The 57,671-nt window shown below is 45.7% G+C and carries 48 protein-coding genes, 1 tRNA gene, 1 other RNA gene and 1 pseudogene (1 of these 51 running past the window's edge); 27 read left to right on the forward strand and 24 right to left on the reverse strand.

Going from position 1 to position 57,671, the window contains the following annotated elements; all coding sequences use genetic code 11:
- Positions 1-580 precede the first annotated feature (580 nt).
- The 3 genes from ACFS7Z_RS00005 to ACFS7Z_RS00015 all read right to left on the reverse strand — a co-directional run bounded on the left by ACFS7Z_RS00005 (position 581) and on the right by ACFS7Z_RS00015 (position 3,416).
- Positions 581-1,063, reverse strand: coding sequence for a 3'-5' exonuclease (locus ACFS7Z_RS00005; protein ID WP_377478950.1), 483 nt, complete (start codon positions 1,061-1,063; stop codon positions 581-583).
- Positions 1,064-1,323: 260 nt separating this feature from the next.
- Positions 1,324-2,256, reverse strand: a complete 933-nt coding sequence (locus ACFS7Z_RS00010; protein WP_377478953.1) for a metallophosphoesterase — start codon at positions 2,254-2,256, stop codon at positions 1,324-1,326.
- 272 nt (positions 2,257-2,528) lie between these two features.
- Positions 2,529-3,416: an SH3 domain-containing protein gene (locus tag ACFS7Z_RS00015; RefSeq protein WP_377478956.1), complete on the reverse strand. Its 888-nt coding sequence runs from the start codon at positions 3,414-3,416 to the stop codon at positions 2,529-2,531.
- A gap of 701 nt (positions 3,417-4,117) precedes the next feature.
- On the opposite strand from ACFS7Z_RS00015, the gene ACFS7Z_RS00020 reads away from it, so the two are divergent.
- Positions 4,118-4,792, forward strand: a complete 675-nt coding sequence (locus tag ACFS7Z_RS00020; RefSeq protein ID WP_377478959.1) for a LytR/AlgR family response regulator transcription factor — start codon at positions 4,118-4,120, stop codon at positions 4,790-4,792.
- Between the two features lie 274 nt (positions 4,793-5,066).
- Here the strand turns inward: ACFS7Z_RS00020 and ACFS7Z_RS00025 are convergent, their stop codons facing one another.
- A complete protein-coding gene (locus ACFS7Z_RS00025) occupies positions 5,067-5,540 on the reverse strand; it encodes a discoidin domain-containing protein (RefSeq protein WP_377478963.1) in 474 nt (157 codons plus the stop codon).
- Between the two features lie 497 nt (positions 5,541-6,037).
- On the opposite strand from ACFS7Z_RS00025, the gene ACFS7Z_RS00030 reads away from it, so the two are divergent.
- Together ACFS7Z_RS00030 and glf are read left to right on the forward strand one after the other, a co-directional pair.
- Positions 6,038-7,285, forward strand: coding sequence for a glycosyltransferase family 1 protein (locus tag ACFS7Z_RS00030; protein ID WP_377478966.1), 1,248 nt, complete (start codon positions 6,038-6,040; stop codon positions 7,283-7,285).
- 37 nt (positions 7,286-7,322) lie between these two features.
- On the forward strand, positions 7,323-8,516 hold the full coding sequence (gene glf / locus ACFS7Z_RS00035; protein WP_377478968.1) for a UDP-galactopyranose mutase: 1,194 nt from the start codon (positions 7,323-7,325) through the stop codon (positions 8,514-8,516).
- Between the two features lie 310 nt (positions 8,517-8,826).
- On the opposite strand, the gene ACFS7Z_RS00040 is transcribed toward glf, so the two are convergent.
- From ACFS7Z_RS00040 to ACFS7Z_RS00050, 3 genes are all read right to left on the reverse strand, one after another.
- Positions 8,827-10,659, reverse strand: coding sequence for a sugar-binding domain-containing protein (locus ACFS7Z_RS00040; protein ID WP_377478971.1), 1,833 nt, complete (start codon positions 10,657-10,659; stop codon positions 8,827-8,829).
- Positions 10,660-10,941: 282 nt separating this feature from the next.
- Entirely contained in the window at positions 10,942-11,220 is a 279-nt protein-coding gene (locus ACFS7Z_RS00045) for a sugar nucleotide-binding protein (RefSeq protein WP_377480627.1), read from the reverse strand.
- 78 nt (positions 11,221-11,298) lie between these two features.
- Entirely contained in the window at positions 11,299-12,930 is a 1,632-nt protein-coding gene (locus tag ACFS7Z_RS00050) for an FAD-dependent oxidoreductase (protein WP_377478974.1), read from the reverse strand.
- A 244-nt stretch (positions 12,931-13,174) separates the two neighbouring features.
- On the opposite strand from ACFS7Z_RS00050, the gene ACFS7Z_RS00055 reads away from it, so the two are divergent.
- Positions 13,175-14,488: a sensor histidine kinase gene (locus ACFS7Z_RS00055; protein WP_377478978.1), complete on the forward strand. Its 1,314-nt coding sequence runs from the start codon at positions 13,175-13,177 to the stop codon at positions 14,486-14,488.
- Positions 14,489-14,550: 62 nt separating this feature from the next.
- Here the strand turns inward: ACFS7Z_RS00055 and ACFS7Z_RS00060 are convergent, their stop codons facing one another.
- Positions 14,551-15,210 (reverse strand): SOS response-associated peptidase, encoded by a 660-nt coding sequence (locus ACFS7Z_RS00060; protein ID WP_377478981.1) that lies wholly within the window; start codon positions 15,208-15,210, stop codon positions 14,551-14,553.
- Between the two features lie 388 nt (positions 15,211-15,598).
- On the opposite strand from ACFS7Z_RS00060, the gene ACFS7Z_RS00065 reads away from it, so the two are divergent.
- Together ACFS7Z_RS00065 and ACFS7Z_RS00070 are read left to right on the forward strand one after the other, a co-directional pair.
- Complete coding sequence (locus ACFS7Z_RS00065; RefSeq protein ID WP_377478984.1) at positions 15,599-17,209, forward strand: amidase; 1,611 nt, start codon at positions 15,599-15,601, stop codon at positions 17,207-17,209.
- A 125-nt stretch (positions 17,210-17,334) separates the two neighbouring features.
- The gene (locus tag ACFS7Z_RS00070) at positions 17,335-18,666 is read left to right on the forward strand and encodes an erythromycin esterase family protein (protein WP_377478987.1); all 1,332 of its coding nucleotides are present in this window, start codon (positions 17,335-17,337) and stop codon (positions 18,664-18,666) included.
- 498 nt (positions 18,667-19,164) lie between these two features.
- Here ACFS7Z_RS00070 and ACFS7Z_RS00075 read toward each other — a convergent pair whose 3' ends face one another.
- Positions 19,165-19,293 (reverse strand): hypothetical protein, encoded by a 129-nt coding sequence (locus ACFS7Z_RS00075; protein WP_377478990.1) that lies wholly within the window; start codon positions 19,291-19,293, stop codon positions 19,165-19,167.
- A 19-nt stretch (positions 19,294-19,312) separates the two neighbouring features.
- On the opposite strand from ACFS7Z_RS00075, the gene ACFS7Z_RS00080 reads away from it, so the two are divergent.
- From ACFS7Z_RS00080 to ACFS7Z_RS00100, 5 genes are all read left to right on the forward strand, one after another.
- Entirely contained in the window at positions 19,313-20,809 is a 1,497-nt protein-coding gene (locus tag ACFS7Z_RS00080) for a DUF7133 domain-containing protein (RefSeq protein ID WP_377478993.1), read from the forward strand.
- Positions 20,810-21,031: 222 nt separating this feature from the next.
- The gene (locus ACFS7Z_RS00085) at positions 21,032-21,523 is read left to right on the forward strand and encodes a hypothetical protein (protein ID WP_377478996.1); all 492 of its coding nucleotides are present in this window, start codon (positions 21,032-21,034) and stop codon (positions 21,521-21,523) included.
- 671 nt (positions 21,524-22,194) lie between these two features.
- Positions 22,195-23,214 carry a helix-turn-helix domain-containing protein gene (locus ACFS7Z_RS00090; RefSeq protein ID WP_377478999.1) on the forward strand — a complete coding sequence of 340 codons (1,020 nt, stop codon included), beginning with the start codon at positions 22,195-22,197 and terminating at the stop codon, positions 23,212-23,214.
- Positions 23,215-23,568: 354 nt separating this feature from the next.
- Positions 23,569-26,232: a DUF5916 domain-containing protein gene (locus ACFS7Z_RS00095; RefSeq protein WP_377479002.1), complete on the forward strand. Its 2,664-nt coding sequence runs from the start codon at positions 23,569-23,571 to the stop codon at positions 26,230-26,232.
- A gap of 926 nt (positions 26,233-27,158) precedes the next feature.
- Positions 27,159-27,920: a DUF481 domain-containing protein gene (locus ACFS7Z_RS00100; protein WP_377479005.1), complete on the forward strand. Its 762-nt coding sequence runs from the start codon at positions 27,159-27,161 to the stop codon at positions 27,918-27,920.
- Between the two features lie 474 nt (positions 27,921-28,394).
- Here ACFS7Z_RS00100 and ACFS7Z_RS00105 read toward each other — a convergent pair whose 3' ends face one another.
- A complete protein-coding gene (locus ACFS7Z_RS00105) occupies positions 28,395-29,603 on the reverse strand; it encodes an alpha/beta hydrolase family protein (protein WP_377479007.1) in 1,209 nt (402 codons plus the stop codon).
- A 506-nt stretch (positions 29,604-30,109) separates the two neighbouring features.
- Positions 30,110-31,195 carry a spore photoproduct lyase family protein gene (locus tag ACFS7Z_RS00110; RefSeq protein ID WP_377479010.1) on the reverse strand — a complete coding sequence of 362 codons (1,086 nt, stop codon included), beginning with the start codon at positions 31,193-31,195 and terminating at the stop codon, positions 30,110-30,112.
- 206 nt (positions 31,196-31,401) lie between these two features.
- Here ACFS7Z_RS00110 and ACFS7Z_RS00115 point away from each other — a divergent pair, with 206 nt between their 5' ends.
- The 5 genes from ACFS7Z_RS00115 (at position 31,402) to ACFS7Z_RS00135 (ending at position 38,651) form a co-directional block, all read left to right on the forward strand.
- Positions 31,402-32,433 (forward strand): spore photoproduct lyase family protein, encoded by a 1,032-nt coding sequence (locus ACFS7Z_RS00115; protein WP_377479013.1) that lies wholly within the window; start codon positions 31,402-31,404, stop codon positions 32,431-32,433.
- Positions 32,434-33,663: 1,230 nt separating this feature from the next.
- Positions 33,664-34,344 (forward strand): response regulator transcription factor, encoded by a 681-nt coding sequence (locus ACFS7Z_RS00120; protein WP_377479016.1) that lies wholly within the window; start codon positions 33,664-33,666, stop codon positions 34,342-34,344.
- On the forward strand, positions 34,341-35,645 hold the full coding sequence (locus ACFS7Z_RS00125; protein ID WP_377479019.1) for a sensor histidine kinase: 1,305 nt from the start codon (positions 34,341-34,343) through the stop codon (positions 35,643-35,645). The genes ACFS7Z_RS00120 and ACFS7Z_RS00125 overlap by 4 nt, the downstream gene beginning before the upstream one ends.
- A 102-nt stretch (positions 35,646-35,747) precedes the next feature.
- Positions 35,748-38,162 carry a TonB-dependent receptor domain-containing protein gene (locus tag ACFS7Z_RS00130; RefSeq protein WP_377479022.1) on the forward strand — a complete coding sequence of 805 codons (2,415 nt, stop codon included), beginning with the start codon at positions 35,748-35,750 and terminating at the stop codon, positions 38,160-38,162.
- 51 nt (positions 38,163-38,213) lie between these two features.
- Positions 38,214-38,651 (forward strand): DoxX family protein, encoded by a 438-nt coding sequence (locus ACFS7Z_RS00135; protein ID WP_377479025.1) that lies wholly within the window; start codon positions 38,214-38,216, stop codon positions 38,649-38,651.
- A gap of 288 nt (positions 38,652-38,939) precedes the next feature.
- Here ACFS7Z_RS00135 and ACFS7Z_RS00140 read toward each other — a convergent pair whose 3' ends face one another.
- Complete coding sequence (locus tag ACFS7Z_RS00140; RefSeq protein WP_377479027.1) at positions 38,940-39,494, reverse strand: hypothetical protein; 555 nt, start codon at positions 39,492-39,494, stop codon at positions 38,940-38,942.
- Positions 39,495-39,658: 164 nt separating this feature from the next.
- Here ACFS7Z_RS00140 and ACFS7Z_RS00145 point away from each other — a divergent pair, with 164 nt between their 5' ends.
- Positions 39,659-40,042 carry a hypothetical protein gene (locus ACFS7Z_RS00145; RefSeq protein ID WP_377479030.1) on the forward strand — a complete coding sequence of 128 codons (384 nt, stop codon included), beginning with the start codon at positions 39,659-39,661 and terminating at the stop codon, positions 40,040-40,042.
- A 94-nt stretch (positions 40,043-40,136) separates the two neighbouring features.
- On the opposite strand, the gene ACFS7Z_RS00150 is transcribed toward ACFS7Z_RS00145, so the two are convergent.
- A complete protein-coding gene (locus ACFS7Z_RS00150; RefSeq protein ID WP_377479034.1) occupies positions 40,137-40,835 on the reverse strand; it encodes a protein-L-isoaspartate(D-aspartate) O-methyltransferase in 699 nt (232 codons plus the stop codon).
- Between the two features lie 32 nt (positions 40,836-40,867).
- Positions 40,868-41,038: a hypothetical protein gene (locus ACFS7Z_RS00155; protein WP_377479036.1), complete on the reverse strand. Its 171-nt coding sequence runs from the start codon at positions 41,036-41,038 to the stop codon at positions 40,868-40,870.
- Positions 41,039-41,405: 367 nt separating this feature from the next.
- Here ACFS7Z_RS00155 and ACFS7Z_RS00160 point away from each other — a divergent pair, with 367 nt between their 5' ends.
- Both ACFS7Z_RS00160 and ACFS7Z_RS00165 read left to right on the forward strand, forming a co-directional pair.
- Positions 41,406-41,792 carry a DUF4238 domain-containing protein gene (locus ACFS7Z_RS00160; protein WP_377479040.1) on the forward strand — a complete coding sequence of 129 codons (387 nt, stop codon included), beginning with the start codon at positions 41,406-41,408 and terminating at the stop codon, positions 41,790-41,792.
- 207 nt (positions 41,793-41,999) lie between these two features.
- Entirely contained in the window at positions 42,000-43,199 is a 1,200-nt protein-coding gene (locus tag ACFS7Z_RS00165) for an amine oxidase (protein ID WP_377479043.1), read from the forward strand.
- Positions 43,200-43,525: 326 nt separating this feature from the next.
- Here the strand turns inward: ACFS7Z_RS00165 and ACFS7Z_RS00170 are convergent, their stop codons facing one another.
- The 3 genes from ACFS7Z_RS00170 to ACFS7Z_RS00180 all read right to left on the reverse strand — a co-directional run bounded on the left by ACFS7Z_RS00170 (position 43,526) and on the right by ACFS7Z_RS00180 (position 46,298).
- Positions 43,526-44,230 carry a hypothetical protein gene (locus tag ACFS7Z_RS00170; RefSeq protein ID WP_377479045.1) on the reverse strand — a complete coding sequence of 235 codons (705 nt, stop codon included), beginning with the start codon at positions 44,228-44,230 and terminating at the stop codon, positions 43,526-43,528.
- Positions 44,231-44,426: 196 nt separating this feature from the next.
- On the reverse strand, positions 44,427-45,578 hold the full coding sequence (locus tag ACFS7Z_RS00175; RefSeq protein ID WP_377479048.1) for a hypothetical protein: 1,152 nt from the start codon (positions 45,576-45,578) through the stop codon (positions 44,427-44,429).
- A gap of 156 nt (positions 45,579-45,734) precedes the next feature.
- Positions 45,735-46,298 (reverse strand): hypothetical protein, encoded by a 564-nt coding sequence (locus ACFS7Z_RS00180; RefSeq protein WP_377479051.1) that lies wholly within the window; start codon positions 46,296-46,298, stop codon positions 45,735-45,737.
- 253 nt (positions 46,299-46,551) lie between these two features.
- Here ACFS7Z_RS00180 and ACFS7Z_RS00185 point away from each other — a divergent pair, with 253 nt between their 5' ends.
- The 5 genes and pseudogenes from ACFS7Z_RS00185 (at position 46,552) to ACFS7Z_RS00205 (ending at position 49,843) form a co-directional block, all read left to right on the forward strand.
- A complete protein-coding gene (locus ACFS7Z_RS00185; protein WP_377479054.1) occupies positions 46,552-46,953 on the forward strand; it encodes a DoxX family protein in 402 nt (133 codons plus the stop codon).
- 241 nt (positions 46,954-47,194) lie between these two features.
- Complete coding sequence (locus ACFS7Z_RS00190; protein ID WP_377479058.1) at positions 47,195-47,614, forward strand: hypothetical protein; 420 nt, start codon at positions 47,195-47,197, stop codon at positions 47,612-47,614.
- Positions 47,615-47,803: 189 nt separating this feature from the next.
- Complete coding sequence (locus tag ACFS7Z_RS00195) at positions 47,804-48,238, forward strand: hypothetical protein (RefSeq protein ID WP_377479062.1); 435 nt, start codon at positions 47,804-47,806, stop codon at positions 48,236-48,238.
- A gap of 236 nt (positions 48,239-48,474) precedes the next feature.
- Positions 48,475-49,656: pseudogene (locus tag ACFS7Z_RS00200) on the forward strand (serine hydrolase domain-containing protein).
- Between the two features lie 52 nt (positions 49,657-49,708).
- Positions 49,709-49,843, forward strand: coding sequence for a hypothetical protein (locus ACFS7Z_RS00205; RefSeq protein WP_377479065.1), 135 nt, complete (start codon positions 49,709-49,711; stop codon positions 49,841-49,843).
- 820 nt (positions 49,844-50,663) lie between these two features.
- On the opposite strand, the gene ACFS7Z_RS00210 is transcribed toward ACFS7Z_RS00205, so the two are convergent.
- A tRNA-Glu gene (locus ACFS7Z_RS00210) sits at positions 50,664-50,735 on the reverse strand.
- Positions 50,736-50,933: 198 nt separating this feature from the next.
- On the opposite strand from ACFS7Z_RS00210, the gene ACFS7Z_RS00215 reads away from it, so the two are divergent.
- The 3 genes from ACFS7Z_RS00215 (at position 50,934) to ACFS7Z_RS00225 (ending at position 52,823) form a co-directional block, all read left to right on the forward strand.
- Positions 50,934-51,218, forward strand: coding sequence for a hypothetical protein (locus tag ACFS7Z_RS00215; RefSeq protein WP_377479068.1), 285 nt, complete (start codon positions 50,934-50,936; stop codon positions 51,216-51,218).
- 66 nt (positions 51,219-51,284) lie between these two features.
- Entirely contained in the window at positions 51,285-51,674 is a 390-nt protein-coding gene (locus ACFS7Z_RS00220; protein WP_377479071.1) for a hypothetical protein, read from the forward strand.
- A gap of 435 nt (positions 51,675-52,109) precedes the next feature.
- The gene (locus ACFS7Z_RS00225) at positions 52,110-52,823 is read left to right on the forward strand and encodes an SIMPL domain-containing protein (protein ID WP_377479073.1); all 714 of its coding nucleotides are present in this window, start codon (positions 52,110-52,112) and stop codon (positions 52,821-52,823) included.
- Between the two features lie 151 nt (positions 52,824-52,974).
- Here ACFS7Z_RS00225 and ACFS7Z_RS00230 read toward each other — a convergent pair whose 3' ends face one another.
- The 6 genes from ACFS7Z_RS00230 to ACFS7Z_RS00255 form a co-directional block, all read right to left on the reverse strand.
- Entirely contained in the window at positions 52,975-53,970 is a 996-nt protein-coding gene (locus tag ACFS7Z_RS00230) for a hypothetical protein (protein ID WP_377479077.1), read from the reverse strand.
- A 306-nt stretch (positions 53,971-54,276) separates the two neighbouring features.
- An RNA gene (gene rnpB / locus ACFS7Z_RS00235) (RNase P RNA component class A) lies at positions 54,277-54,656 on the reverse strand.
- 140 nt (positions 54,657-54,796) lie between these two features.
- Positions 54,797-55,747, reverse strand: coding sequence for a Smr/MutS family protein (locus ACFS7Z_RS00240; protein ID WP_377479080.1), 951 nt, complete (start codon positions 55,745-55,747; stop codon positions 54,797-54,799).
- Between the two features lie 166 nt (positions 55,748-55,913).
- Positions 55,914-56,816: a DUF2279 domain-containing protein gene (locus tag ACFS7Z_RS00245; RefSeq protein ID WP_377479082.1), complete on the reverse strand. Its 903-nt coding sequence runs from the start codon at positions 56,814-56,816 to the stop codon at positions 55,914-55,916.
- A 40-nt stretch (positions 56,817-56,856) separates the two neighbouring features.
- Complete coding sequence (locus tag ACFS7Z_RS00250) at positions 56,857-57,087, reverse strand: FAD-binding domain-containing protein (RefSeq protein ID WP_377479085.1); 231 nt, start codon at positions 57,085-57,087, stop codon at positions 56,857-56,859.
- Positions 57,088-57,100: 13 nt separating this feature from the next.
- Positions 57,101-57,671 carry the 3' portion of a cryptochrome/photolyase family protein gene (locus ACFS7Z_RS00255; RefSeq protein ID WP_377479088.1) on the reverse strand. Its footprint extends 488 nt past the window's final position, so the window shows 571 of its 1,059 coding nt (coding positions 489-1,059); its start codon lies beyond the right edge, outside the window; it ends in the stop codon at positions 57,101-57,103.

Below are 57,671 nucleotides of genomic sequence, written 5' to 3' on the forward strand. Positions count from 1 at the left end.
GAGCTCAACACGGGAGTGTATATCCTGGTAGTGAGTACAGGCAAAGAGGCGAAGCAATACAAATTAGTCAAAGCAAAATAAGCATGAACATAAGGCTGGTTGCTTGTAGTACAGCTGAAAGCCTCGGGTCTCGTTTTTCTGTTTTCTATTCTACTACATGATTCTCCTGTTAAAGGCTCCTCATCCCGGGGAGCCTTTTCCTGTTTTTGAACATGTGCTTTATTCAATTTACAGCACATCACATAAATTGTATTCCTTGGGAATGATACCTGTTTCTGTCTAAGCTGCCGTTGCTGTAGTTCATCCAGCGGCACCAGACCTAAGGTTCTATAGCTTTTGCTCTGCTCCCTAGGCCGAGAGGCCTCATTGTGGGGATAGGGGCCCTCTTAAGGGCATCGCGCTGTGTAAAGAAGCTGTCGGGGGTAGGGGGGCTGTACTCGCGCTGCCTCTATGCGTTCAGCACCGCAATATTTAGTGGGCCTCTCCCCCAGGAACTCAACCCAGAGACTGGAAGCCCATTTACTCCGTGCCAACGCCTTTTAATGGATTATTGATGAAAGAAGCTTTAGGCAATCTGGTATCAAACCCTCTCTAAACTGTTCAGATACCTCTTGTATAAGGCGGCACAAGCCAGTGCATCGCTGAGCGCATCATGGTGATTAAGTTGTATGTGGTATTCCCGGCAAAGTTGTGCCAGCCCTTTCTTGAATATTTTATAGGTACACTGCTGCTCGTATGTCGGTTGTTGCACCTTGTAGTAATCCAGTGTGTGGCGCAGGCAGCTGAAGTCGAAAGCACCATTATGAGCCACTACTGTCTGCTGCTGGATGTATGGCTTAATCTGCTGCCATACCACATCAAAGGTAGGAGAGGTGCAGGTGTCGGCTGCTGATATGCCGTGTATTTCAGTGTTGCGGTAGAAATAGAAATTGTCGGGCGGGCAGATTAATTTATTTATTTTTTCGGTTATCTGTCCGTTCTCGACCCGAACCAATCCAATCTGGCAGATACTCCAGCGCTTTCCTTGCGCTGTTTCAAAATCAATAGCTGTAAAAGAGTGCATGCTGGGATAAAAAAGTTTATGTGCGGCAAGATAGGCACCTCCTGCCTGAAAGCAAAAGGCAGTTCAGAGGTAGCATATGATTTCAGTAGCTATAGGAAGGGAAAGAACATGAAGCAGAAGCCGACAAGTTACTTTTTCCTCTTTAGCAGGAGAGGAAACTATTTCTGCGGGAGGGTAGTCTGAAGATCGTCTTTCTGCAGTTGTTTTGATTTTTACAAACAACTTCATCGTTTGCAATGAACTACTGCGGTGAATAACTTTTAGATATCAACAGGCGACACATGTAGTAAATTGGCATGATCCAGAGATTTCTCACCCTGCCAGCGGTAAGCTACAAGTTTGCCTGCCTTGGCCACACTGTAATCGACGCAGCACACGTTCTTTTCATATACGCTCGTTGGAGCGTTGCCGGGTAGCCAGTAATGCCCGAAGAACACAGGTTTTTCTGTAGGAGGGTACGGTTTATTTTTGCTGACCAGTATTTCCGGTACCAGTTCGTCTGTAAGGGTGTCGTAGGTGCTGACACTGTACTGCCTGTACGTAATCTGCTTCGGGCTGAGCCACCATTTTATCCGTAGTGCGTTTCTAGGGTGCCCGTCTTTATCCGTAAACGACAGTCCCTCTGGCATCGACAGCTCTTTACCTTTCAATGTTACTTCAAGCGCTTCTGTGAATTGTGCCTGTTTGTTATACTGGTGCAGGAGTATTTCATCTGTTAGCCGGTCATTCAGAAGGGTTTTCCGAAGGTGCTGAATAGAAGTTTCGTCCCAGCAGGCATGCACAGCTCTTAAGTTCTCCTCTTCATGGTAAAGCGGCAGGGTTTTAAACCAATGGATATAGCTTCTGTAGGCTGCTTCGTCTTCTGTAAACTGTTCAACCGTGCGGGCATGTTGTGAGACATTTCTGTGGGAGTGCTCGCGCAGGTATTCCCCGTCAGTGCCCCTTGTGTTGTAAAGAATAGCATTGAACTCATGGTTACCCATTAGTGCTATGGCAGCATTATTCTCTGCCATAGCGCGGACTATCTCCAGCGTTTCTTTTATTTTAGGCCCTCTGTCGATGTAGTCTCCCACAAAAATCACTTTCCTCTCCGGGTGGCGGTAATAACCCTTACTTTTTTCATAACCCAGCTTTTGCAGCAACAACTCCAGCGCGTCTGCGTGGCCATGTATGTCTCCTATGATGTCGTACATATGTGTGTGCTAATGGTTATATAAGGCATCCCTTCCTTCGGGGTTAACTTCAACAGCCTGGCCAGTTTTATTGAAGCCGGTTTTGGGCCTGATGATACAGCCTTACAATTGCAAAGATACTGCGGTTCATTGGTTTCAACTTTAATTTATGTTAAGGATAAATTAATTATGCGTATGTATGGCCTTTCCGGGAGGCTAAAGCTGCACTTAAAACAAACGGACGTGCAGTATAAAACCGCGCGTCCGTTTCTTCATTGATTGAATTTTATGATTTAGAAGTTGTAGCGTACGCCTATACCGCTCTGCCCATGAATCCAGCCCGGTGCATCAAATACCTCAATGAAGGCATTGGCATCTAGGAAAATGGAGAAAGGCACTTCTTTGAATGTATACTCGAGGCCTATCACACCATCCACACCAAGGTCAAGATCTGTAAAGCTTTCATAGTATTCCCTGTCATCGTACTTATACCTGTAATGCACATTTGTGAAACGTGCCTGAGGGCCAACCCCATAATAAAACTGCAATCCATTGGCACCGGAAATATCATGGTGTTTCAGCCAATGTACCTGTAAGGCTGTTGTAGGCCCGGCGCTATGCCCCTTATAGTCATACAATTTCCTGTTATCAAACCTGTCATATCGGTAGAAACGGTCATCGTAACGGTAGCCCCAGCGGTAAGACCTTCCCAGGTTGATTTCCCAGGCAGTGTTCCCACTATACTTTTTAAAGGTGATACCGGCAGGGTCGCCGAAGCGCAGGCCAATGCCCATTTTCTTATTAGAGGATGATGAGGCAGAACTGGAACGGCTGGACTGGCTGGAAGCCTTGTTGTTTCTGCCATTGGAGCCATTGCTAGCGGATGCGTTTCTGGCGTTGTTGTTATTGCTGTTCCGGCCTTTATCCTCTGTTACCAGTTCAGACGCAACATAGCCTGTCTGGCTGTTATAAGATACTTTCACCCAATTACTATTGGTGCGTTCGACCACTTTTACGTTGGAACCTTGCGGAATTTTTGCCAGCACCGGCTGGTCTGTGCCCGGGCCTTTCCTGATGTTGGCTCCGGACGAAGAGCTTATAACATACGTTTGTGCATGTGCAGATACAAAAAAGAGCACACATAAGAGGGTAGCGAAGAGGTGCTTGAATGATGGTCTCATTTATTCAGTTGTTTATATAGCAAAGCTACTATATTAGCTTTTATAAGCAATGTGTAATTTGTATTATTTTTTATAAGCCTGTTTTAAGAAAGTTTGTTATCAGGCTGTAAGGCTGTTCATGCGGTATGTAAAACCCATTGACAACTTATGTTTTAGTATTTTATAAATATTTGATATTTAGTTTCCCTTTCTTTTAATAGAAAAAGTTCTACACTAATTCTAATGTAAAGTATGTTCTGCAACCAACTACTGTATTTGCCTAATAATAGAATTGTAGGTGCTGGTACCTTTGATTCTTTCAACTGCTGAATGGCTTTTAGCAGAAACCATTGGCTCATCCATCAGCAATCAAAAAATGTACAGCATCAGTGGATGAAGTGGAAGCAGAAAGCTTTTAGCTGAAAACCGGTGATGAGAACAGTTTCATCACATATTTGGCCCTGTTCGTCCCTTTTGTTTTACCGCCTCTGAGCTTAGATGTAAAATTGTGCTTCAGAAAGTCGGGAAGTTCGGACATAAAACCACAACTACGCTCAGAAAGGAGTTTATATGTTGCTTCGCTTTAGCACATTAACCTTAAGCATGTGATAAGAGTTGATTGTCTTTTAATATCCTTATTTACAGCGCCCTTTTAAGCGGGTGTATCTGTGGTAATTTAGTAGAGAAAGAAGTATCTTCAGCAGGTAAAAATATAGCTTAATATGAAGGCAATTGCAGTAGATGATGAACCGATGGCCCTGCAGGTAGTGCGCTCTCATGCAGCAAAAGTGCCTTATTTAGAGTTAGTGGCATGTTTTACAGATGCCTTCAAGGCGTTGGAATACCTGCAAAACGAGCCTGTAGACCTGCTTTTTCTCGATATCAAAATGCCCGACATTTCCGGGCTTGAGTTTGTAACGAGCCTGCAAAAAAAACCGCTTGTTGTGTTCACAACAGCCTATTCAGAGCATGCGGTTACAAGTTTCGAGCTGGATGCGATTGATTACCTGCTGAAGCCTTTCTCTTTAGCCAGGTTTTTGAAAGCGTGCAACAAGGCACAGGAACTCTTGCAACTGCGGGGCAACGCTGTAGCTGTTCCCAAAGAGTATGTATTTCTTAAAACAGGTTATGAACAGGTAAAGGTACATTTTGATGAAATCCTGTATATGGAAGCGGCAGGCAATTATGTCACCTTTGTGATGGAAGATAAGAAACTGCTGTCGCGGATGACAATTGGGGAAGTATGTGAACTACTGCCAGCGGATAAGTTTATACGCGTGCACCGTTCCTACATTGTAGCCAAAGGCAGGATAGATAAAATTGAGCGCCACCAGGTTTGTGTTCAAGGGCATGATGTGCCTGTTGGTGCCTCTTATATGCAGCAGTTGCAGGTTTGAAGAAAGTGTAGGCTCGAATTTTATAACTTGATTGAAGAAGGTACGGTTTATAGGAAAGGCTATAGGATTGCCTTTCATACTCGTTCAGAAGAGGAAGGGTTTTCAGCTGGAAATAAAGCACCTGGCAAGCTGCTGGAAAGCTACAGCATCAGGCACTTCTGCGAAGCGAATGGCGGTCACTGTACCAACAGGGTGGCATTGTGCAACAGCATGATACCAGTTCAATTCTGAACAGGTACCGCCCTATAAAAAGTCATACTTACTGCTTCAGGTATTAGCTTAGCTGTAACTGTGCAAGAGAGGCGTAGGCGGATCTTCCGCTCCTTTCAGGAATAATTGTCAGTTCCAGAGCTTTCACAGCCTCGAGCTCTACGTTGTATTCCTCGGCTTCTGTTGTAGTATGGGGCGGACTAAAGTTGTATTGCTGCCTTACAAGATCGCGGTATGCTTTTTCATTGGCAGGTAGCCAGCGTATCAGGAATTCCTGCATACGTTCCTGATCCTCTTCCCGGAACAAAAGCTGAATTTTCCTCACTTTCTGTGGCTCATCAAACAAAATACGAATGGTTTGTTCACCTGGCTCCGCCGCCTTCCACTGTGTGTTCTCATCAGAGGTAAATGCCGCCTCAATCGGGTGCTTCTCGTCTTCTGATGTTATTTCAACCTGAGCCAGTGACTCCAGGTTTAAGCCACCCGGTATAGCAGCGCCATACTCTTGCTTTTCCGTATTAATTATCTTCTTACGCATTTTCAACTCTTTAAAATGTAAGTGCATTTCAGGTAAAACGGCTCCCATAAAGGTTATAGCATCGCTTCGCCATCATCCCCTTTACATCATGAATTCCTGAACTGGATACATTGTAGTTTACTCTGATAGCGGGTATAAGTTTACGATAGCTTCCGTCGCGTATATGTCATTGGCTGATAACGCCTTCACTTTCTTTTCCTGCGCCTTTTTATTGTGTCTTTTGCTGAATGATAATTATGCTCTGGATGGAAAGAGATTCCAGATGATGCTATCTAAATATCAGCTTAACAGAACTGTATTATGTAAAAGAGCTGATAAAATTATACTTCATCCATTACGTGTTATATTAATGTTGCCATCAGAATAAAAGTTGCCTATCAGGGCTGGTAGGATGTGACTTTTTTTATTTTACAGCGTATTAGCTGAGGCAGGCTTCTGTATACTTTTCTGTTACTGCAGCCCTTAAAGCACCACAACCCCTTACTGAGAACAAATTTATGCGAGAAGAAACACAGGATAACTTTGTACAAACCACAATAGAAAAAACAGAAGATAAGGTTAGGAGAACAGATAAATCTCATAACAGAAAAAAAGAAAGGAAAGAGACAGGCTTAGAGAGCTTTCTGGAGAACATGCCTGACGTGGTATGCCTCTCGCACCTGCGGTGGGACTTTGTTTACCAGAGGCCACAACACCTGCTCTCTCGCTTCGCACAACACGGGCGCTTATTTTTCTTCGAGGAGCCTCATTACGGAGATGTACAGGAGCCTCATCTACATATATCAAGCCGCGGAGAAAACATTTACATAGCGGTACCACAGTTACCACACGGGCTTCAGACTGAGGAAGCAGAAGAGATACAGCGCAATTTACTTGATGATTTGTTTCAGAGCCAGTCAATTGAAAAGACGGTACTCTGGTATTACACCCCCATGGCCCTGAGCTTTTCTGACCACCTGCAGCCATTGCTTACTGTGTATGACTGCATGGATGAACTGTCAGCTTTCAAATTTGCCCCCACACGCCTGAAAGAACTGGAACAGGAGCTGTTTAAGAAAGCTGATGTGGTTTTTACCGGAGGTCAAAGCCTGTACGAAGCAAAGCAAAAGCAACACCAGGCAGTTTACGCTTTTCCCAGCAGCATTGATAAGGCTCATTTTGCGCAGGCTAGCCAGGAAATGCCACAGCCACCAGACCATGCTGCTATACCTAAGCCACGCTTGGGCTATTATGGTGTTATAGACGAACGCATGGATTTAGAGCTACTGGCGGCCCTTGCTGATGCCAGGCCGGAATGGCAGTTTGTTATGGTTGGACCAATAGTGAAAATAGACCCGGCGATGGTGCCGCACCGTCCTAACCTTCACTACCTCGGCGGCAAATCATACCAGGAGCTCCCGACCTACTTAAGCGGATGGGATGTGGCACTAATGCCGTTTGCCATTAATGAATCTACTGCTTTTATCAGCCCAACCAAAACACCGGAATACCTGGCTGCAGGAAAACCAGTTGTATCTACGCCGATTCGTGATGTAGTGCGCCCTTACGGCGAAAAGGGGCTGGTGCATATTGCCGGTACCCCGCAGGAATTTGCAGAGGCAGTGGAGTCAGCAATGCAGCAGCAGGCGGATGAAGAGTGGAAGGAGCGGGTACAAGCTTTTATGGCAAACATGTCGTGGGACCAGACCTGGCAGCACATGGTGGAATTGTTAGCGGAAGCAGCACACCAAAAGGGTGGTAAGTAGAAATATAAGAAAGAACAGAAACACAAGAGGATATACTATGTTTGATTACTTAATAATAGGAGCAGGTTTTGCTGGTAGCGTTCTGGCTGAGCGGCTTGCCTCACAACTAAACAAGAAAGTACTTATCATTGACAAGCGAAACCACATAGCAGGCAACGCTTTCGACCATTATAACGAGGAGGGGATACTGGTGCACAAGTACGGGCCGCACATCTTCCACACCAACTCCAGGGACGTGTTCGACTACCTCTCCAACTTCACCGAGTGGCGTCCCTACGAGCACCGGGTGCTGGCCAGCGTGGACGGGCAGCTGGTGCCCATGCCCATCAACCTGGACACCATCAACAAGCTCTACGGGCTGAACCTGACGGCCTTCGAGGTGGAGGGCTTCTTCCAGTCCGTGGCAGAGCAGGTGCCCGAGGTGCGCACCTCCGAGGATGTGGTGGTGAGCCGGGTGGGGCGGGAGCTGTATGAGAAGTTCTTCCGCAACTACACCCGCAAGCAGTGGGGCATGGACCCCTCGGAGCTCGACAAGTCGGTCACCTCGCGGGTGCCCGTGCGCAGCAACCGCGACGACCGCTACTTCACCGACACCTTCCAGGCCATGCCAAAGCACGGCTACACGGCCATGTTCGAGAAGCTGCTTTCCCACCCCAACATCAAAATCATGCTCAACACCGACTACCATGAGATAGTGGACGTGATTCCCTTCAGGAAGATGATTTTCACAGGGCCCGTGGACGAGTACTTCGACTTCTGCTACGGCAAGCTGCCCTACCGCTCGCTGGAGTTCCGGCACCAGACCCTGGAGCAGGAGGTGCACCTGCCCACGGCGGTGGTCAACTTCCCCAACGAGCACGCCTACACCCGCGTCACCGAGTTCAAGTACCTGACGGGCCAGCAGCACCCCAAGACCAGCATCGTCTATGAGTACCCGCAGGCGGAGGGGGACCCGTACTACCCCGTGCCCAAGGCAGAGAACGCGGCGCTGTACAGGAAGTATAAAAAGCTGGCTGATGAAACACCGGGTGTATACTTTGTAGGGAGGCTGGCAACCTACAAGTACTATAACATGGACCAGGTAGTGGCCCAGGCACTGACACTGTTTAAAAGATTCGAAGATGAGAGCAGGCAGAAAGCAGAGTTAGAAAGAGTAGCTCTGAACGTAAACAAAAAAGTCCGCGTGCTGAATGGCACTAAAGAAAGCACGAGTAAAAATGGTAAGCATTAAATAGAAGCACGGATTAAATGAGAGGACACAAAAAGAGACCTGCACAATTCAAGCTGTGCAGGTCTCTTTTTGTATCCTCTTATAAATAAAAGAATTTTGCGCTGCTGCAACCTCTACCCCTCCATTGTTAAACCTACCTTTTGCAAGTGTAAGTGGTGAGTAAGCACTAGAATGTTATTCTTTCGAATAAAGCCAATCAGGCTAACCCCATAACTATTTAAGAGATCTAACCTGCTCAATTCTGATCCCTAGTGCATTAGTGTTGACATGCTATCAAAGTATAATATAAGCAGGATAGAAAATTAACCTCTTAGTCGTCTCTCGAATTCAGTAATCCTGCTGGCACAGATAATTCCCCTGAATGTGGATCTATAAGACCGTTGCGTTCTTCCTCAATGTTAGTGGCCTGGGTATAAATATCACCGGCAATAGCTCGCTTACGGAGCTCCTGCTTGAACAATCTGATGTTCTCGGCTCTTTCTTCTGAACCCTGAGGGCCGCCATAGTCTGAAAAACCAAAACCTCCCCACTCACTCACAATAATCGGTGTCTGCCCGCGGTAAAAGTATGGATCGCCTACAACGAGAGGGAATGCTGCCACACCTACCATCTGGCCTGCTGTTATCTGATCGAGCAATTCTTTCCACCGATCCAGCTCCGGTGTATAAAGGTGGGCTGTTAGAATATCGGATTTCAGCTTTCCTTCATAAGAGATATGCTGCCAGCCGTCGTTGTCTACTACCAGGAACTGCGGGTACCTTATTTTCATGTAATGATAGGCATCCATGATATACTGGCGTGTATTCGGGTTTGTGGCGATGTCCTGTGCACCCCAGTCTTCATTGTACAAACTCCAGATAACAATGGAGGGATTGGTCTCAATCAGTGCCAGCATGCGTAGCAACTCGTCCCGGTGGTTGGCACGGCTTAGCGGTGTGGAGCTATGAGGGCTGGGAACTTCAACCCATAAAAGCAAGCCAATTTCATCAGCCAGGTTATAGATTCTGGGATCTACTCCCGCAATATGCACGCGAACCAGGTTGCAACCCAGTTCTTTCATAGCATACATGTGGCGCCTCATTTCTTCGTAGGTGGCTGTGCCTGGCTGATAAAGAATGCCATCAATGTAAATTTCTTCGTTGTTGAGGTATAGGTGTCGGCCCCTGGCCTCAAACTTCCTTAACCCAAAGTTTGCTTCTATTTCGGCAGTATATCCATTCTCATCTATCAGCTGGGCCACCAGCCGGTAAAGGTGAGGATTGTCAGGAGACCAAAGTTCCGCGTCCGGCATATCCACTACTACAAACTGATGCTTTTGTCCTGCCTCCAGGTGTAAGGGAAAGTCTGATTCGGCAATAGGCTCCTGATTTTCCCCATTGCCACGTTCTAATATTTTAAGCCGGATGGTGTAGTCGCCTGGGTCATGAATACGGGTGGTAAGGCCAAACCGCACCAGGGAATCCTCTATGACACTGATAACGCCTACCCGGGAGCGCAACCGGTTTCGCTCTACTGTTTCCAGCCACACACTCCGTACGGCACCGGTATAGGTTTGGTACCAGATGCCCCCGCGCTTGTATACATGCGACTCCTGCTTGCCTCTCGGAATTTCAGCATCCATAGAAGAGGCAATTCGGACTGTTAAATAGTTGAGTGACAGCAAATGTTCTTCATCTATTTCATAAGAGAAGGAGGTGTACTCTCCATAGTGTACTTCCTCTCCATCCAGCGTGGTCAGAAGGCGGCCGTTGAGCCACACGCGGGTTTCATAACCACATGCGCCAAAGGTAAGCTGGAACATGGAGGGGGAGGAGGTGCTTCTTTCAGGACGGGGGAACTCCCGCTCATACCACACAATTACCTTGTCCTGCCAGGGCTGTGCCTGTTTCTGGCCTTTAGCTGCAGTTACATGTGCTTCCACCGAGCCCGGCCAATGTGCCGTGTGGTCATACTTGTGTCCTAAATACCATTCTTCACGGAGCCCTCGGTCTTCATTGTCTAGCGAAAAGTGCCATTGCCCGTCCAGGAGGTAATGCGAGTTGGGGCGGAGAACTGCACGGGGTAACGGGTTTTCCTGAAGTTCAGTAGGAGTATGTTCTTTTACAACTTTTGTAACATTGAAGCTTTGGTGTATGGGATTCATAGTTGGCAGGTATTTGTGCGGTTTAAGTAGATATGACTTTTAAACGGGATAACCCGCGGTACAGATTATGATTTTAGCCTGAACATTTATGACATGAATGAAATAAAAAAGGAGAGTAACGGCAGAAACTTATAAACAGGTTGTTGGTTGAAGCGCTTTGTACCTTTATGATAGCTCAGAACCGGATACTTTTTCAGCAGCTCTTTTATTTTCTGTTTACAGGCAGGTGAAAGTATATGTCAGCATTTTACCTCCGGCAAGAGATATGGGAAGAGAGCCTTTTTATGGAGCTGACGCCTCATAAGCCTGACTGGAAAAGGAGGCAATAACAGGAGGGGTGGGTTCAAAAATTTCCTGCTCTCTGAAATACCGCCCAAGCGCGTCCTCCAGGCTTGGCAGTATTAACCCCCTTTCGCTATGGAGCACGCTGCTTACCGGGCGTGTAGCCTTGTAGCCAAAGTTTTTGAAGGGAACGGGTTTAACAAGCTCCCTGTTATACCCGCTTAATTTTGCTACCTCTGAAGCTAAGGAAGCCCAGGATGTTTCACCTTCGTTCGCCAGATGCCAGCCTCATCATCCAGAAGGAGGTCCAGGCCGGCATGTACCATATCGGGTTCATAGGTTTGGGAAAAGCAGAGACTAAGAGAAAAAGTTATGGATAAAGCTGATGGCCATGGCGCCTTCACCCACACTGGAGGCTACCCTTTTGGTGGAGCCGCTGCGAATATCCCCTACGGCAAAAAGACCAGGTTGTGAGGTTTCCAGAGGGTAGGGAGGACGGTCTAAATCCCAGTTGTAGCACTCCAGATCGTAATGGCTTAACTCGTTTCCGGTAAGAATGAAGCCCTTTCTGTCCATACATATCAGGTCCTTCAGCCAATCAGTGGCAGGAACAGCGCCAATGAACAGGAACAGGTTATTTAATGTGAGAGTACTCTTTTTTCTGGTTTTGCTGTTGGTGATGGTTACCCTTTCCAGGTTTTCTTCTCCTTCAAGGCCGGTAACCTCAGCGTTATTATGCACCACAATCTTTGGTTCGTTCTCCACGCGCTTTATCAGGTAAGATGACATGCTGCTTTCCAATGAATCGCCCCGGATGATAACGTGTACCTTTGCAGCAAATGTAGACAGAAAAATGGCTGCCTGCCCTGCTGAATTTCCGCCTCCCACAATAGCGACTTCTTCTTTCTTACAGGTGTTTGCTTCGGTGGTGGTGGCGCCATAATAGACGCCGCGGCCTTTGTAAAAATCTATATTGTCTACGGTTAAGCTGCGGTATTTCGCCCCGGACGCAGCAATGACCGTACTGGCATAGATAGATTTACCTTCTTTTGTCCTCAGTTCAAAATGGTTTTTGTGGCGGATCAGCTTTTCAGCTTCCATGGGAACCGACACGGTGCACCCAAACTTCTGGGCCTGCGTGTAAGCACGGCTCGCCAGTTCGCTGCCTGAGATGCCTGTCGGGAAGCCAAGGTAATTCTCTATTTTAGAGCTGCTGCCGGCTTGTCCCCCAGGACCCACTTTGTCGATGGTGATGGTGTTCAGCCCTTCGGAGGCGCCATATACACTCGCTGCCAGTCCGCCCGGACCGGCACCTACAATGAGTATGTCGTATTTATCTTTCTCAATGATTGCACTTAAGCCAGTGTGATGCGCGATGTCCTGGAGGGAGGGTTTGCGGTACACGTTGAAGTCAGCGTCTATAATAACGGGTGTTTCCTCCTGCCTAATGTTGAAGTGGAGCAATATCTCTTCCGCCTTTTTATCTTTTTCCAGATCGAGCCACACATAGCGTAGGTGGTTTTTGGAGAAGAAATCACGGATAGCATAAGTTTCCGGGGAGAACCTGGATCCAAGCAGCGTAAAGCCCGTTTTATTTTTTCTCAGCAACTCTTTTCGCCTCAGGATAAAGGCGGTGATAAGAATATCGTTCAGGTCGGGGTAAGTGGAGATGATTTCTGAAAGCTTTTCGTTCGGAACCCGGATGAGTTTACAGTCGGTCTTAGCTACGGCCTTAAATACAGAAGCCCTTTGAGAGAGGATGTCACTGTCGCCTGTAAATTCTCCCGCTGTATGAGTTGTAATCAGTTTGTTCGGCAGAAATGGATCAATGATGTCGACTTCGCCTTCAAGTACAATGAAAAAGTCGAAGCCGCGCTCTCCCTCATCTATTATAACCTTACCTTCTTTATAATTTCTTACTCTACCTTCTTTCCTGAAAATTTCTATCTGCTTCTCTGTCAGCGTTGGGAAAGACTTTTTTGTTCTCATTTATGTAGGGCTTAAACTGTAATCGTAATTGGGGTGTCAGGTGCTGACAAGGAACTTATACGGCAGAAAGGCGGAATATATATCATTTTCTTTTTGAGATGCCGCAGTTTTGTTTGCGTTTGCTGATTGTGGAAATGTTGCAGTCACTGAATATATATGGAGTTGATTAATCTGTCTGTACATATGCAGATTCCTTTTAACTTTCAGTAAATTTGACCTCACAAAAGAATTTAAATTCTTGCGCATGGAGTTTTTCCAAAAGTTGTTTCAATCAGACTTCATGCCCCATGGGCATTGTTATTTCTGGAAGCCTGAGATCCTGTGGCTAACAGTAGGAGGAGACGCCTTAACCGCGGCCGCCTATTACTCTATCCCGCTGATGCTGCTTTACTTTGCTAAAACCCGGCAGGATTTAGCGCACAAACATGTGTTTTTCCTGTTCGCGGCTTTTATTCTCCTTTGCGGCACCACCCATGTGCTGGATATCTGGACGGCATGGGTGCCGACGTACCGCTTGGCCGGCGTAGTGAAAATGGTCACCGGACTGGTGTCAATAGCTACAGCTGTAGTACTCTATAAATCTATACCTGCTATGCTTGCCATACCGAGCAATGTGCAATTAGAGTCGGCAAACTTGCTACTGAAGGAAGAGATAAAGGAGCGGGAAAAGACACAGGCTGAGCTTAGCCTGGCGAAAAATGAGCTTGAAACACGTGTGCAGGAGCGTACGGCGCAGCTCTTTCAGGCTAACCGCGAACTGGAGGCGGAGATTGAGGAAAGGAAGAAGGCACAGAAAGCCTTACTGGACCGAAACCAAGACCTGGTACGTATAAATGCGGACCTAGATAGTTTTGTATACCTGGCCTCCCACGACCTGAAGTCTCCTGTAGCGAACATGGAAGGGCTTCTGGACGCTCTACGCGAGGAAATGGCTGCCCCGGATGGCGCAGTAGAGCCAATCCTGGAGCGCTTTGAGACTTCTGTCCGCAAGATCAACCGAACCATACAGGATTTATCTGATGTGAGTAAGTTTCAGCGACGCTCTGATAATGAAATAATGGAAGAGATTCCATTTGAAAACCTGTTGGGTGACGTGTTGGGTAGCATCCAGTTGATGGTACAGCAGTCCGGGGTGGAGATTCAGACTGATTTCAGTCGCAAGCCCTCTGTCTGCTTTATCCCACAGCATCTGCAGAGCATCCTGCAAAACCTCCTGACCAATGCCATTAAGTACAGGTCTCCGGAACGGGCTCCTGTCGTGAAAATAAGTACAGAAGAAACAGAAGACTTCGTGGTGCTAACAGTAAAGGATAACGGCATAGGTATTGATTTAGAAAAACACAGGAAAAAGATATTCAACCTGTTCAAGCGTCTGCACGACCATGTAGAAGGAAACGGGGTAGGGCTTTATGTTGTTAAGCGCATAATCGACAACTATCAGGGTAAAATTGAAGTGGAGAGTCAAGTAAATAAAGGAACAGCCTTTAAAGTATACTTCAACAAAAGCAATGCATCAACCTTAAATTCTGCCGCTTTAGCTAACCCGGTAATGGCCTAGCAGTATGTTAAGTGCTAATGGCGGAAAAGCAGCAGCGGAAAGCCATATTAAATTCCTGCCTCTTAAAGGGAGTTAATAACATCAGGTACATTGTTTTGCGCAGCGTTCACAAGCGGGGAGACGGGGTACGTTTTCATCTTGTCCGCGTCGTACGGCTGCAGCAGCTTCAGTAATTCCTCCTTCGATTCATGCTCATCCAGCCAGAGTTCTTCTGCTTCCGGGGACAACATCACGGGCATACGGTTGTGAATGGGCTTCACCAGTTCATTGGCTGATGTGGTAATGATAGTGTAGGTGTGCAGTATCTCGCCTGTGCTTTTGTCAAGCCACTCATCCCATAGCCCGGCAAAGGAAAAAGTTGCTTCGTCTTGCAGCAGTATCCGATACGGCACTTTCCCCTGTGAAGTCACCTGCCACTCAAAAAAACCATCAGCCGGCACCAGGCAGCGTTTCGATTTCAGCAGGTTTCGGAAAGAAGTTTTCTCGGCAAGTGTCTCCGCCCTGGCATTAATAGCGCGCTTCACCGATTTCACATCTTTTGCCCAGAAAGGCTGCAGTCCCCATGAAAAGAACTGCAGGATGTCAGGCTGAGTGTTGGTGACCACAGGCAGGTTCTGCGATGGAGCCGCGTTATAATGGGTCTCTTTCAGGCTCTTCGCCAATAGTTTCGCCGCCTTTGAGTCTCCTTTTGCTTTTGGAAGTACTGTATATCTGCCGCACATAATAATCAAGTTGGGTAGAGCCTATAATACGCACGAACTATGTGTTATGCTACAAGCTGTTGCACATCCTGCCTGAATACCTGCAGAATTAACATGTAACGCTCCCTGCCCTTTATACCATCTGATTAAATGTATAATATATTGAAATGATTAAGATACGGCACCCGAGGTAAAGGAGCTGGTACAAAAGCAGTTGCAGAGGCATGAACACCTTGCATAAACCATCGACTACATGTGTGCCAGGCATGTTTATACATGTGTTTTTTTACTGTGCTACAAATTTCTTATTTTGATGCTGCCATTCATCCTTAGAAGGAGGTGATCCAAGGCCAGTTTAGCCTTCTAAAACAATGCACATACACATTAACCTTTAATGTTGTCAAACTATATGAATCTACCTAACCGGAAGTACCTTTGTATAAAAACAGTACTTCTTCTGACTTTCTCCTCCGTCTTACTCACCCAGGTTTCCTGCCAGAATGCGGCAAATGAAAATGAGGTGGTGAGTGCCGACAGCTCCAGAATTGTGGAGTTAGAAATCCCCCAGCTTCAGCAGGAGTATAAAAACGGCACGCTTACCGCGAAAGAAGTTGTGCAGGCTTATTTAAATCGCATCAGGGAAATTGATGACAGTGGTCCGGAACTTGGGTCCATTATCTCTGTAAATCCGGATGCTCTCCAGATAGCGGAGCAGTTGGATAAAGAGAGGAAGGAAGGAAAGGTCAGAGGCCCGATGCATGGTGTACCCGTGGTGCTGAAAGATAACATCGACACGCATGATAAGATGCCCACTACTGCCGGCTCCAGGGCTTTGGCCAGTTCATACCCTTTGCAGGACAGCTATGTAGCAAAGCAGTTAAGAGAGGCAGGAGCCATAATCATTGGCAAAGCCAACCTGAGCGAGTGGGCAAACTTCAGGGGCGAGATGTCTACGAGTGGCTGGAGCGGCCTTGGCGGGCAGACAAAGAACCCATACGTGCTGAGCCGTAACCCATGTGGCTCCAGTTCCGGATCAGCTGTAGCGGTGGCTGCCAACCTGGCCGTGCTGGCCGTTGGCACAGAAACAAACGGTTCCATTGTCTGCCCAGCGCAAGCCAGCGGTATAGTAGGTATTAAACCAACGGTAGGTCTGATTAGCCGCTCCGGTGTCATCCCGATTTCTTCTACCCAGGATACGCCGGGCCCAATGGCACGTACGGTGCGGGATGCGGCCATCGGACTGGGAGCCATGGTGGGTGTTGATGCCGCAGATGAAAAAACAGCAGCGAGCCAGGGGAAGTTTTACCAGGATTATACACAGTTCCTGAAAGCAGATGGCCTGAAGGGAAAGCGTATCGGGTTCTACAAGGCACCGCTGGGAGCAAATTATAAAGTAGACTCTCTTATGCTGAAGGCGGTGGATTTCCTGAAAAGCCAGGGAGCAGAGATTGTGGAGATAGACCAGATAGGAGGCAGAGAGGTTGGCGCTAGTTCATTTGAGATTATGTTGTATGAATACAAGCAAGGGCTAAATGACTATTTTAAGTCGCTGGGGCCTGATGCACCTATAAAAAACGTAGAAGAGCTGATCTCTTTCAATAAAGCGGACACTGTAGAGCTACAGCATTTTAACCAGCGCTACCTGGAGATGGCCCAGGAAAAAGGAGACCTGAACACAAAGGAGTACAAGGAGGCTCTGGCCAAACTGATGAAAGGCAGCAGGGAAGAGGGCATAGATAAGGTAATGGACCAGCATAACCTGGATGCCATTGTAGCACCAACAGGAGGCCCGGCCTGGAAAACAGACCTGGTAAACGGCGACAGCTTTCAGGTAGGCAGTTCTTCTCCTGCAGCCCAGGCTGGCTATCCCTCCATCACCGTACCGATGGGTTTCGTTGGAGAGTTGCCGGTTGGAATTTCTTTCTTCGGGAGGGCCTGGAGCGAGCCTATTCTACTGGAAATTGCATATGGCTATGAAACCGGTACGAAACACCGCAAAGCGCCTAAGTTCCTTCAATAAGGCTTAAAATCTAAGGTTCGGTTTTGCATTTTGCTGGATGGAGCTGCCGTGATAACAGGATTATCAGCTACAAAACAAAGACCTGCTCCTACTAGCCTGATGTTGGGTGGTACTAAAAACATAAAATGGGTATCAAATTTAGCACATATTGCTTATCGAGTATCTTAATTCTTGGTACCACAGCCAGTGTGTTAGCTCAGGAAACTGACGAAAGAGTTGCTTGGCTCAGGCAGAACGCTATTCCTATCAGTCTCACTTCATTCCCTGACTCGCAAGCCTTAGCCTATTTTGATAAAGCCCTTGCAGGTAAACAGGTGGTGGTGTTAGGGGAGCAGAACCACGGTGACGGGACTACATTCCAACTTTATAGCAATCTGGTGAAGCTGCTACACAGCAGGTATGGATTTGATGCGATTGTGTTCGAGAGTGGATTTTACGACTGCCACAAAGCATGGCAAAGCATAATGCAGAAAGAAGATGCTCAGACAGCAATTAATAATAGTGTTTTTAAGCTGTGGGCTCATAGCGAGCAAGTGCAGCCCATGATTGGCTATATTGCTGCCCAGGCGAACACGCCCAACCCATTGGAAGTAGGTGGCTTTGATTGTCAGTTTACGGGCTACTACGGCAAAAAGGTCTTCCTCACTGAAGTTGATTCCATCGTACAAGTTCTGAGCCCCGGCTACTTTACCTCTAAAGAGTACAGGAGTTTCAGGAAAACCGCTAATAGCATTACAGATTATAGTTTACCTCCTGTTTTACCTTCCACTGAGGAACGGTTACTTTTTGACCAGGGCATTAATCAAGTTTTAGCTTTATTGGAGGCATCTCCATCTAAGGAGAGAGCTTTCTGGCTGCAGGCGATGAAGAACCTGCAGGTACAGTCAGGGGTTGTTTGGTCACTTCAGAAGGTGAGCACAGGGAAGATGACTGGAAGGGAGTTAAATAACATGAGGGATGTGCAGATGGCAAAGAATGTTGTTTGGCTGCTGGAGGGCCCCTACAAAGGGAGGAAAATCATTTTATGGGCAAACAGTGCCCACACCATGAAGAACACTGAATCCTTAGTTCCTCAGTCAGGGCGAGACGTCTTCAAGGGAGCTACCACGATGGGCGACCATCTGTTTGATATATATAGAGAGAGGCTGTATGTAATTGGTACATTATCCTACCAAGGGCAGACAGGTCTGGCACATCACCCTCAAATAACAGAGGTCGCACCTGCGCCAGCAGGAAGCCTGAACCACCTATTTCACTTAGCCAATCAGGAAGCCGCTTTCCTTGACTTAAACACGCAGGAATCGCAGAATAGCTGGATTAGCCAAGATATCATAGCCCGTCCAGACGCTTCCATATTGTTTCAAGCAGACTGGACGAAAGTTCTGGACGGTGTTTTCTTTGTTCATGACATGAAACCAAGTAGAAAAGCCAAAAGCAACCAAAGTAACGGAAAATAGCAAGACTCAACACCACCTTTACGGCAGCTGTGCCACCGCAAAGTCTAATCCGAAGTTACATCTGGCCAGTAGGAGCAGGTATTTTCTTTAAAGTACATTTTCGACCTTAAGCAGTGTCTTCATTCACCAATTATTTCTGACGAAGTCCATCTTCAAGTTTATAAATAAATTTTATGTAGCAGCAGGTTTTAGTACTGCAGGATTAAACCCACCTTTCTATTGCTCAAAATGCCAGCTACTCTTCTTTTTCCTGCTTGTTTTCTAGGTGGTAATCTCTTTGACGTATTGCTAATAGAGCAGCGATTTTATAAATTGTATTTATGCATTCTATAGTATAACTATAAGGGATGCATAGCAGCTAAAAGCTGCTGTTCTACGGGTGCGGTATAGAGGAGCCATGGGAATAGTTGCCGGAGTCTCCGCTGCAAAGGAATTTAGGGTATTTATACGTCATTCCTGTTATTCTATCCTTCCCATGAAAGTAAAAAAATTAGAAGATTACTCTCCCCTGAAACCAACTGGTATAAGGTTTTCTGTTGCCTTCTGCCTTGCTTTTTCATCTCTGACTTCCTGTTTATCCGGCTGCTCATCTCCTAAACCAATACAGGCAGATTCGATAGATCGCACAACTTATATAGATACCACTGTGTCGGTTTATGGACCGTATGTAGCCTACAAACTGCCGATAACCAATGGTGTAAAGCTTGCGAACCCAATTCAGTTGGCGCTCGGTCCGGAGGGGGTACTGTACGGGACCAACCAGACAGGAGAGGTATACTCCCTGCACGACACAAATAAGGATGGGCTGGAAGATATGGCTTTGCTCTACTGCAATGTTAAAGATGTGGGGCTGCGTTCTCCATCAGGATTCACTAGTCGTGGTGATACTATCTATATAGGCACTGCGCAGCAGATTCGCGCCTTCCTGGACAAAGATAATGATGGTAAAGCAGACACAAGCTGGGTATTCTTTGACAGCATTCCACATAGTGAACATCCCTATGAGTGGACCAACGGCTTAAGCTTCGGTCCGGACAACTGGCTGTATGCCGCGCTAAGCACCGACTCGTGGAATGCAGCGCCATCTCCCGACCCAAACGGGTACAGGGGATCTATTCTAAGGATATCTCCGAACGGGAAAATAGTAAAGAAGGCAGCGACTGGCATCCGTTCTGTCTACGGTCTGGGGTTTAACAAGTATGGCGACCTTTTTTTTACTGACAACGAAGGCGGCGGAAACCTTACAGAAGAACTCAACAGGCTGGTAAAAAACGGCTACTACGGTCACAACCATGCTAAATACAAAAATGATACTACTACTGCTCCTGAACTTAACCTGGAAACAGAGGTGGCGCCCTCCGGCATAGAGTTTAACAGCTTCGACAATTATTTTGGTGGTGCCGGGGGAAATCTTTTTGTGGCTTACTATGGACCAGGCGAGCGGTGGACACGTGGCGGCATTGGCCGTATCCATATGCTGCGGGCTGGCGACGGGAGCTATACCTACAAAGAATATGCAGTGGCCGACATACCAAAGCTCTCCGACCTGGCCTTCGGGAAAGACGGGTCATTATACCTGGCCAGCCACGGCAAAGCAGACTACTGGTATAATGCTGTGTATGAGAACGAAGGCAGCTTATATAAACTGGTGTATGATCCTGGGCTGCTGCATATGCCTGCTAAAAGTAGAAAAATGCCTGATAAAGCCTTATCAAAAAACGCTGTTGAAGCAGGAAAGCAGCTATTTGCTGAAAGAGCCTGCCTCGGGTGCCATCAGGTGGATGGTGCGACGGAGCTGTTAGGACCTAATCTCAAAGACGTGGCAAAACGGCTGACAAGGGAAGAAATTCTGGAAGAGATTCTGAAACCATCGGAAAGAATAAAACCCAGTATGATGGCCCTTCGGGTAATAAAAAAGAACGGTCAGACCATGAGTGGCAGAGTTGTCGGATCCAATGAAAATCAGCTGTCTCTCATGCTTATTGGCAACCATGTGATAGAGATCCCTGGCGATGAAATTAAAGAAACAGTGAACGAAACAAAATCACTGATGTATGAGGGGCTTCTAACCAGTTTAACAGAGACAGAAAAAGATGCTTTACTGGACTACATTGTCAGTCTGAGCGGTTCAACTGCTCGCTAGAATACTTCGCCTCTTTCTTTCTCTAGCCGGACAACGACTTAAAGAAGCATATGCAGAATAAACTGGAGTCCTTCTTTGGATGGAATAATTGGAAAAAAACTTCTACATTTTTAGCTGGGCTAAAATTAATTGCGCTGCAGGATGTTTAGAGGTAACAGTACCTCACTCAGGAATAGAAATAGTTACTAAATTGCGAACTGGTTAAGGCTCAGAAGTGGAAAGATGAATGTGCTTAAGCCGCAGGTTGTTCTACATGATATGATTGATGTGCGTAAAGTAATTATGAATAAGAACCTTCATCTGCTGAATGTATACCAGGATGATTACGTAAAGGTAGAAGTGGATGAAAATGCCAGTTTTATCTATGTAGAATGGTTCCTTCATCCAGATAGCCAGAACTTCAGGCGCATCTTTAGAAAATTGACTGATATTACGCTGGAGACCAGGAGCGCCTTCTGGTTAAGTGATGCACGGGCAATACGCTACATTGAGTTTGCCGACCAAAACTGGATGCTGAGTGAGATAGTACCCCGGCTAAAGAATAGCCAGCTTGTTAAGTTTGCGCGCCTCTCCACAGCAGAAAGTATCGCCCTGATGGATGTGGTCCGAATTTATGATATGGTGGTTAAACTGGTAGACATAGATTTAAAAGATAAGATGGAAGTTTTCACCGATAAGGAAGCTGCCCTGCATTGGCTTTTCGCAGACGCCTGATATAAACTTCAACAGAAAGACGTTTTTATACCGTTGCTCATACTCTGGCACAACAAAGTAGAACTCGAAGGACGTATAGAATAAATTTTCCAACAATCTGCCACTATCACCAAAATGAATAGCAGTTATTCCTGCAACAACCTGTCTCTCCCTGTATTATCATTTAAAAATTAAAGGCATTGGTAAAGCTGAGGTGTTCCACCACCTCTTTTGGGCAATGCTGCAGTATTTAGATTCGATTAAGCCGATGTTTTCAAAGTACTGTCGGGCGTGCCCCACTATGGCATAGGAAAGTTGTGGTAAGCGAGCAGCTATTCAAATGGCTTCAAGAGGATTGCTCACGTGATTATAATTGCCTATCGGTTATTGCAGTTATTATCAACTTCTTGAGTCTTAAAAAACAGCAGTTGGTATATGATTAGGAGCTGTTCATCTAAATTATAAGCTGTTTTGATAAATTTGATGCAACTTTTTGTATTATAATCCATCCATGAAGTATAATGGGCTGCCTCGTTGCCAGCTATAAAGTGCCTCCAAATAACGGAAGGTGGAATCTAGCATATTTCTAAAGCACCCTTAAATCTGCTTTTAACATAACACAACATTCAAACAAAGGCAGTGCAATTGTAATATTTCAAATCCGGTTTGTTTTAATAGTAAGTTAAAAGTTTATGCTATCGCTTTCATTTGAAGAATTTCAGGAGTTGCTCACGCAAAATGTACGAACGACAGAAGAAGTTAAGCCAAACGAAGGGCTATACCATACTACTTATTCTTCACAGATAAATACCCCTTTATGTAAGGGCAGCGCCTTGAACATTGTTATCAGAGAAGGGATTACTTTGATTCGGACGCAGCTCAATTTTTTGCAAGACACTACGATAGAGATGAAGTCTTTCCTGCCGCAAATTGGGTTTGGGTATTGCCTGAGCGGAAGGATGGAAGGATTCCGTCAGAATTCCCTTCCAAGAGAGGATAGCAAGTTGCAATACGCTCTTTCTTCCCGGTCAGGAATGATTTATGCCACGGCTGCCTCCCATGGTTGGATGAAACTGGACAAAGGAAAACCTTTCAAAGCCCTGTACCTGTTGTTTAGTTATCAAGCTTTCCGACAACTGATAGGAGAGCAACTGAACGCTATGCCCCAGGAATTTTTAGGAGCGATAGAAGCTGAAAATGGTTACTATTTAAGAGAAGTGAAGCTATCCTCTCAGGTAGTGGCCTTAGGAGAAGCTATATTCAACAACCCTTATAGTGGTAAAAGCAAAGAGTTTTATCGAGAGGCAAAAGTTATAGAACTCATCGCTTACCAGATAGATGAACTAACAAAGCCTGCAAAGGAGGTGAATTCGACGGGCGTGAAACTGACTGCTAAGGAAGAAAAGCTCCTTGAGTACTGTAAGCAGGTTTTAATATCTTCTCTGGAAAATCCCCCATCTTTAATAGAACTTGCCAAAGAATTGGGCATGAGTGACTATAGGTTGAAAAACGGCTTCCGCCAGCAATATGGATTAACGCCATACCGTTTTGTTGTAGATAACCGGATGATACAAGCTAAAGAGTTACTGCAGAAAGGTGAGATGACGGTAAGTGAAGTAGCCACGTCTGTAGGGTTTACTTCTTTAGGAACATTTTCCAATAGCTTTTATGAGAAATTTGGTATCCGACCCAGTGAGTTAAATGAACGTTGACATTTGTTTGTCCTGGTTTCAATTATTTTGATGCTGCATGTCATCAAAGCAGGAATACAACATAAGCCAAAGAAAGTTATTCAGAATAAATCAACCTCAATCTGGAATAACATATGGTCCGCAAAAACAGCCTACTATTGCATTTCAGGGAAACTTCTAATACTATAACGCCTCTGGAATTTACTTCTACAGCACCTGATATAAATAACAGGAACAGATGGGCAAGTGGAGGCTTAATTTCCACGCCAACAGGTATGGTAAAACTGAAAAAGCTATAAGCTGATATTTTACCATTGCACGAGAAGACTCCTTTTAAATGTAACTCCATATACAAAACTCTACTACCACAAAACTATGAACAAAGGCTGGCTGCTCTTCATCGTATTCAGTTTCTTTTTCTTCAATGCGCATGCCTTCCCTGCAGATTCAGTCATTGTAAAAAAGAGATATGACACCACGCACCTCACAGGTGAAATAAACCTGGACGGCATACCCTCTGAAGAAGCATGGGAGGCAGTGGAATGGGGCGGAGACTTCACGCAGTGGCAGCCAAATGGAGGAGAAGCGCCCTCGCAGCAAACTAACTTCAAGATTCTGTACGACGATAGGTTTCTGTATGTAGCTTTCCGGGCTCATGATATGGCACCGGATTCAATTGTGAAGCGCCTGGGGCGGCGTGATGAGTTTCCCGGCGACTTTGTTGAAATCAATATTGATTCATACCACGACCTGCGCACCGCTTTTTCCTTTACTGTTTCGGCTTCTGGTGTGCGGGGCGATGAGTTTATTTCTAATAACGGCAACAACTGGGACACCAGCTGGAACCCCATCTGGTTTGCCAAAACCAACATAGATGACGAAGGCTGGACGGCAGAACTGAAGATCCCGCTGAGCCAGCTGCGCTATGGGAACAAAGTCGATAAGGTATGGGGCATACAGGTAACGAGGCGGTTTTTCAGAAAAGAGGAACGGTCCACATGGCAGTACATCCCGCAGAATTCAGGGGTATGGGTCAGCAGCTTCGGAGAGCTGCACGGCTTGAAGAACATCCCCTTCCACCGGCAGGTCGAAGTTGCCCCCTATGTAACAGCCCAAGCCGACAAGTACAAGAAAGAGCCGGGCAATCCCTTTGCCAAGGGCTCTGACACGAATATCAGTGCGGGCCTGGATGGGAAAGTAGCAGTTACAAACGACCTAATACTTGATTTTACCATCAACCCCGACTTCGGACAGGTGGAGGCAGACCCGTCGCAGGTCCGGATAGACGGCTTCCAGAACTTCTTCGAGGAGCGAAGGCCGTTCTTCATCGAAAGCCGAAACATCTTTGATTACCAGTTAACCGGCTCTGAGGCAGGTGGGGATTATGACAGTGACCTACTGTTTTACTCCCGCCGGATCGGCAGCGCTCCACATGGCCATCCGCACCTTGAAAACGGCGAATACGCTCGGACGCCTCAAAATACATCTATTCTGGGTGCAGCCAAATTCAGCGGAAAAACGAAGAACGGGCTGAGCATTGGTATTCTCTCCAGTATTACCCAAAGGGAGATGGCCACCATAGACCTGAACCAGCAAAGGAGGGAGGAACTGGTAGAGCCACTCACCAATTATTTCGTTGGCAGGGTACAGCAGGATTTTAAGGAAGGGAATACCATCATTGGCGGCATTGTCACGAGTGTGAACCGGGAGCAGGGCCTGTCTGATTTGCTGCACCGAAACGCATTTTCCGGTGGTATGGATTTCCTGCATTACTGGAAAGAGCGCACGTGGTATGTGCGGGGCAATGTCATCGGCAGCCATGTGCAGGGGAGCAAAGAGGCAATTTTGAGAACCCAAACCGCCTTCGAGCACCTCTTCCAGCGGGCGGGGGCCAGTGAGGTGTCAGTAGACAGCAGCCGTACATCGCTTACCGGTATGGGGGGCACTGTCCGGTTCGGGAAGATAGGAGGCAAGACAGGAAAGCTGGGGCAGGTGTTACGGTTTGAGACCGGCCTGACCTTCCGCTCACCCGAGCTGGAGCTGAACGACATCGGCTTTATGCTCACTTCCAATGAGATTAACCATTTCACTTGGGCCGGTATTCATTATCAAAAGCCTTTTTCAATTTTCCGTAACGCCCGCATGAACTATAACCACTGGTCGAGGTGGGACTACAGCGGCCAGTTTCTCTACCAGGCCTTTAACTTTAACTCCCACGCCACCTTCCAGAACTTTTGGCAGGCTGGCACCGGGCTCACGTGGAACCCCTACGACATCTCCAATAATGCCCTGCGAGGGGAGTCGTCACTCCGCCGTCCGGCTGGTATTGGGCATAACGTCTATGTCACCACCGACACCCGCAAGAAGGTTTTCTTCAACCTGAACACGTTTAACTTCTGGGGGTTTGACAATGCCGTGCGGGGCAACAACTTCGGGTTATCCATTATTGCACAGCCTTTTAATGCCCTTCGGGTTATCCTGAGTGGTAATTATTCCCAGAACTGGCGCCGGCAGGACCAGTATGTGAGAACGGTCGCTATAGATGATGTTACCAGAACCATCGTAGGCGAGGTCTCGCAGAAAACGCTTCGCTTTACCGGCAGGGTGAGCTACAATATTACGCCTGATTTGACGCTGCAGTACTACGGGCAGCCGTATATTACAAGGCCGCTCTACGACAACTTTTCTTATGTATCTGACCCATTGGCTGCAGATTATGACGACCGCTTCCGCGCATTCAACCCAGGTGAAATAAGCTTCAGTGACGGTAGCTACAGCGTTGATGAAAATGCAGATGGCCAGTCGGACTATACCTTTGGCAAGCCGGACTTCAATTTTGTGCAGTTCCGCTCTAACCTGATTCTGCGCTGGGAGTACAAGGCTGGCTCTGAGCTATTCCTGGTATGGTCGCAGGGGAATACGGCCGATGCCTTATCGGAGCTCAACACACCCTTGGCAAACAGCTTATGGGACAATGCTTTTGCCGAACAATCCAGGAACAGTTTTCTTATAAAAATGACCTACCGGTTTTTAAGGTAAAAAACAAAAGGAAACTCAAAGTAAGCCATTACCTTGTACTGAGGTGGAACAGAGCGTGAGTAGCTAGCAGGTGTTATTTTATTGCATGTGTGGCGACAGCAGGAACTGTTTCCCATAGGCTTTTATTTCACTGTGCTGAAAGAAGCCTTATACTAAATTTATTGAAACTGCTATACATAGACTTTAGTCCTCGTTTCTATTACCTTCAACTAACCCTATTCTGCCTTTTGCCTAAGAGAAAGAAGGCAATAAGACAATGAATATGTCTCCTAAACCATCTAGTTTTTTAAGGAATAAGATAAGAGCAGCTCACCTTCTGCTCTAGTTGTTTTACTGGTAAACGAGCTTTAATCTTGTCTTCAAAGCTTCTTTTGGTCACATGCTTTTCTAATGCAGCATCTTCTCTCATTTCGTCACATCTATCAGGCACTTTATCACTTATAGTTGATGGTCCACCTGATGTTGGCTAATATTAACGCATCGTAAGTGCAGCAACAATATTGTTCAGCGACCATTTCGATACGCGACAACAAAATAAAACTATGAAATCTTTTACCAACAGTGCCTTCAATATGCACCCCAACGGGGTCCGGGCGCTGTAGCATGCTTCCTTCACTATCCCGGCAGGCATGTATGGCCTGCCGGGATACAATGGCGCTTTCAACTCTATCCTGAGCCGCATCCAGGCTACGAGCCGGGCGAGGGAAATATCTGATTCATTACGCTTTACGAAATTCCAGTTCCTTCGTCCCGTACTATTGCCTTCAACATAGAATCAGAGTTCTCATCAGCATTTTCATTGACTTGTTTCCCTTAAATCACCGTTTCCCCTTCTTTCGCTTAATATTTTGCTTTAATTTTGAGGGATGGGAAAGACTAGCTGCCTCTGTTTTCATATACTACTTGCCTATTTCTTGTTCGCTAACATGCCAGTTTTTGCGCAGCAACCGGTAGCCAGTGTTCCAGGCCAGCCCGATTCGCTTCTCCAGAACAGCCCTGATACCACATCCAAAACTCAGTTTCTGCTGCTTGATACTTTAAACTACCGGTTCTTTGGTGACGGGAATTTTACCCGCGGTAACATCAGCCGCAGTCTTATGGTGCTGCGTGCAGAAGTGACACTGGGAGGGCCCGTTATTTCCATTGCCACAAATCCACGTTTTACCTATGGTAAGCAGAATGGTATAGTAGCGGAACGCGACACATACGTTGACTTGTTTATTGATGTATTCAAGAAAAGAAAGACGTATGTGTTTGGCCTTGGCACCGTAGAGGTAAGCAACTTGCGGGGCATTGATTTAAGGCAGCTGGTGGGGGCGGGCATCGGCTATCGTGTACTGCAGACGGAGCGAAACAGCCTGACGCTGACAAATGCCATCATTCACGAGTCTACTAACTTTGTAGAGCGGCCCACCATCGTTACCCAGCGTAATTCTTTCCGTGTGAAAGGCAGCCATGTATTCCTGGGGGAAAGACTCAAATTTAATCACCTTACTTTTGTACAGCCGTCTTTAACTGACATTTCTAACCTGCGCTGGAACACACTGCTGTCTGTAGAGATGCCACTGAACAAATGGGTGGCTATACGCACCACCTTCTCGAATACCTATGAGAGTGAAGTAGAAGCCACACGCGAAAACAATGACACCTATCTCACGTTCGGTGTTTCACTTGGTACGCTGCAATAGGCCTCTACTCTAGAAGCAACCCTTTGGGGATCTGAGCTGAAAATGCCTCTAGAGTTCTAATGGAGGATAAAATAAATTGCTAACCGGCCTGCAGTGCTTAATAGCGGGCACAATCTAATAGTTAGGTCGGGCTTAAACCACATTGGATAAAGAGTAGTCTTTAGGATTGTTGATATTTTTTCTGTCTAAGCTGCCGTAGCAGTAGTTCATCCAGCGGTAAAGGATTTACCGTTCTATAGCTATTGCACTGTGCTCTCCATGCTGGGGTAGGGACCCTACCCCCTAAGCGCTCAACCCAAAGTCTGTAAACTCATTCACTTCGTGCCGACGAAGAGAAAAGATTTATTTGTGGAAGAATATTTATGTGGTTTGGTATCAAAGCATCTCAAGAGAAATTAAAGTTTCTCAGCACTTTCAAGGCAACTGTACAATGCTTGCAAAAGAGGTAAGCTTATTTTCTATAGTCAAAGGTCCTTAAGGCTGAAACGACTTAAACCATGGCAGGACATCGAACATCATGGGCGTTATGCTGGTTCTATGCATACCATCTGGTATGGTGATAAACTCTACGTTCGTAGCCCCCTCATCTATGAATTTATTGAATGTGGTTACGGTGGTTTCATAAAAGACGGCCTCGTCAGCAGTGCCATGGTATAGGCGGGTAGGTGATTCGGGAACCCAGTCGAGGAGGCTGTTAGAGGCCAGAGCCTCCTTTATTTCCGTCTCATCCGCAGGGCTTTGCAAGGCGGCGTAGAAGGCAGGAGTAAAAAGAGAATCAGGTGCATTGGGCAACTGGCTGTTAATTTCCTCCCGTTCTTTTGTACCATCGAAGAGTTCGGGGATAATAGACGCGTAAGGCTCCTGGAAAAAGTCTGTTAAAGGGCGGTTCCAGTCGTAAGTGATGTTGTACGATTGAACTATGAACGGAAGAAAAGCCGGATCAGCATAGGAAGGGGTGGTGGCTATAACATCCAGCATCCCCTCCAGGTCATAGCCTCCGGCACCGGCAGCCACTGCAGTTAATTCCAATTCATGCGCTGGGTTGTTTTCTATTTCCTTCTGCGCTGCCAGGGTAACATACCCACCTTCAGAGTAACCTACCAGAAACAGGTTGCCGTTGCTTTCAATGTTTTCCTGCTGCAGGTAATATTTTACTGCCTTCAGCATGTCTACAACAGCCATTGCCGAGTGCTCCTCATCGTAATAAGGGTGAAAAATATCTGACGAAACACCATAGCCAATGAGATCAGGAATAACAGCTATATAGCCTGCTGCACCAAATAGCTCGAAGCCGGAAAAGGAAACGGGAAAATTGGAAGGAGCATCACTTTGTTTGAACATAGTGCCATGCTGTGCACTCACAATTCCAGGTACAGAACCGGTGTTCTGGGGTACAGCCAGTAAACCAGATGCTTCTATTTCCTCTCCTTTATAGGTTGTATTATACACTATCTTGTAAAAGGCCACATCATGCTCCACGAAAGGAACAAAGTCTCTGAATTCCTCTTTAGCAAGTGCAAAGGCCTGTAAGGCTTCTTTGGGGTAAGTACCAATAGTGGTGGCCGAGACAAAGTATTCATTTTCTGCTGGTTGAGGATTATCGTCAGAGATCAAATTACAGCCCCACAACATGAACATTGTTAGCAGGAGGTATAAGCTGCCGGTTTTATGTATAAGTTTCATAGCTCAATCAATTTTGAGTGTTGGTGAATTGGAATCCTGATAAATAATTCCAATTTAGTATACAGCCGTTGTTGTGAAAATGACGGCTGTTCATTCTGTTTTTAGTGATGGTGGAAGAAGCAGGTGTTAATGGTGAGGAAGCAGGTGTGGAGAACGACCTGCGCCAGGGATAGAAGGTAGGAAAACAAGCGCCGAAGCGTCAGCAGCAGAATTTCCTTAAAATCAGGCGCTAAAACACGCAAAACGGAAATCCTGGGAAATGCTTTTACATACTAAGCGCAGTGAGATGAGATGTTACTACTCTGCAGGAAAGAAGCTAACAATACCATGACTTTACACTAGCAGGAGGGCAACGGAGTAAAAACTCCCCGGTTAATGCCAGGGAGCTTTAAGGACTATATAAGTTTAAGGACTATATAAGAAGATGGCATCTACTACTCTCTTTTAAATAACATTTGCCGGTAGCAGGGAAGTAGTTGAACCCAAATCGGCTTTAAATCAATTTTCTATGTCCAGTATAAGACAGGAGCATTAGGAAATCGCCTTTTAAGCTCACTCTGGAAAAAGCTGCGCAGCAGGTTCATCGTCAAGGGCGGATATACATACTTTTTTCCACCAAACTTATTGAACTTGAGTGAGCGGTTGGTTTCATCAAAATCTATGCTGGTGTTTGGGTACCACTCCTGCAAAATGGCTTTGGAACCAGGGGTAAACCGGTGGCTTATCAGTTCAAAGGTTATATCGCAAGGGAAATCGAGCGCCTGCTCCAGCCTGTCCAGCAAGTCTGTATACTGCTCTTCCCAATCCGGAACGGGCATAATGGGCGCAATCACTAGTCCTGTTTTATAACCGCCGCCACCTTCTGCTTTGGGTAATGCCAGCTTCCGGACGGCAGCCAGGCGTGCCGCAATAGAAGCTGCGCCTCCTTCCATTCTTCTGGCAATAAAGTCTGTGTTGATACTTATCCTCGGCTGTGTATTGTTGTTGTGCGGAAGAGAGAGAAGCTCGTCTACCTGGCTAAACTTAGAGACCCAACGCAGGTTCATATTCTTCTGCTCGCCAAAAAAGCGAATCGTTTCTGCCAGGCTTCCTGTCAGGTGGTCTATACCCAGCGGATCCGTATAGCAGCTCGCTTCAAAAGTGGTTATCTCATTTGCCTTCCCGTAATGCAGCAGGTTCTCTAAAATAGCTGGTAAATTAGCAAAGGCTCTGATAACCGGAGGCCCTTGCAGACTACCTGCCAGGTAACAGTACTGGCAATGTGCGGGGCAACCTTCTGCCAGGTGGAACTGCCAGTCAGCGGAGGGCGGAATAGGCTGCAATTTAAGTGCACTCGCCGGTGCTGTTACAATTGCAAGTGTGCTCTTTGCATTCCGGTACGTTTCCCGCTCGTCTGCTCCACGCAGTCCTGTTATTCTGTTATGCTTCAACTCCTGTACGGGTAGCCCCAGGCTTTTTACACGGTCGTAGATCTGCCTTCCCCATGGCTCCTCCATCGCAGCCGGTGTGATGAGCACCTGCTTCGGCATCCATAACTTAGAGGAAAGGCCCTTGGGCTTCGTGTTTTTTATCTCCTGAACTTCTTCTTCCATTATATAAAAATTTTTAGGTGTGATAGTTTGTGTTAGTGCTACTTTATCCTATCAAATTCCCCAACAGGTAGCTTTATTATCAACAAAAACACCATCTGCTTCATTCAATAGAAACAGAATATTTAAACTAACAAAATATTAAAAAATAAAGGATTTTGCATTCTGAATCATGAACATAATAAGCTGGTTAGCTGTTGTAGATATATATGCACAAACTCAACCCCTCCACTGTTTTTTATACTCCCGATGCTTTGAATGAGCGTGGGAAAAATGTCTTGCTCACTTATCCGGATGCACTTCATCAGGAAATCAAACAGCACAATCGCCTGCCCGATCTCGATGGAAATCACTATCAGGTAAAGTCAAACGTGCTGGTGCTTGGGCGGTTGAAAACGATGACGTGCAGGGAAAGTGGCCGTTCCTCAGACTTTATTTCGCCCAGCCTTGCCAATGGCTGCCTGGGCGCCTGCGCCTATTGCTATGTAGACCGCAACAAGCCTGTCAACCCAATTACTTTATTTACTAATACAGAGGAAATACTGGCAGCAGTAGACAAGCATGTTCAGAAGCAGCCCTGGCCAAAATTGCCGAACCAGACGCACGCCCGTTTCTATACCTATGACATTGGCTGTAACTCTGATGTATCTGTTGATGCTTCGCTGTCGAATAGCGTGCAGGCAACTATCTCTTTTTTCAGGCAGCACCCAAAAGCCTTCGCCACTTTTGCTACTAAATTTGTGAACCAGGAGATGCTGACTTATGATCCACAGGGCAAAACCCGCATCCGGTATAGCCTTCTGCCAAATCGGGTTAGCAAGCTGGTAGATGTGCGAACGGATAGCCTGGAGAAGCGGCTCGCTGCCATAAATGACTTTTACCTGGCAGGGTATGACGTGCACGTCAATTTCTCTCCGGTTATTGTATATGAAGGATGGCTGGAGGATTACAGGGAACTGTTTGAGCAGCTGAACCAGGTGGTGCACCCGAAGCTAAAGAAACAGATGAGCTGCGAAGTGATCTTCCTGACCCATAACCAGTGGCAGCACGAGCACAACCTGTCAATTAACCCGAAGGCGGAAGAGCTTATCTGGACGCCTTTGGTACAGGAAACAAAGCAAAGCCAGTTCGGCGGCATCAACGTGCGCTACCAGTACCAGCTAAAGGCGCAGTGGATCAGTGAATTCAGGAAGTTGCAACAGGAGGTTATACCATGGTGTGAAATTCGCTACATCTTCTAAGGCTCAGGTAACAGGTGGTGATTACGCAAGCTACTTCTATGACGTAGGATGAAATAAAAAGCCATGTAATGTGCCTAAAAAAGCCTATTTATTGAGTGAGCTTCGCCAGGTTAGCTGCGTGAAAGCCAGTGAGGTACTGGAGGTGTCTCAGGAAGAGAAAAACTTAACAGTTTCACAGTAAAAGACCTCTTTGAAGCGGTCAAAGGGAGATTGAAGTAGGAGGGAGGGCTTCTGTTGGACAATGACTCAGTGCCTGACAAGCCCTTCACAGAACCTGACACGACTGGAATGGTTGGTTATTTCTGTTCAGGCAGGCAAAATTGAACCACATTTACTTTGTGCTGCTGGCTTTTCAGAGACTGATATGGTGAAGTAAAGAGAATGTCTATACCTTAACAGAGAAAACTTTTTCTGCAAGATTAAAGAGAATTCATCTATAACTATGCGTAACTTATATTAAAATGGCTAGGGCTTAATGAGGTTCAAAGATTAGTTACAGGTATATCAGTATAGACAATGAGCACCAGATCTAGAGACCAACAAAAGAAACAGCGCCAAAAAGAATTCAAGGAAAGGAAAGAACATCAGGAGTCCCTTAAATCTGCTTCAAAAAAAGCGAAGCGCGATTCACCTGGAAAAGACGATGAAAATTGATTCGATGTCCAAAATCGAATATTAAGCCTTTCTTCTTTTTTTCAGAACATGATGCAGTTCCTCGCTTTGATATAGAAGTTTTCTTAATCTAGACAAGATTGATGTTTTAGCTTCATATCCTCCATTCTATTACCAAGCAGTAATCATGTATTCTTCTGCTTTTAACTAAGATACGCCAAAGTGATACTTATTGAATAAATAAAGCCGCTCCATTTAATTTGGAGCGACTTTTTTGCTGTAGTAGACCAAAGGATTGAATTATCGAACCATATCCACTAAGATTTATTGGAGGTGAATAGCTTTCTGCAGGTGGGAGAGGAGCAACAAGCACCCTCTTCTACAACAGCAATCAATTGCCAGTCTATCATATCATCTGTTGTCAGCAAACCCACAGGTACCAATCAAATATACCAGGTGAGAAGGCAACACACTTGCTAGTGTTTGCTAATGGGCTTAAAGTAACAGGAAAACAAATCAAGCCATCAAGAGGGTAGGCATGTGTATTCTGGAATTTTTGACACCACCTGCACCTTACTTCAAAATTTCCTCAAAAAAGAAGCATAAATTGATGATACTATGAAAGTACTAATCATTGAGGATAACAAAGAGCTTGCTCAGAACATCAGGGATTTTCTGCTCCGGGAGGGATACCTATGTGAACTCTGTTTCTCTTTTGAAGAAGCAGAGGATAAACTGGTGTCCTATTCTTACGATTGCATTGTACTGGACATTATGCTGCCAGACGGGAACGGGTTGAACTTGCTCAGGCAGATCAGGTCCGAAAAAAATGAAAGCAGCGTCTTAATTATATCAGCTAAAAACGCCTTGGATGACAAAGTTCAGGGACTAGACCTGGGGGCGGATGACTATATCACTAAACCTTTCCATCTTCCGGAACTACATTCCCGTTTGAAAGCTATTTACCGGCGCAAATTCCTCCGGGCAGACAACACCATCATCTTCCACGAGATCAGCGTAAACGCCGACACCATGGAAGCAAAAATAAACAACACGCTCCTGGACCTGACCCGGAAAGAGTTTGACCTGCTGCTTTACTTTCTGACCAGCAAAAACAGGGTGCTGAGCCGCCAGGCTATTGCCGAGCACTTGTGGGGCGACTACACCGATAACCTGGACAACTTTGACTTTGTGTACCAGCATGTGAAGAACCTGCGCAAGAAAATCACCTCATCTGGTGGCAAAGATTACATAGGCACCGTGTACGGATTGGGGTATAAATTTGACACAAGCCAATGATGAAGCTAGCCAAGCTAAAGCTAATCGATCAGTTAACCCTTTGGTTTCTTCTCGTAACTGCGCTGGTACTGTTGGCTGGCGGTGTCATTGTCTTCCACGTTGTGCAAAGGGAGATCATCCGGGAAGATGCCCGACGGCTCCAGGACACGGTCGAGTTGTTGGCCAGGAACCTGCAGGAAGGTACTGAAATAGAACAGCTGGATGGGTATCAGGTAAACATTGAAGAACTGGACCCGGCAGCCCGGGAGATTCCCCTGCATGTCAAGGACACGGTGGCCTGGTTTCCTCCGCACCAGCATGATGAGCGGGAGTTAAGGGCAGTGGCTTCGTATAAAATCAACAACAGGCACTATCAAATCACCGCCTCCAATTTAGTGCCCGAGCAGGATGAAATAGCGGACGGAGTTGTTCAGTCCCTGGGCTGGACTTTTATTCTCCTCCTGGTTCTGGTCGGGCTGCTGAGCCGGTTTCTGTCCTGGAGAATACTTTCTCCGTTCAACCAGACCCTGCAGGCAGTCAGGTCTTTTTCCTTGGCAAAACAAAGCCCGCTTCGGTTTGGCTCGACCCGAACAAGAGAATTTAAACTGCTGAATCAGTTTCTGGAGAAAATGTCCCGGAAAGCAGTGGCCGACTACCGCTCATTAAAAGAGTTTACCGAAAACGCTTCGCATGAACTGCAGACACCCCTGGCCGTCATTCGGGGAAAGCTCGAGTTATTGATGGAAACGGAAATCAGCGACAGGCAGGCCAGCCTTATACTGGCAGCGCATGAGGCGGTGGAGAGGCTCTCTAAAACCAATCAGGCCCTTACCTTGCTCACCCGGATGGAGAATCAGGAGTACAAGTCCACCAGTCTGATAAACCTCAGTACGCTCCTGCAACATGCCTTGCGTTCCTATCAGGAGCTCTTCCAAATGAAAGCAATCGATTTAGAGACCGAAATAGAGGAAGAGGTAGAAGTAAGACTAAACGCTGCATTGGCAGACATTCTGCTTCATAACCTGATCAGCAATGCCATTCGCCATAATAACCAGGACGGCAGGGTAAAGGTCACTTTAACGTCTGCAAGGCTTCTTGTTCAAAACACAGGGAAGTCGCCTCAGTTACAACCAGAAGAATTATTTCACCGCTTTAAAAAAGACAACCAAAGTGCTGATTCGATAGGGCTTGGCCTTGCTATTGTAAAGCAGATATGTGATCTGAACGGCTTTGAGGCGAGTTACCAGTACCAGGAAGGGTGGCATATGCTGGAATTGCTTTTCATTCCTCCTTCCCGGAAGATGTCCGAAGCTGCAGTTTAAAAACAGCCTGTTGAAGAGTAAGTCTTGAAACTTCAAAATTGCTATAAAGTCTCTTGCTTTATTTGACTAAAGATAAGTGGCGGACTTTAAATAAAAGGAATTATGAAGCTCAGATCAATATGTGGTTCCCTTCTTTTGCTGTTAATGTTCCCTGGCTGGCTTCTGGCACAAACAACTGCGGAGAATACTTTTTCTATCAGAGGCTCTTTGCTCGATGAGCAAAACAAGCCCATCCCTTTTGGGAACATTATCCTCTTTCAGGAATCAGACTCTAGCCTTGTGCGTGGCACCAACTCAGATGAGGCAGGAAGATTTGACTTGGCGGCTAAACCTGGGGAGTATTTTCTGAAAATCACTATGATCTCTTACCAGGAAAAAATCATTCCTGATGTGAAAGTGGTGAATCAGCATTTGCTGTTGGGCACCCTGCGACTGAAGCCCGGCACCACGCTGCTGGGAGAGGTGGTGGTACAGGGAGAGAAGAGCCAGATGGAGCTTCAACTGGACAAAAGGGTTTTCAATGTAGGCACAGACCTGAGCAACATTGGCGGAAACGCTGCGGAAATATTAGACAATGTGCCTTCCGTGTCAGTAGATGTAGAAGGGAATGTCAGCCTGAGAGGAAGTCAGAATGTCCGCATTCTGGTAGACGGGCGACCATCGGGGCTGACGGGCATCAGCAGTCCCGATGCACTGCGTCAGCTTCAGGGTAACTTAATAGAAAAGATTGAGGTAATCACCAATCCTTCTTCCCGCTACGATGCCGAGGGCGAGGTGGGGATTATAAATATTATCCTGAAAAAGGAAAAAAACGACGGCATCACGGGCTCTTTTACCGCTACAATGGGTCACCCTGCCAACTACGGGGGCTCGTTTGATATCAACTACCGGAAAAAGAAGATGAACCTTTTTTCCAGCTATGGCATCAACTACCGGTCAAGGCCAGGTTCCGGTTCTTCCTTTCAGGCTTTCAACAGGAGCGACACGATTTTTTCCTACACTGAAACAAGCCGGCGAAACAGGGGAGGGCTCTCTCATAATCTTCGGGTGGGTATGGATTATTACCTGAACGAGAAAACTATCCTGACGGGCTCTATCCTTTACCGTAGGTCTGATGGGCGAAATACTTCTCAGTTTCGATACGAGGATTTTGACCGTTATGGTGACCTGGTTGGGACAACGCTTCGGGATGAACGGGAAAGGGAGCCCGAGAACAATACGGAGGCGGCGCTCAGTTTCCGGAGGGAGTTCCAGCAGGAAGGCCGCGCCTTCACGGCTGACTTTAAGTGGATAGAGAGCGATGAAGATGAACTCTCCACCTTCCGGGAAGGCGACCCTGCCGGAACAAGAACTCTAAGGCAGCGCTCGTCTAACACCGAAGATGAGCGGAACCTGTTATTCCAGGCTGACTACGTGCATCCTTTTGGGGAAAGAGGAAAATGGGAAGCAGGGGTCAAATCAACAGCACGCGTGTTGCAAAATGACTTTCTGGTAGAGCAGCAGGAAGGAGATGAGGGATGGACGGTGCTGTCTGCCTTTGACAACAACCTGATATACCGCGAAAACATACACGCAGCTTATTTGATGGGCGGAAGCCAGTTCGAAAAGTTTTCCCTGCAGGCAGGCCTGCGGGGAGAATTCTCCGACATTACCACGGAGCTGCCGGAAGTAAGCCAGGTAAACCGGCGCAGGTACTTTAACTTGTTTCCGAGCGCGCACCTTTCCTATGAGCTCAACAAGCTCCAGTCGCTGCAACTCAGTTATAGCTACCGGCTCAGCCGTCCAGGTTTCAGGGAGTTACTGCCGTTTTCGGGCTATAGCAATGCCAGATCACTGATGACAGGAAATCCGGACCTGAATCCGGAATACACCCACTCGATGGAAGGGGGGTATCTGCTGAACTGGGAAAGCGGCTCCCTGCTTTCAAGCGCTTACTACCGTTATCGGACCGGGGTCATTCAGCGGATCACCATCGTGGATTCGGTTGGGTTCAGCCGCATTTACCCGGTCAATCTGGCCACCGAGAATGCCTATGGGCTGGAGTTCAACCTATCAAGCACTTTGCAGAGTTGGTGGAACCTGAATGCCAACTTCAACTTTTACAGGGCCATAACCGAAGGCTTTCATCAGGACAGGCTTTTGGAAAGCGACACTTACACCTGGACGAGCAGGGTTACCTCGAAGATGACCTTCTTCAGGCAGTTGAATTTTCAGGCTGGGCTGAATTACCGCGGTCCCAGGCAGATTCCCCAGGGCCGGGAACTGGCGATGTATGCCATAGACCTGGGACTGTCCAAAGATGTGCTGAAAGACAAGGGCACCCTCACCTTAAGCGTACAGGACCTGTTAAATACCCGAAAAAGGAGAGTTATCATTGAAGAGGAAGGATATTACGCCACTTCCACTTTCCAGTGGAGTGCCCGACAGGTCCTGCTTACCTTTAACTACCGGTTGAACCGCAGCAAAAAGGAAGTGCGCGGCCGTGAAGACATGGAGGAAAATGAGCCGGACAACTAAGATATATTTAAAACCAGTTTTTAATTCATTTCTTAAATTGTTAATTTGAACATGAAGTCACTATTTGCTACCAGTATAAATCCCTCAAAGGTCCACCTGGCCCTGCTGCTGCTTCGGGTAGTAGTTGCCTGCACCATGCTCTTCCATGGCATTCCGAAACTGGAAAAATTACTATCCGGGGATTTCACTTTCGGTGATCCAATAGGAATAGGCAGTGGTCCTTCCCTGGTTTTGGCTGCTTTCGCTGAATTTGCTTGCTCTCTGCTAATCTTCATAGGCCTTGGAACCCGTTTAGCCACCATCCCTCTCATTATCACGATGCTGGTAGCTGCTTTCATTGCGCATGCCGATGATCCCATTACCGAAAAAGATTTGATACTACTATATCTGATTGTTTATAGTGTGCTGCTACTCCTGGGTAGCGGCAAGTACTCTGTTGATCATATGCTTCGTAAACACAGTACCGTTAAAGCTACGGCTTCAGTGTAATTGGAAGATCTTAATGATTTCATCAGTTTCTTTTATCAACTAGATTAATCCTGTATTGCTAAGAATAAACTTATGAGGAGTTCAACGACTGTAGTTATTTCCAATAAAACAAATCATGTTCACCAGGAACGACTGTAGAGCAAGCTAACGGTAAAGTGTATGAGTAGTGGCAGATTGTGTGGTAGTTTCCTCTTAAACCGCTACACAGTTTGAACGGGCTGCAAACCTTAATATTTACTAATTTTCCTGCCGTTACTTAAGAAAATGTTAGGTCTTATATTCTTTTCTTCATTGTTTGATAGAATATTTCAGTAATTCATTTTTGTTTTTATTATAATTATCTATACTTCCATTAATTGGAATATTTACTTTGACTGAACCAACAAGTGCCCCAATACCAGCTCCACCAATTGAAAACGGAATGCCTGTGATTAGAGCTTTTTCACCAGCAGTTAAACGAAAACAAAACCAAGTACCTTGAGGGCAAGGTGGATCATCTCCAGATATTAAACCTATCAAACCTCCGACAGCAAATCCTGTAATTGCCCCAGTCAATATTCCCCTTCCAACACTGTTTTTTCTTCTGATTTTGATTGTCTCTATTTCATTAATATTAAATTTCAAAGTTTCAACTCTATCTGTAGAATAATCCTTAATTGCTACAGAGCTCGAAACTAATATTGAAGAATCTTTAATTTCATATAAAACACCCTCAGTTTGGAGCGGCTTATTATTGAAAGTAATCCATGTTCTATAGATCTTATTCTTTTGAATATTGTCCTGTGCATTTACTGAGTTAAGAAAGTACAATACTATCATTGCAATTATACTGAAGTACTTCATAATTTTCTGATTTCAATGATATCCAACTACCGGATATACGTGAATATCGCTAATCTGCACTATGTGCGAAGATGGGCTGCTTCATTCCTGTGGTGGAATTAATCCTTTTAGCAGCTATTTTACTTTTTTCGTCTACTTATCTTGCTTCTTCAATAGAAGCAATTTTGCTAGAATACTTGCTTCCTACACTTTATAGAAGAAGCCTGCCGGTGCTGTCAAACCAGAAGACCAATGACTACATCAAGGAGCTTGGGGAGCTGGTGGGCCTGGACGAGCTGACGAGCATGACCACCCGCAGGGGGGGTGAGCGGCTGGTGGATACACGCCCTCAATATGAATACCTGACCATGCACGCGGCCCGTAGAACGTTCATCACTATATCCTTGGAGGGTGGCATGCGGGCCGAGGTGGTGAAGAAGGTCTCCGGCTACACCAACTACCAGACCTTCAAGAAGTACATCAAAATCACTGACACTGTGAAGGAGCTGGAGCGCGTGTGGGAAAGCGCGGAGAAGGAAGCCGAGCTGCAGCCTCAGGTAAGTGAGTAGAGAAGAAGTTTAACAGCACTATGAAGGTTTAGAACTAAGGGAGGCAGCAACAGCTAATCTCATTTCCTGTCCGTATCGGGTTCGCTGCCGGAAGCTAGTTCTGATCGCCCCCGGTAAAGGGTACGAAGACTACCGGCAGCAGGCTTTTGGTCACTGTTTTGCCCTTCTTTTTTTCTACCAGCGTCAGAATCTGCGTCTTGGAAGGGGAGCCGACCGGGATGACCATCCGGCCTCCCTCTTTGAGTTGCTCGATCAGGGGAGGAGGTATGGTTTCGGCAGCGGCGGTAACGATAATGGCATCGAAGGGTGCCTGTTCGGGCCAGCCTTGGTAGCCGTCGGATACCTTCACGTGTACGTTGTCATAGCCCAGTTTTTTAAGGCGTTCGGCAGCTGATTGTCCGAGCTCCGGGATGATTTCGATGGTGTATACCTCCCGCACGATCTCCGCCAGCACGGCCGCCTGGTAGCCGAAGCCGGTACCAATCTCAAGCACTTTCATCCGGGGAGTTGGCCGGAGCACTTGCGTCATGTAGGCTACGATATAGGGCTGTGAAATGGTCTGGCCGGAGCCAATGGGCAGGGGATTATCTTCGTACGCTCTGTCGGCCAGCTCCGGGGGAACAAACATATGCCGCCTGACGGTGCGCATAGCGTTGAGCACGCCCCTGTCGGAGATGCCCCGCTTTTCGATGGTGTGCTTCACCATCATTTCTCTTCTTTCCTTGTGAACCTCCTCCTGAACCGGAAAGAAAAGCAGCAGTAACAAAAGCAGGAGGGAAAATGGTAATACCATAGCCAGAATTTTTCAGGTAGGAAGGCAACCTATCAAAGCAAAACATCCGCCAGCAGCGTACCAGGTATCCTTGTTTTATACCTATACGGGCGGAATTTGTTCTGGTGATTGGTGGGCAAGGAGTCATCTGAGAAAGCAGTGGCAGAGCCTGTTAAGCCGGTGGGTATAAACTCAGGTATAGGTCCGTCTATAATAGAAGACATCGGATACAGGCAATATAGAAGATCGTAGAGGACAATCAGCGGGCAGTTTCGGAGGTGGCAGGGGTATCAGTCCCATGCTGCTCATCCCTTTGTTCCGGCTCCTTTTCTCGAAAGTGTGGCTGCATTGAACGATCTGAGACGGTTAGTGCAGAATAAGTATGCAAGATGATGGTTGTCAGGGAAGGTTATAGAGTATGGCTTAGGAGCATTCACTAACATCTTCAAAGCTATATTTATTTGCACATCTGCAGGAATGTTTAGACAATAGGTAGGATGAAAACATGAAGAAATATTGTAAAAATAAATGCAAAATATTTTTTTAAATTAGAATATAAGTTGCCTTTATGAGCAACTGTAATTAGCCTGCATGGAAAAGTCAAAAAAGCACCATTACGTTCCTCAATCTATCCTTAAAAGTTTCAGTATCAAGGCTAAGCAAAAACAAATCTACGTTTTTGATAAAAAAACTGGAAAGTCATTCATATCATCAGTTGTAGACGCAGCCATTGAAAATGATTTCAATACTATACTGTCAGGTGAATTCAAATTCAATTTTGAGCCATTCTTTGATCAAAATGATAATGAAATAAGACACATCATCAACAAGATGAATAGTAGTAAGGCTGTTTCTAACCTAAGCATTGAAGAGAGGGTGAAATTATGCAGGGCTGCCGCAATGCAGCTTTGTAGGACCAAAATGTTTAGAACAACTATAATGGATGTTGTAAGCGAAAAGTCCTTTCTAGCATCCTGAACATCTTTTTAAGGCATTTTCTAGTACTTTTAGAGGAATAACAGCAATATTTAATGTTTTAGTACCGGCTTTAAAGTTAAACTTTCTAATATATAATTGCTTGAATGCTTAAATTGCTGAATAAAGATTGATAAGAAATTGAACAGAAGCTTGTACTTAGAAATTTCTATTCCTTAAAGATTTTTTGATACCCTGTAGAAATAAAAAATGGCAACTCATTCTCCTGATCTGCTCCCCAACCTGGTGCATCATAATCCATTCCACTCCTTCTGGATGGCTGGGTATGAATGTACCGATAAGTTAAATGCCTTTGGCCACCGTGTAGACTTTTTGCACGAGACAGGCCATTTACAGCTCATCAATCAGGATTATCAGAACCTGGCGCCTTATCATATCAAAACCGTAAGAGAAGGAATTCGCTGGAGCCAAGTGGAACAGAAACCTTACACGTACGACTGGAGTACCGTGGCCTTGATGTTAGAAAGCAGCAAAGCGCATGGCATTCAGATAAGCTGGGATATCTGCCACTTCGGGTTTGCGGATGATTTAACGCCGCTGCACCCCTTATTTGCCCAGCGCTTTGCTGCTTTATGCAAAGCATTTATCTTGTTCTACCGCTCCCATTATCCGGATGACACCCTTATTGTCACGCCCATCAATGAAGTGAGTTTTCTTTCTTGGTTGGGAGGCGATGTACGGGGAACAGCTCCTTACTGCACCCGCCAGGGTTGGGAGGTAAAGTATGGGTTGATGCGGGCTTATATTGAAGGCGTAGCGGCGATGCGGGAAGTAGACCCAACGGTGCGGATTCTTACCACCGAACCGCTCATTCAAGTGGTGGCGCCATTGCATGCCACCGAAGAAGATATAGGAGAAGCAAACCGGGTTCATGCCACCCAATACGAAGCCGTGGATATATTGTCTGGACGCCTCTGTCCGGAGTTAGGCGGCTTGCCGGAGTACCTGGATATCTTAGGCTTTAACTTTTACCACAACAACCGGTGGGTAATCGGTTTTGAGGAAAAGTTGAGTTGGATGAACTTACCACCCGACCCCCGGTGGCGTACTTTGGCCAGTTTACTAGCCGAAGCCTACGAACGTTACCAACGGCCAATGGTGTTAACCGAAACAAGTCATCCGGGAATCCACCGGCCCGAATGGATTAGCTACATTGCGCAGGAGAGCGTCAGTGCATTACAGGCTCAATTGCCTCTCTGGGGAGTTTGCTTATATCCGATTATAGACCGCCCGGACTGGGACCATTTACACCATTGGCATCAATCCGGGCTTTGGGATGCTGAGATAATACCGGGACAAATTCCGCAACGGGTACTTTACGAACCCTATGCCCAAGCTCTACAAGCAGCACAGATGCAGGTAGAAGCAGCTACCCGGGCAATGGTATAGCCGCATGCAGCGTTCAGGAAGATAAAATCATGAGTTCTGCCGGATGCTAAAAGTTACTCTTGGCTTACCGAGTAAATTAAATAACAGTTAATATATAAAGCTAAATGGTTTTAAAAGAAGGGGAATGAGGAATGTTTCTCTACTCGTATCTACAGCACTTACCATAAAGCAGCTTATCTGTCACAAACAATAAAGGCTCCTCATCATGGGGAGCCTTCATTGTTCTATAACGCCGATTATGTTCACCAGGACCGTCTGTAGAGCAAGCTAACGGTTGGGCCAAAAAACGTTTTAATGCTTTTTAGCTGTTGTTGTAGCAAGTATTGTTAATTTTTAACAGGAGCTCCAAGTAGAAAAATCTTTTTAGCTCTACCTGTAATTTTACCTTTCTCCCATTTGTAATCTTCTTCTTCATCTAAACCTTTAAGTAGGATATCTAAATCCTTCAAGGTATAGGTTCTGGCATTGGAAACAGCACCATCCCAAGCAAAGAAAATAGGAACAAGAGGAATGAGATAGGTAAATAAAATTTGCTTCCAGGTCAAGGACCTCACAAAAGGGGTAATAAGCAAAGCCATTAAAAAGTTTAATGGTAAGGCAATCCACCACAGAAGAATAGGAAAACTGTTATCACTTATTTCATAGATACAGATTGGCTGTTTCATGTCTTTAGCGTTTTTCAATATAGTCCTTGCCGTACCAGGTTTCATATGGTGAAAACTACACACCATTGTTCTAACACCTAGCAAGTCAGAAGGTATATTTGTCGCATCTATAGATGTACTTATATAGGAAATACCACCCCTAGTATCCTGATTTATGTTATTGGCTAATTCTTTATTGGGGTATAAATCCGTTAAGGTGAGGGTTAGATTCTGTATTTGGTAATCTTCTTTTAAAACCCTGGCTACTTCAATCATGGCTCCTCCGCTTCCTGAACATAAGTCTATGATGGAGGGCTTAGAAGAGTATTTAAGAGCTTTACTTACCAAATCCGCTAGCTCCTGATTGGTTCCTAATATTCTATGCATAACCACCATTAACTTGGTTAAACATATTCTAATCCAGCTAGGAAACCATCGAAAGTCTTCAAATTCAAAGAGGCCTATCCTTTTCATTCTAACGGTTGGGCTATGGTGCGTTTATGCACTATGGGTTTGGTTATGCGTAATTTTATTTATTATATTTATACAACTCACCTAAATAACAGCCTTTCATGTAGTTGTTCTACTGTACTTTCTGCTCCCAATATTCCGATTTCACAACAGACAGTTGGTTTTGGTCATTAAGCACAAAGCGCTGTAAAACGGTGGCAGTTTCATATTCAATAATGTATAAAAAGCTTTTCTCTTTATTTACCTCCTTGCGCTCAAGTAGCTTGAATACCTGTATTTTACCTAATCTTTTAAATTCTTTCTGAATGTCCTTTTGAGTGGGTTCAATCTGTTTCCACAATTCCGGTGTGAATTCTTCCTCTTTCAAATTTCCTGTTGCAGAGTTTTCAAATAGTGTTCTAAACCTTAGGTCAATAGCAGGGTCGGAATCAGTAATGGGTGGGTACCCATCATAAATAAACCGCTTCATCCCTTGCCGTAGCACCAATGGTTCCTTATTAAGCTGGTCAGGCAGGTTTGGCATGTCAAAGTAATGTCCTCCTTTCTCCAATTCACTTATCAGATTAAGCTTAATCTCCGCTTGTGTATGGCCCGGGCTTGTCAGAAAAATATCACCTGACCGTAAATCGTTAACACTGGAATATTTGGTAGCATACTGCCCTTTTTGCGCGCAGGATTGGAGAATAGAAAGGCCACTTGACAGGGAAGGTTTGGGGGTTTTAGCTAAAAGCGGAGCCAGGACTTTTTCCCCGTACCCTAAACCCCTTGATTGACTGGAACGGTCAAAATGAAGCTGACCATCTCGTGCTCCAATAATCACAGAAGCACCTGTTTTATCTGCAATCATTATCTTGGCATTGGAAAAGCTCGGCTCCTGGTATTTTCGATAAAAGGCAATGGCTTCCTCTACAGTTGTACAGCTTTCTAACATTCGTTCGCTCGGGTTATTGCCACGGGCTTTAAGCAGTTTTTTATCAGGCACATACTGTTCCTGAGGACCCGCTACCCAATCAAATGCCAAACCTGCGGTATTAAGCCCTCCCTGCGCCCAGTCGTTGTCGAATCCGACATAAGCAACTCCATAATATTCCTTTCCACCGGGTAAAAACCAAATACGCGTAGTTGGGTTAGAGAAGTCTTCATTATAAAAAAACAGCGTTGTCTTTGAATCAGTGAGAACAAAGATGGTGCAGCCATAATTAGGGTTTATGCTTATGATACTTATTACAATTGCAAATGCCCATTTTAAAACCTTCGTTTTCATAGGAATAATGTTTACTGTTAAAAATTACGTATCACGTTTTGGACAGGCTACGAACGAGGCGCAGCCGAGTATGGATCCTGTGCAGGGTTAGCACAAGTTATTTTCTCACTAAAGACATTAATATAGCAATCATAGCTAAGACTATAGCCACATAAGTCAATGTATCACACTATTTCCTTCTATTGGTTCTGATGCTTTAGCTTGGTTCCTATAGGTTGTAAGTAGTGCATACTCATTCATCCAGTTTTTTAAGTGCAAGAGTATTTGTTCACTTTCCTGTGCTACGTAATGCGCTTCACTCGCTATTGAATCAAGCTTATTATTTGGAGGAGGTGGTGGTAATATAATGAAATGGTTTTCTGGCTCTGTAAGGCTTCTGGAAATAACAACTCCACATGATGACAGCTTAGGTATTCTTCCATTTTCATCCAATCCAGTGTAGATGACCCATAACCCTTTAGATATAGTCGTTTCGTAGCAGTCATTGTAGCTATTATAGCCTATGAGTGTGTCTGACGACAACTTCCCTTTAAATAAATCCACAACCTTTATTTTATATGTGCTGCTGTCAAGGGAAAAAACTTCACCAATGAAAATCAAATCAGTCTTCTTGATTTTATCGCTTACAAGGTCTGCTTGCCATCTCTTTATGATACATTCACAACTGTAGGAACTGTGACAGAAGAGAGATAGACAAACGAGAAGTGCTAGTTTCTTCATAAATGATTATTTGGGCCAACTAAGGGCTAAACGGAAGTCTTGTTACGGTTATTTGTAGATGTCGACAGATAACCGTAACAAGACTAATGAAGATACTCAATATCTCAGTCAATATAAAACTCCCTGCAGCCGATTCCCGCACACCGCTATTGTGCCAAAAGCGGCATCCCCTCAAAGGGGCTGCAGAGGCGGTTGCGGTATAACATCTGCTAGATTCGATTTTCCACTAGCGGGCAGGAACGCTCTATCGATTATGATGCTGTTTACAGCCACAGGGCATTTTGCCTATCTGGAAGAAATGGCCTTGATGATACCTGACTTTATCCCTTTCAAAAGAGAAGCAGTCTTCCTTATCGGTTTATTCGAGATCGCAGCTGCTGTTGGGCTCTTAATCGGACGCCTACAGGCAATTCCTGCCTGGCTACTTATTGCGTTCTTTATTTTAGTTTTGCCTGCCAACATTCATGCGGCAATAACAAACATTGATTACCAGACAGGGGCGAATACAGGACCCGGCTTGGCTTACCTCTGGTTTAGGGTCCCTCAACTGGTCTTGTCTATTGTGTGGAAATACTTCTTTGGGGTAAGGTTGAATCATGCAGCAAAAACGCTAAGAAAAAGAATATCTACCAATGGCATGAGTAGCTCTAAATAGGTACTTATTCAACAGTGCTCGCTCTATCCAGAGATATAAAGACGGGTTAGTTCTACTTAAAGAAACCAAGTTGCCGCCAATTTTACCTGATACCATAAAACAATTTTTAGCTTAATTTGTAGTATAAGAAGCTGTTCAATTAATATTGGAACCTTGAAGAATCATCATACCCTAATCATGATTTCTCAAAAAACTGATGGTTTTGCAGTATGGGGCAATGGTAAATCAAAGAAGTTGAAACATGTATAAAATAAGCTTTTCCCTTCTGGTAATTGCCTTCTCTTTAACTGTTAATTCTTGTTTTGCTCAGCAAACACAAGTAACTAAGGATACATCTTCTGAAGAGAATCAACTTTTAAATTCCCTGCTTGGCACCTGGGAAATTGATTTGAGGCCTTCTCCAGAGGCAGCTTCCTATTTGAAGGAGTTCACTATATACAAGTATGAAGAAGGAATACTTTCAGTTAGTTTCTATGACACCCCTTTCAAGGACGGAAGAATCAATACTGCCTGGGGTAAAGTTCAGTTCGCGTTCACCACTGCGGATAATTCCGGTACTTACTACCACAGTGGCTATTTGGAAAACAATAAATTATTCGGAAACTCCTTTTCTCCAGCCCGGGGATTTATCATGCCTTGGTCTGGTGTCAAGAAAAAATAAATAAGTGCAGAGACTAAAGTACGATGGCCATCTGTCAACATCAGCTACATGCAAAAGTGGCCTTTGAAACACCCATAGCAAAACATCTTCAATCACCTTTTTCAATCAGAGAATACCAATCATGCACTGAGGCCTACTGCATTATCAATGTTTTACATCGAATTAACTAAAACTTCTTAAAATGAAATTATGAAAAATCTACTTCTATTACTTGCCATCGGAAGTTTGATCACTTTGACTTCCTTCACTTTTCCAGACAACAAAGATGTAACACCTAAAGCTGTGACCCGAACTACAGAAGTCATCAACGGTGATCAGGTGGAAAAAACGGTCATTCTGCTCGATGGGAACACATCCCGAGAAGATGTAATTCACGCATGCAATTTTCTGGCAGTAGAAGACGTGCAATTAACCTTTGATAAGCTTGTCATCGGGAAAAGTATGTTGGGTTTGGTTGGAAAGTCACAAATCCGGTTTGCAGAAGGTAAGATAGCATTGCCAAACGGTTCTTCAGAAAAGTTTAAAGCTGGTGGAGCAGCAAGCTTCAGGTTTATAAGAATCCAGTACTCCAAAAATACAGTGACTAATTCTTCACAAATCGACATGATTGAAAAGGTTGATTAAAGGATTGATGCCAATTACAGCTGAAATAAATAAAATCACTTTTGGGTAAAGCGTTATAGACTAAAAAGCAAAGAGAAATGAATAAAAGACTTCCCATTCTCGCAGTTCTGGTTTTCTTTTCTCATTGTTTGGTAGCCCAATCTGCTGATTTACAGAAAAGGATAAAGCAGGTCGAGCATGGGTTAATCCCCTATGTACCAGTTGAGGGGTTTGCAAGCTGGAACTTGTCTGAGAGAATGAAGTACTACCAAGTACCTGGAGTATGCATTGCCGTAATCAAAGATTTCAGGATTGACTGGGCAAAGGGATACGGGCTGGCAGATACCTTGAGCAGGAAAGCAGTTACAACAGAAACTATGTTTTCTGCCGGGTCTATCAGTAAGTTTGTGATGGCTGCCACTGCCATGCGGTTAGTACAGGAGGGGCAATTAGACCTGGACCGCCCCGTAAACAACTACCTCTCCTCCTAGAAAATACAGGACAATGAATGGACCCGGAAAACTCCTGTAACCCTACGAATGCTATTAAGCCATACAGCGGGAACAACCCAATCCTCCTACTTCGGTTTCACACCTGACAAAGCGCCTTTACCCACGGCCGTAGAAATCCTGAATGGTGCTGCAGTAGCAGAAAGCAGACCAGTCATTGTCAACAGTGAGCCAGGTAAAGAATTCCGGTACTCCGGTGGAGGCAGCATGATTGCGCAACTGGCACTGATGGACGTTTCAAAAGAAGACTTTGCAAGCCTGGTAAAACAAAGGGTGTTTGACCCCCTTGGAATGGAGCATTCTACCTTCAGGCAACCCTTGCCACAGGAGTTTTCTTCACAGGCATCTTGGGCTTACTCAGCCGCACCCTGGTTCAAGGGAATGCCATATGTTTATCCTCAGCAAGCTGCAGCGGGTTTGTACACCACACCCAGTGACCTGGCCCGATTCTTTATTGATATCCAAAACGCATACCGGGGAAGAGGAGAGATACTGCCACAGCACATTGCACAACAGATGCTAACTCCTCAGGTGTCAGTCTCAGAGGGGTTTTACAAAGAACAGATGGGCATTGGTCCATTCCTGATTCAGAGAGTGGATAACAGAGAAAAGAAAGGCATCTACTTTGAATTTACAGGTGTTAATGCAGGATTCCTGGCAAACGGAATAGCCAGCCTTACGGAAGGCTATGGCGTGGTCGTCATGCTGAACTCTGGTGATGATGTAAATGGCATAGGGAAGGAGACTATAAGAGCTGTTGCAAAAGCGTATAAGTGGCACAGATTTTTACCCGATGAAATTAAGCCATTAAAGCTGAGCGATAAAGAACTGCAGAATTATACAGGTAGATACAGGCGGGGGGGCAGACGAAGTCGTTTATATAAGAAGAGAGAAGGATTACCTGATAGAGAACGTCAACCAGGGGCATGACATTTATACTTTTCCTATCAGCGAAGATTCTGTTGTCTTCACTGATTACAATGTGAAAGGGGGTTTTGTAAAAGACAACAAGGGCAGAGCGGTTTCTCTTCAAACTATCTGGGAAGATAAAGCGATGCCAAGGATGAGGGAAGATGAGTTTACACCCATCGAACTACTGAGGGGCCAGGCGGTATGAGGAGGCGAAAGAAGGAATCCGGCAAATGAAACTGAAAGAATATCAAATCACCGTCTTGGCTTATGATTTTTTAAACAACTAGAAGAGGCCATCATTAGAAGCTGCGAAAGCAGTTTTGGAAGTGGCGCTTGAGCAGCATCCGAATGCGGCCATAGTTTTTAGCCGTAGGGGTGACTATTACCTTAAGATAAATGACAGTCCGAAGGCAATTGTCAGCTACACAAAAGCAGTTCAACTAGACCCGGCAGATAATCAGTCCAAATAAAATCTAAAACTGTCAAGGGAGTAAATCCTCTCAAGAATCATAAAGAAGCATCTTCTTTCAAAGGTCTAAGGCTATTAACGAAGCATTCTAGCTGTTTGCAGTTCTGAGAAGAACTTATTCCGACCATTAGCGGGGTGTGCCACAATATTACAAGCTTTCGTTGTTTGGCTGCTATTCCGTCCCAGTTTCCAAGAAAACGTAAGAATAAATATATCGTGGAACATGCAGCGGTACCTGCCCCTGCAGCTTGTATTGCGTCTCATTTTGCCGTCTCACAAATTAAACTCAAAATTTATTTGAAGAGATGAGTTGGTGAGACCGTTCATGATATCATGACAGTGTGTTCATAGGCTGACTGACAGGTTCACCTAAACTCAAACAGTAGGGGAGGGCACCAAAGGAAGAAGGCAAACAACAGAAGTTTTACCTCCTCCAAAATATGATAATGTGCCAAATTGAGAGGTGAAAAATTTACAGGTGGCGGTTTTAGTGTCCGAATAGTGTCCGAAGTTTATAAAAAAAAACCCCCTCAGATGCTGCTGAGGGGGTTTTTTGTAGTCCGTAGGGGAATCGAACCCCTGTTACTAGAATGAAAATCTAGCGTCCTAACCCCTAGACGAACGGACCATGTTGTTGTATTGCGAGTGCAAATATACAGGCTGCTTCATAATCTGCAAATACTTTAAGTTAAAAATTGCAATGATCTTGTTGATGTCTCTGATTCTCAGATTAAAATTTTGTGAAATAGATTATGATGGATATTCTAACCAATAACAGCCTTTTCCGTTAGAATAAGCATTCTTTAAAAAAACTCTGATAGCAAGAATGGCTAAGAATTTACAGTATGAAGGGCTTAAACCAGAAGCCTTCGATCAGTTCAGGAGCAAATTGCAGGCTTATGGCATCAACCTGAGCAACAACAGTGGCAGCTTTTCAGAAAAAGGTGTATCAGGAAAGTACAACTATAATTCTGAGACGGAAGTGCTGGAGCTAAACGATGTGAGCGTTGGTTTTCCGGCTAGTATGATGATTAACCTCGACACTTTGCAAAAAAGGCTGACTGAAACTGTTGTGCAGCATGGCGGCAGGCCCAAACAAGGTATGGTGTAGCTTTTTGCGACGGCACCCCGTATATGGGAATATTAATTTTGATAATCTAGATATATAATGGAAACTATGGAAAACAATACATCACAAAACCAGAGCGGAAGCAACTCTAACAGCGGAAGCAATTCGAACAGCAGCAATAATAACAACAACAACAACAACAACAATAGCAGCAACTCAAGCAATAAGAATACCAGCAGCAAAAAGCAGGGGCAGCAGGATGAAAGCGTTTTAACGCTTCTACAGCCCCATGATATGTCCAGAACGGTGGAGTCTGCGCTGCATGTCTTCCAGGGTAGAACTGAGAAATTGCCAGAGCTAATGCAGGATCTCGGGCAGATTATTATGAAGGCTTCCCGTAGGTTCACCACTACACAGCTGATAGTTGCCGCAGGGGCCTTAACTGTCGGTGCTGTGCTGTTATCGAAGTATGGACCTATTGCTGATGAATTCGAATAGACATCAATTGAAATAATTATTTGAAACAAGCCCCTGATGCGATTTGTATCAGGGGCTTGTTTATGAGTAGTCAGTTTCTCTGAAAGGTGGTATACACAGAACTGGAGCAAAAAATTAATTTTCAAATCTCAGCTTTTGATTCTGACGTCGAGCAAAGAGCTTTAAAGGTTTTATCTTAGCAGTTAAAAGGCGTTTCCGTCCTCTGGTCAAAAGAACAGAGATACCTAATGTGGAGCAGCAACAGCAAGCTTTAATAAGCTATAAAAAAAGGAACAAGGTTTAAATCAGTACTTTCATTACGCCGGCAAGTGTTTTTCCACATATTAAGCTTTAGTTTGAAGCAGCGCCTGGAACGTGGCACATGTTTTGAATAAGGTCTTTCTATATAGGTTTCAGCTATATTATCGTTTTAAACCGAACCTAAAGAAGAAGACTATGAAAAAAATAAATCTGATGATTCTGCTGTTGTTAATGGTTACGAAGCTGCAGGCAAACGCCCAGCAACAGCAACTCCCGCCTTTGGTAAGTGTGTCAGGAGTAGGAGAAGTACGGGTGCAGCCTACAGAAGTGGTCGTGAACCTGGGCGTTGAGACCCGTGAAAAAACATTGGATGCCGCCCGAACAGAAACAGATAAAAAGGCAGCTGCCATTATAAATTATCTGAAAAAGCAGGGTGTGGATGCGAAGGATATCCAAACTTCCTATGTCACCCTCCAGCCCATACACACCGGGGGGGAGTACGGCAGAACGACACCCGATTTCTATTTGGCACAAAAAAACATGACCGTCACGATCAAAAAGCTCAATAGCTTTGACAAGATACTCTCTGGTATATATGAGGTAGGAGCCAACCATGTTCACGGCGTTAATTTTCAGGTGACAGACCTGGAGAAATTTAAGGCAGAGGCACGCAAAAAAGCTGTAGTTGATGCGAAACAGAAAGCAGTTGCACTTACCTCAGAACTTGGTGCAAAAGTGGGGCGGGTATACGCCATTGATGAAGGAGGAAGCAGCGGTGGACCGAGACCCATGTACAAAACTGCCATGATGGAGCAGTCAGCAGCTTACGATGCTGCCGGAGGACCTTCTATTGCTGGCGGAGAGGTAGTAGTGATGGCAAATGTTGATGTAAGCTTTATTATAGAGTAAGGCTATTTTATATAAGCTGTTAGGAAGTATAGGTCCGGAGGAAGCCCTGAAGTAGCCTCGTCTGACCTGTTTTTATGCATTTGCTGTTCAATACCAAGAGTATAAAAAGAGCGTGCGGAGTCAGTTGTTGTCTCCGCACGCTCTTTTATGGCTATTGTTTTTGGTAATGCGGCACTTCTTTGAAGTTGTTTTCATCGTCTAGCAGAAAACTAAGAGGCTGCCCGGGGTTTTTTAGTATTTCCTGCTCCCGTACATCCCATGGTTTCAGCATCTCCTCAAGCATGTGTGCGTAGGCCACCATTTCCCACGGGTTAAAAATTTCATTCGTGATGTCATCTATAAGGGTGTCCAATACCAGGTGATCATCCTCCGGCTTGACAGGACGAATAAAATACTCCGGCACGACACTGAAAATATAGGCAGCGTAAAACACTCTGGCTTTAAATTCTGCTACCTGTATAGGGTGCAGTTGCTTGCCCTGCGTTAGCTGGTATAGCTTTCCCATCGCGGATCGAATGATGCCATTGTCCAGGAGTTTACAGACAATGACCACCGAACCAAGTTTTATGCTGAAGCACATGGTCGTCAGTTCATCCTGGTACTCAAACGGCAAACTGTCTTCTGAAGGATTTACCTCTAGCAGGAACAGCGTACAAGGCAAAAAGTCAGAGAATACCATGGGTACACGTAAGGACTGGAGCACCTGAAAGAAAGTCCGGAACTTGCCCAGCATCTTCGGGTCTTCACTAACAGCATACTCAGGCATAATGAGCGGGCTTGCCTCTTTTATCAGTTCCGTAATCAGGGTGCCATAATACATCTTGCCAATCCACTGAAAAAGCTCCTGGTCTTCCAGCGCTCTTAGTCCCTCGATACCCTTTGCTGCTGCATACTCAACTTTCGCTTCAAGTGGCAGGAGGTAGTGCGTATGGCAGCGGTCGCAGCAGGGGATGGTTAGTTTATCAAAAGTTGTTACACTCTTATCCAGTAACAGGAGTTCTTTGTTTCGCAGCCCATACTGCTCCTGAAGCCACTCAGCGAAAACAGGAGCACGGTGTTCAGGGGTGATGATAGTGCCGCACAGAAAGCAGTTTGTATCACTAAACTGCATCTTTTCAAACGGGTCGTATAGGTTCAGGTCGATCATGCTGTTGTGTCTGTTAAAGGGACAAAGATACGGATAGGAGCGGCGAGTTCCGAATATATGCCTCCGATTGTCTGCAGTAGAACTATTATGTAAAGTATATGCTTGTAAATCAGTTTTGCTTTTGCTTTGATGCAGAAAGCTGAATTAGCAGAAAAATTACTTGTAGGAAGTGAATATATGGATACCTGCTCCAAACTTGCATCATAAGCAGAATGAAGTAGGAGGAGGTGGCTGAGCTGTAAGCGGCCTCACACCGCATAGCGTTTCAAAGGGATAAAATATGGTAATGAAAAAGGAGGGAGGAAAAAAAACAGCAAGCCTGTAAGCCGGGTTCTGTTCCTGACGAATCAGGATCTTATCATTTATCTAGGCCTGCCCTCACGCACAGGCTCCATCGACCTACCCACTGACATCGGACGAGCAGCCCTTAGCCCCGCCGAAGCAGGGCACTGTCAGCCTATTTGGACTTTCAACTCCTAAGGTTTACCCAGCCGGACTGATCACCCAGCCGCTGGTGCGCTCTTACCGCACCTTTTCACCCTTACCAGCACAAGGCTGGCGGTAATTTTCTGTGGCACTGGCTGTATCCCGATTGCTCAGGACCCTTCCCGTTAGGAAGTAGGATGCTCTATGTTGCCCGGACTTTCCTCTCTCCCCGAAAGGACAGCGATAAGACGGCTTGCTGTTAGTTTTTTGTACTGCAAAGGTAACACATTTTAAAGTTAAAAAGTTTGGATGTTAAAAAGTGAGAAAAGCATTATTCTTCTCCTGCCGACAGCAATACACCTCACTCTCTCTAACTCTCTAACTCTCTAACTCTCTAGTTTTACTTCAACTTTACCAAAGTGGCACCATAGCCAAACTTCTCTTTTCGGGCATCCTCAAAAAACTTAATGCCGGGGGTACGGCTGAGTATTTTCTGAAGCTCTTTTCGGAGCACGCCGTTTCCGGCGCCATGTATAAATACAATCTCATGCATGTTGGCGGCTAAGGCTCTGTCCAGGCTATCCTGGAAGTGCTCTAACTGAAGCTTCAGCATGGCGCTGTTGCTCATGCCAATGTGGTCCTCTACAAGCTTCTCAATATGCAGGTCTACCTCATGGTCTGGTGCCTGCAGCTTAAAGTTTTCGTGCTTCGCGGTTGCATCTATCAACTGCTCTGTAATTTTATCAGTGTCCACGGCAACAGGTTTTTGGTCGAGCTGAAATAGGTAAGCTTCCTTATTCAGCACAGGAGCTGTTTTCTTACTTTTGTAAAAAGAGCTGGCACTGAATTTTACCCTTTTCGTGACAGGCTCATACACGGTCGGGCTGCCGTTCCGGTGCTGTATGAACTGCACCAGCAGGCTTGGCCATTTTTCAAAATCCTTCAGGTGGTAGTGTGTGATAATCTTTGTCGATTTAGGTGCCAGTTTATCATTCTGCAGGCCGCGGTATTTATTCTCACGGTCTTCGCCGGAAGTAAACAACAAATCGTGGTCAGAGTTGTTAATAATGGTTACAGCCAATAACTCTTCTGACTGGTGCACTAACGCAAGGTATATGCCTTGTGCTGCCAGCACAGGTGCCGAGGTCTCTCTTTTAGCAACTGGTTTAATTTCCGGATCGTTTTTAAGATACGTTGCCTCTTCTTTTGCAATCACCACCACTTCGCGCCGTGCAACAGGTATGGTGAAGTCATTGTCGATGGCCACTTCTACTATGTTGTTATCTAATATGCGGGTAATAATGCCTTCCTCACGGCCAGACATCAACCGCACGCGGTCTCCTACGTTCATGTTTTGGTTCTTCTTTATCTATATTAATTTGTCGGCTATGGCGCTCAAGGCACTGCAGTAGCGACCAAGGTACTATGACAAAGGTACGTATTTATCACATCCTATGTGGCGTGTTCCTGGAATGGCAAAAAAGACCTGATGCTCAAGTAGCAGCTGAGGCGGACAATTAGAAATAAAGGGCATGTAATCTTAAACCGTTCTTCCGGTTATACTCCAATGCAGGAGCAGGTATTTTAACTATACTTAGGACATAAAGGGCAGTGTTCAAAAACTTGCTGCGGCCTTTGAAGTGCATGAGGTTCAGGTCAGGGCTGATGTAGTACTGCCGGTAAGATGAAAAGCCATTTGCCCTGTTTGTTTCTTCGGGATTGTAAACTACTTCTTCGGCTCCGTATCCTACGGCTATGTTCAGCCACCGGGGATATTTTATTTCCTGCTTCAGGAAAGCCCCCACATCCACAGAAAGCCAGTATGTTTGGCCGTTATAGTCTTTCAGGGCCTGTTCTGCCAGGTTGTCTCCTAATACACCAGGACGCACTGCAGCAAAACGGGTGGTACGGAAGGAATATTTGGGCATCAGGCGGACTTCGTTCCAGGCCAGTTCCTGCGCCACCACCGCGGCAGAACCTGCGGTGTTGGCAATCAGATCACCCGCCGAAGCCCCATAGCCGGGTTGGTATCCGTCAAAAACTTCGATGGGTGTTTGCAGCATCATACCTGTTAACCCCCCTAAAAGAATAGCTTTGTTCTCCGCCATGCCCGCCCAACGGAGCATGTCTATGCCTGACCGGCTTTCGTGAAAAGCGCCCCAGAAATGACCTGCCTTGTCTACCTGCTTCCACTGGCTGTTGTCGTTAAAGAAATGAAAGTCGGTTCTGTTTTCAGAATACCAGGATTTGTTAAGCGACACCAGCATGGCCGTATACCCCGCGGTAAAGGCTGTGCCCATCACAACAAGCCGGGGAACGTTCACTGTGCTTGTGTCTGATTTTACCTGAGCTACAGAGATACTTTGCCTGCCTAGTAACAGGAGAAGGAGTAGGAGGGCTGTCAGTGGTTTCTGGTGCATCAGCCCAAAGATACAGAAAGGATGCTGTTAAGGAAACTACTTAACCAGCAGCAAGAGCAATAGCCTTTTTATAAGCCGCGATGGCCCTGTCCCGATCCTTTGAATGATCCACCATAGGTTTTGGGTAAGCAGGAGTGCCAAACTCAGGAACCCAGCGCCTGATGTAGGTGTGCGCCTTGTCAAATTTCTTTACCTGGCTATCCGGGTTGAAGATTCGGAAGTAGGGCTGTGCATCGGCTCCTGTGCCTGCCGCCCATTGCCAGTTGCCCACATTGCTGGCCTGCTCATAGTCGAGGAGTTTTTTTTGCGAAGTAAGCTTCTCCCCAACGCCAGTCTATCAGCAAATCTTTTATCAAAAAGCTCGCCACCACCATCCGGACTCGGTTGTGCATGAAGCCAGTAGCATTCATTTCGCGCATTCCTGCGTCTACCATCGGAAAACCCGTCTTGCCTTCACACCACTGCCTGAAATCAGTCTCATTATTGCGCCAGGCTATCTGTCTGAATGCAGGTTTGAAACTTTCTTCAGCAGAGTTTGGGAAGTGAAAGAGCTGTTGCATGAAGAACTCCCGCCAGATAAGCTCCTGCAGCCAGGTGTCGGAATGCTTTAAGGCCATAGAAACAGTTTCGCGCACACTCACAGTTCCAAACCGCAGGTGCGGGCTTACTCTTGTCGTCGCGTCAAGGGCGGGAAGGTTGCGTGTATCTTTATAGCGCAGCAGCACCTCTTCTGCTAAATCAGGATCTGGCGTAGGTATGCCGGCTGTCTCAAAACCTAGTTGGTGCAGGGTTGGCAGTTGTGTTGTAGGGTGGGGCAGGAGCTTGTCCAGATGCTGTTCGGAGGGCAATGGCTCT

The sequence above is a fragment of the Pontibacter toksunensis genome (genome assembly GCF_042686245.1).
GTDB classification, from domain to species: Bacteria; Bacteroidota; Bacteroidia; order Cytophagales; family Hymenobacteraceae; genus Pontibacter; species Pontibacter toksunensis.

What these genes read in the sequence shown, in the direction of transcription:
- ACFS7Z_RS00220 (WP_377479071.1), top strand. Translation starts at nt 51,285, where the DNA reads ATGGAAAACAATACATCACAAAACCAGAGCGGAAGCAACTCTAACAGC.
- ACFS7Z_RS00130 (WP_377479022.1), top strand. Translation starts at nt 35,748, where the DNA reads ATGAAGCTCAGATCAATATGTGGTTCCCTTCTTTTGCTGTTAATGTTC.
- glf (WP_377478968.1), top strand. Translation starts at nt 7,323, where the DNA reads ATGTTTGATTACTTAATAATAGGAGCAGGTTTTGCTGGTAGCGTTCTG.
- ACFS7Z_RS00155 (WP_377479036.1), bottom strand. Translation starts at nt 41,038, where the DNA reads ATGTCTTCTATTATAGACGGACCTATACCTGAGTTTATACCCACCGGC.
- ACFS7Z_RS00040 (WP_377478971.1), bottom strand. Translation starts at nt 10,659, where the DNA reads ATGAATCCCATACACCAAAGCTTCAATGTTACAAAAGTTGTAAAAGAA.
- ACFS7Z_RS00150 (WP_377479034.1), bottom strand. Translation starts at nt 40,835, where the DNA reads ATGGTATTACCATTTTCCCTCCTGCTTTTGTTACTGCTGCTTTTCTTT.
- ACFS7Z_RS00055 (WP_377478978.1), top strand. Translation starts at nt 13,175, where the DNA reads ATGGAGTTTTTCCAAAAGTTGTTTCAATCAGACTTCATGCCCCATGGG.
- ACFS7Z_RS00060 (WP_377478981.1), bottom strand. Translation starts at nt 15,210, where the DNA reads ATGTGCGGCAGATATACAGTACTTCCAAAAGCAAAAGGAGACTCAAAG.
- ACFS7Z_RS00190 (WP_377479058.1), top strand. Translation starts at nt 47,195, where the DNA reads ATGTATAAAATAAGCTTTTCCCTTCTGGTAATTGCCTTCTCTTTAACT.
- ACFS7Z_RS00015 (WP_377478956.1), bottom strand. Translation starts at nt 3,416, where the DNA reads ATGAGACCATCATTCAAGCACCTCTTCGCTACCCTCTTATGTGTGCTC.
- ACFS7Z_RS00025 (WP_377478963.1), bottom strand. Translation starts at nt 5,540, where the DNA reads ATGCGTAAGAAGATAATTAATACGGAAAAGCAAGAGTATGGCGCTGCT.
- ACFS7Z_RS00140 (WP_377479027.1), bottom strand. Translation starts at nt 39,494, where the DNA reads ATGAAGTACTTCAGTATAATTGCAATGATAGTATTGTACTTTCTTAAC.
- ACFS7Z_RS00030 (WP_377478966.1), top strand. Translation starts at nt 6,038, where the DNA reads ATGCGAGAAGAAACACAGGATAACTTTGTACAAACCACAATAGAAAAA.
- ACFS7Z_RS00215 (WP_377479068.1), top strand. Translation starts at nt 50,934, where the DNA reads ATGGCTAAGAATTTACAGTATGAAGGGCTTAAACCAGAAGCCTTCGAT.
- ACFS7Z_RS00085 (WP_377478996.1), top strand. Translation starts at nt 21,032, where the DNA reads ATGAATGTGCTTAAGCCGCAGGTTGTTCTACATGATATGATTGATGTG.
- ACFS7Z_RS00125 (WP_377479019.1), top strand. Translation starts at nt 34,341, where the DNA reads ATGATGAAGCTAGCCAAGCTAAAGCTAATCGATCAGTTAACCCTTTGG.
- ACFS7Z_RS00180 (WP_377479051.1), bottom strand. Translation starts at nt 46,298, where the DNA reads ATGAAGAAACTAGCACTTCTCGTTTGTCTATCTCTCTTCTGTCACAGT.
- ACFS7Z_RS00105 (WP_377479007.1), bottom strand. Translation starts at nt 29,603, where the DNA reads ATGAAACTTATACATAAAACCGGCAGCTTATACCTCCTGCTAACAATG.
- ACFS7Z_RS00100 (WP_377479005.1), top strand. Translation starts at nt 27,159, where the DNA reads ATGCCAGTTTTTGCGCAGCAACCGGTAGCCAGTGTTCCAGGCCAGCCC.
- ACFS7Z_RS00245 (WP_377479082.1), bottom strand. Translation starts at nt 56,816, where the DNA reads ATGCACCAGAAACCACTGACAGCCCTCCTACTCCTTCTCCTGTTACTA.
- ACFS7Z_RS00135 (WP_377479025.1), top strand. Translation starts at nt 38,214, where the DNA reads ATGAAGTCACTATTTGCTACCAGTATAAATCCCTCAAAGGTCCACCTG.
- ACFS7Z_RS00070 (WP_377478987.1), top strand. Translation starts at nt 17,335, where the DNA reads ATGGGTATCAAATTTAGCACATATTGCTTATCGAGTATCTTAATTCTT.
- ACFS7Z_RS00065 (WP_377478984.1), top strand. Translation starts at nt 15,599, where the DNA reads ATGAATCTACCTAACCGGAAGTACCTTTGTATAAAAACAGTACTTCTT.
- ACFS7Z_RS00110 (WP_377479010.1), bottom strand. Translation starts at nt 31,195, where the DNA reads ATGGAAGAAGAAGTTCAGGAGATAAAAAACACGAAGCCCAAGGGCCTT.
- ACFS7Z_RS00195 (WP_377479062.1), top strand. Translation starts at nt 47,804, where the DNA reads ATGAAAAATCTACTTCTATTACTTGCCATCGGAAGTTTGATCACTTTG.
- ACFS7Z_RS00010 (WP_377478953.1), bottom strand. Translation starts at nt 2,256, where the DNA reads ATGTACGACATCATAGGAGACATACATGGCCACGCAGACGCGCTGGAG.
- ACFS7Z_RS00185 (WP_377479054.1), top strand. Translation starts at nt 46,552, where the DNA reads ATGATGCTGTTTACAGCCACAGGGCATTTTGCCTATCTGGAAGAAATG.
- ACFS7Z_RS00090 (WP_377478999.1), top strand. Translation starts at nt 22,195, where the DNA reads ATGCTATCGCTTTCATTTGAAGAATTTCAGGAGTTGCTCACGCAAAAT.
- ACFS7Z_RS00240 (WP_377479080.1), bottom strand. Translation starts at nt 55,747, where the DNA reads ATGAACGTAGGAGACCGCGTGCGGTTGATGTCTGGCCGTGAGGAAGGC.
- ACFS7Z_RS00165 (WP_377479043.1), top strand. Translation starts at nt 42,000, where the DNA reads ATGGCAACTCATTCTCCTGATCTGCTCCCCAACCTGGTGCATCATAAT.
- ACFS7Z_RS00175 (WP_377479048.1), bottom strand. Translation starts at nt 45,578, where the DNA reads ATGAAAACGAAGGTTTTAAAATGGGCATTTGCAATTGTAATAAGTATC.
- ACFS7Z_RS00050 (WP_377478974.1), bottom strand. Translation starts at nt 12,930, where the DNA reads ATGAGAACAAAAAAGTCTTTCCCAACGCTGACAGAGAAGCAGATAGAA.
- ACFS7Z_RS00160 (WP_377479040.1), top strand. Translation starts at nt 41,406, where the DNA reads ATGGAAAAGTCAAAAAAGCACCATTACGTTCCTCAATCTATCCTTAAA.
- ACFS7Z_RS00095 (WP_377479002.1), top strand. Translation starts at nt 23,569, where the DNA reads ATGAACAAAGGCTGGCTGCTCTTCATCGTATTCAGTTTCTTTTTCTTC.
- ACFS7Z_RS00170 (WP_377479045.1), bottom strand. Translation starts at nt 44,230, where the DNA reads ATGCATAGAATATTAGGAACCAATCAGGAGCTAGCGGATTTGGTAAGT.
- ACFS7Z_RS00115 (WP_377479013.1), top strand. Translation starts at nt 31,402, where the DNA reads ATGCACAAACTCAACCCCTCCACTGTTTTTTATACTCCCGATGCTTTG.
- ACFS7Z_RS00120 (WP_377479016.1), top strand. Translation starts at nt 33,664, where the DNA reads ATGAAAGTACTAATCATTGAGGATAACAAAGAGCTTGCTCAGAACATC.
- ACFS7Z_RS00020 (WP_377478959.1), top strand. Translation starts at nt 4,118, where the DNA reads ATGAAGGCAATTGCAGTAGATGATGAACCGATGGCCCTGCAGGTAGTG.
- ACFS7Z_RS00005 (WP_377478950.1), bottom strand. Translation starts at nt 1,063, where the DNA reads ATGCACTCTTTTACAGCTATTGATTTTGAAACAGCGCAAGGAAAGCGC.
- ACFS7Z_RS00225 (WP_377479073.1), top strand. Translation starts at nt 52,110, where the DNA reads ATGAAAAAAATAAATCTGATGATTCTGCTGTTGTTAATGGTTACGAAG.
- ACFS7Z_RS00230 (WP_377479077.1), bottom strand. Translation starts at nt 53,970, where the DNA reads ATGATCGACCTGAACCTATACGACCCGTTTGAAAAGATGCAGTTTAGT.